At 69.3% G+C, this 57,671-nt stretch carries 47 protein-coding genes (2 of these 47 running past the window's edge); 27 read left to right on the top strand and 20 right to left on the bottom strand.

Annotated elements, in window-relative coordinates; genetic code table 11:
* The 3 genes from J7E87_RS03005 to J7E87_RS02995 all read right to left on the bottom strand — a co-directional run.
* Nucleotides 1-589, bottom strand: the start of a protein-coding gene (locus J7E87_RS03005; RefSeq protein WP_215089528.1) for an acyltransferase. Its footprint begins 596 nt before the window's first position; only the first 589 of its 1,185 coding nucleotides appear in the window; it begins with the start codon at nt 587-589; its stop codon lies beyond the left edge, outside the window.
* Between the two features lie 152 nt (nt 590-741).
* Nucleotides 742-1,725: a dTDP-glucose 4,6-dehydratase gene (rfbB, locus tag J7E87_RS03000; protein WP_215089525.1), complete on the bottom strand. Its 984-nt coding sequence runs from the start codon at nt 1,723-1,725 to the stop codon at nt 742-744.
* A 99-nt stretch (nt 1,726-1,824) separates the two neighbouring features.
* The gene (locus J7E87_RS02995; protein WP_215089523.1) at nt 1,825-3,042 is read right to left on the bottom strand and encodes a class I SAM-dependent methyltransferase; all 1,218 of its coding nucleotides are present in this window, start codon (nt 3,040-3,042) and stop codon (nt 1,825-1,827) included.
* 165 nt (nt 3,043-3,207) lie between these two features.
* On the opposite strand from J7E87_RS02995, the gene rfbA reads away from it, so the two are divergent.
* Nucleotides 3,208-4,086 (top strand): glucose-1-phosphate thymidylyltransferase RfbA, encoded by an 879-nt coding sequence (gene rfbA / locus J7E87_RS02990; RefSeq protein ID WP_215089521.1) that lies wholly within the window; start codon nt 3,208-3,210, stop codon nt 4,084-4,086.
* 115 nt (nt 4,087-4,201) lie between these two features.
* Here rfbA and J7E87_RS02985 read toward each other — a convergent pair whose 3' ends face one another.
* Nucleotides 4,202-5,296 (bottom strand): winged helix DNA-binding domain-containing protein, encoded by a 1,095-nt coding sequence (locus tag J7E87_RS02985; RefSeq protein WP_215089519.1) that lies wholly within the window; start codon nt 5,294-5,296, stop codon nt 4,202-4,204.
* 291 nt (nt 5,297-5,587) lie between these two features.
* Between J7E87_RS02985 and J7E87_RS02980 the strand changes: the two genes are divergently transcribed.
* The 3 genes from J7E87_RS02980 to J7E87_RS02970 all read left to right on the top strand — a co-directional run bounded on the left by J7E87_RS02980 (nt 5,588) and on the right by J7E87_RS02970 (nt 8,758).
* Nucleotides 5,588-6,205: a dTDP-4-dehydrorhamnose 3,5-epimerase family protein gene (locus J7E87_RS02980; RefSeq protein WP_215089517.1), complete on the top strand. Its 618-nt coding sequence runs from the start codon at nt 5,588-5,590 to the stop codon at nt 6,203-6,205.
* A gap of 125 nt (nt 6,206-6,330) precedes the next feature.
* Nucleotides 6,331-7,476, top strand: a complete 1,146-nt coding sequence (locus J7E87_RS02975) for a nucleotide disphospho-sugar-binding domain-containing protein (RefSeq protein WP_215089515.1) — start codon at nt 6,331-6,333, stop codon at nt 7,474-7,476.
* A 304-nt stretch (nt 7,477-7,780) separates the two neighbouring features.
* A complete protein-coding gene (locus J7E87_RS02970) occupies nt 7,781-8,758 on the top strand; it encodes an NAD(P)-dependent oxidoreductase (RefSeq protein ID WP_215089513.1) in 978 nt (325 codons plus the stop codon).
* A 79-nt stretch (nt 8,759-8,837) separates the two neighbouring features.
* On the opposite strand, the gene J7E87_RS02965 is transcribed toward J7E87_RS02970, so the two are convergent.
* The 5 genes from J7E87_RS02965 to J7E87_RS02945 all read right to left on the bottom strand — a co-directional run bounded on the left by J7E87_RS02965 (nt 8,838) and on the right by J7E87_RS02945 (nt 14,731).
* On the bottom strand, nt 8,838-9,569 hold the full coding sequence (locus J7E87_RS02965; protein ID WP_251016868.1) for a bifunctional 2-polyprenyl-6-hydroxyphenol methylase/3-demethylubiquinol 3-O-methyltransferase UbiG: 732 nt from the start codon (nt 9,567-9,569) through the stop codon (nt 8,838-8,840).
* Nucleotides 9,569-10,795, bottom strand: a complete 1,227-nt coding sequence (locus J7E87_RS02960) for a cytochrome P450 (protein ID WP_215089511.1) — start codon at nt 10,793-10,795, stop codon at nt 9,569-9,571. The genes J7E87_RS02965 and J7E87_RS02960 overlap by 1 nt, the downstream gene beginning before the upstream one ends.
* 59 nt (nt 10,796-10,854) lie before the next feature.
* Nucleotides 10,855-12,084 (bottom strand): NAD(P)/FAD-dependent oxidoreductase, encoded by a 1,230-nt coding sequence (locus J7E87_RS02955; protein ID WP_215089509.1) that lies wholly within the window; start codon nt 12,082-12,084, stop codon nt 10,855-10,857.
* 22 nt (nt 12,085-12,106) lie between these two features.
* A complete protein-coding gene (locus tag J7E87_RS02950; RefSeq protein ID WP_215089507.1) occupies nt 12,107-13,576 on the bottom strand; it encodes an alpha/beta fold hydrolase in 1,470 nt (489 codons plus the stop codon).
* Between the two features lie 114 nt (nt 13,577-13,690).
* The gene (locus J7E87_RS02945; RefSeq protein WP_308312827.1) at nt 13,691-14,731 is read right to left on the bottom strand and encodes a ketoacyl-ACP synthase III family protein; all 1,041 of its coding nucleotides are present in this window, start codon (nt 14,729-14,731) and stop codon (nt 13,691-13,693) included.
* 198 nt (nt 14,732-14,929) lie between these two features.
* Here J7E87_RS02945 and J7E87_RS02940 point away from each other — a divergent pair, with 198 nt between their 5' ends.
* The 6 genes from J7E87_RS02940 to J7E87_RS02915 all read left to right on the top strand — a co-directional run bounded on the left by J7E87_RS02940 (nt 14,930) and on the right by J7E87_RS02915 (nt 27,779).
* Nucleotides 14,930-16,051 (top strand): acyltransferase domain-containing protein, encoded by a 1,122-nt coding sequence (locus J7E87_RS02940; protein WP_215089505.1) that lies wholly within the window; start codon nt 14,930-14,932, stop codon nt 16,049-16,051.
* Nucleotides 16,048-18,963, top strand: coding sequence for a type I polyketide synthase (locus J7E87_RS02935; RefSeq protein WP_215089503.1), 2,916 nt, complete (start codon nt 16,048-16,050; stop codon nt 18,961-18,963). The genes J7E87_RS02940 and J7E87_RS02935 overlap by 4 nt, the downstream gene beginning before the upstream one ends.
* 98 nt (nt 18,964-19,061) lie before the next feature.
* On the top strand, nt 19,062-25,280 hold the full coding sequence (locus tag J7E87_RS02930; RefSeq protein ID WP_215089500.1) for a type I polyketide synthase: 6,219 nt from the start codon (nt 19,062-19,064) through the stop codon (nt 25,278-25,280).
* A gap of 88 nt (nt 25,281-25,368) precedes the next feature.
* Entirely contained in the window at nt 25,369-26,304 is a 936-nt protein-coding gene (locus J7E87_RS02925) for an aromatase/cyclase (RefSeq protein WP_215089498.1), read from the top strand.
* Between the two features lie 30 nt (nt 26,305-26,334).
* A complete protein-coding gene (locus J7E87_RS02920; protein WP_215089496.1) occupies nt 26,335-26,592 on the top strand; it encodes an acyl carrier protein in 258 nt (85 codons plus the stop codon).
* Nucleotides 26,589-27,779 carry an acyl-CoA dehydrogenase family protein gene (locus J7E87_RS02915; RefSeq protein ID WP_215089495.1) on the top strand — a complete coding sequence of 397 codons (1,191 nt, stop codon included), beginning with the start codon at nt 26,589-26,591 and terminating at the stop codon, nt 27,777-27,779. Before J7E87_RS02920 ends, J7E87_RS02915 begins: the two co-directional genes overlap by 4 nt.
* Before the next feature lie 88 nt (nt 27,780-27,867).
* On the opposite strand, the gene J7E87_RS02910 is transcribed toward J7E87_RS02915, so the two are convergent.
* The gene (locus J7E87_RS02910) at nt 27,868-29,085 is read right to left on the bottom strand and encodes a beta-ketoacyl synthase N-terminal-like domain-containing protein (protein WP_215089493.1); all 1,218 of its coding nucleotides are present in this window, start codon (nt 29,083-29,085) and stop codon (nt 27,868-27,870) included.
* Complete coding sequence (locus J7E87_RS02905) at nt 29,082-30,350, bottom strand: beta-ketoacyl synthase (RefSeq protein WP_215089491.1); 1,269 nt, start codon at nt 30,348-30,350, stop codon at nt 29,082-29,084. The genes J7E87_RS02910 and J7E87_RS02905 overlap by 4 nt, the downstream gene beginning before the upstream one ends.
* A 236-nt stretch (nt 30,351-30,586) precedes the next feature.
* On the opposite strand from J7E87_RS02905, the gene J7E87_RS02900 reads away from it, so the two are divergent.
* From J7E87_RS02900 to J7E87_RS02880, 5 genes are all read left to right on the top strand, one after another.
* Nucleotides 30,587-31,054 (top strand): SRPBCC family protein, encoded by a 468-nt coding sequence (locus tag J7E87_RS02900; RefSeq protein WP_215089489.1) that lies wholly within the window; start codon nt 30,587-30,589, stop codon nt 31,052-31,054.
* 5 nt (nt 31,055-31,059) lie between these two features.
* A complete protein-coding gene (locus tag J7E87_RS02895) occupies nt 31,060-31,998 on the top strand; it encodes an MBL fold metallo-hydrolase (protein WP_308312826.1) in 939 nt (312 codons plus the stop codon).
* Between the two features lie 44 nt (nt 31,999-32,042).
* Nucleotides 32,043-32,822: an SDR family NAD(P)-dependent oxidoreductase gene (locus tag J7E87_RS02890; RefSeq protein WP_215089486.1), complete on the top strand. Its 780-nt coding sequence runs from the start codon at nt 32,043-32,045 to the stop codon at nt 32,820-32,822.
* 391 nt (nt 32,823-33,213) lie between these two features.
* Nucleotides 33,214-34,170 (top strand): AfsR/SARP family transcriptional regulator, encoded by a 957-nt coding sequence (locus tag J7E87_RS02885; RefSeq protein ID WP_251016900.1) that lies wholly within the window; start codon nt 33,214-33,216, stop codon nt 34,168-34,170.
* The gene (locus J7E87_RS02880; protein WP_215089484.1) at nt 34,158-34,580 is read left to right on the top strand and encodes a nuclear transport factor 2 family protein; all 423 of its coding nucleotides are present in this window, start codon (nt 34,158-34,160) and stop codon (nt 34,578-34,580) included. Before J7E87_RS02885 ends, J7E87_RS02880 begins: the two co-directional genes overlap by 13 nt.
* A 19-nt stretch (nt 34,581-34,599) precedes the next feature.
* Here the strand turns inward: J7E87_RS02880 and J7E87_RS02875 are convergent, their stop codons facing one another.
* Entirely contained in the window at nt 34,600-35,097 is a 498-nt protein-coding gene (locus J7E87_RS02875) for a hypothetical protein (protein ID WP_215089482.1), read from the bottom strand.
* Nucleotides 35,098-35,670: 573 nt separating this feature from the next.
* On the opposite strand from J7E87_RS02875, the gene J7E87_RS02870 reads away from it, so the two are divergent.
* The 3 genes from J7E87_RS02870 (at nt 35,671) to J7E87_RS02860 (ending at nt 38,664) form a co-directional block, all read left to right on the top strand.
* Nucleotides 35,671-36,660 carry an ATP-binding cassette domain-containing protein gene (locus J7E87_RS02870; protein ID WP_215089480.1) on the top strand — a complete coding sequence of 330 codons (990 nt, stop codon included), beginning with the start codon at nt 35,671-35,673 and terminating at the stop codon, nt 36,658-36,660.
* Complete coding sequence (locus tag J7E87_RS02865; RefSeq protein WP_215089478.1) at nt 36,657-37,460, top strand: ABC transporter permease; 804 nt, start codon at nt 36,657-36,659, stop codon at nt 37,458-37,460. Before J7E87_RS02870 ends, J7E87_RS02865 begins: the two co-directional genes overlap by 4 nt.
* Nucleotides 37,461-37,521: 61 nt before the next feature.
* Entirely contained in the window at nt 37,522-38,664 is a 1,143-nt protein-coding gene (locus J7E87_RS02860) for a glycosyltransferase (RefSeq protein ID WP_215089477.1), read from the top strand.
* Nucleotides 38,665-38,723: 59 nt separating this feature from the next.
* Here the strand turns inward: J7E87_RS02860 and J7E87_RS02855 are convergent, their stop codons facing one another.
* Entirely contained in the window at nt 38,724-39,842 is a 1,119-nt protein-coding gene (locus J7E87_RS02855) for a DegT/DnrJ/EryC1/StrS aminotransferase family protein (protein ID WP_215089475.1), read from the bottom strand.
* Nucleotides 39,839-40,804, bottom strand: a complete 966-nt coding sequence (locus tag J7E87_RS02850; protein ID WP_215089473.1) for an NAD(P)-dependent oxidoreductase — start codon at nt 40,802-40,804, stop codon at nt 39,839-39,841. Before J7E87_RS02850 ends, J7E87_RS02855 begins: the two co-directional genes overlap by 4 nt.
* A gap of 169 nt (nt 40,805-40,973) precedes the next feature.
* Between J7E87_RS02850 and J7E87_RS02845 the strand changes: the two genes are divergently transcribed.
* Both J7E87_RS02845 and J7E87_RS02840 read left to right on the top strand, forming a co-directional pair.
* Complete coding sequence (locus J7E87_RS02845; protein ID WP_215089471.1) at nt 40,974-41,687, top strand: class I SAM-dependent methyltransferase; 714 nt, start codon at nt 40,974-40,976, stop codon at nt 41,685-41,687.
* Between the two features lie 112 nt (nt 41,688-41,799).
* Entirely contained in the window at nt 41,800-42,450 is a 651-nt protein-coding gene (locus J7E87_RS02840) for an FMN-dependent NADH-azoreductase (RefSeq protein WP_215089469.1), read from the top strand.
* A gap of 16 nt (nt 42,451-42,466) precedes the next feature.
* Here the strand turns inward: J7E87_RS02840 and J7E87_RS02835 are convergent, their stop codons facing one another.
* Complete coding sequence (locus J7E87_RS02835; protein ID WP_215089467.1) at nt 42,467-43,441, bottom strand: YafY family protein; 975 nt, start codon at nt 43,439-43,441, stop codon at nt 42,467-42,469.
* A gap of 81 nt (nt 43,442-43,522) precedes the next feature.
* On the opposite strand from J7E87_RS02835, the gene J7E87_RS02830 reads away from it, so the two are divergent.
* The 5 genes from J7E87_RS02830 (at nt 43,523) to J7E87_RS02810 (ending at nt 50,106) form a co-directional block, all read left to right on the top strand.
* Nucleotides 43,523-44,347 carry an NAD(P)H-binding protein gene (locus J7E87_RS02830; protein WP_215089465.1) on the top strand — a complete coding sequence of 275 codons (825 nt, stop codon included), beginning with the start codon at nt 43,523-43,525 and terminating at the stop codon, nt 44,345-44,347.
* A 143-nt stretch (nt 44,348-44,490) separates the two neighbouring features.
* On the top strand, nt 44,491-45,981 hold the full coding sequence (locus J7E87_RS02825; protein ID WP_251016867.1) for an NDP-hexose 2,3-dehydratase family protein: 1,491 nt from the start codon (nt 44,491-44,493) through the stop codon (nt 45,979-45,981).
* Nucleotides 45,982-46,013: 32 nt separating this feature from the next.
* Nucleotides 46,014-46,349, top strand: a complete 336-nt coding sequence (locus J7E87_RS02820; protein WP_215089463.1) for an antibiotic biosynthesis monooxygenase — start codon at nt 46,014-46,016, stop codon at nt 46,347-46,349.
* A 58-nt stretch (nt 46,350-46,407) separates the two neighbouring features.
* Nucleotides 46,408-47,730, top strand: coding sequence for a crotonyl-CoA carboxylase/reductase (gene ccrA, locus J7E87_RS02815; protein WP_215089461.1), 1,323 nt, complete (start codon nt 46,408-46,410; stop codon nt 47,728-47,730).
* A 111-nt stretch (nt 47,731-47,841) separates the two neighbouring features.
* On the top strand, nt 47,842-50,106 hold the full coding sequence (locus J7E87_RS02810) for an excinuclease ABC subunit UvrA (RefSeq protein WP_215089459.1): 2,265 nt from the start codon (nt 47,842-47,844) through the stop codon (nt 50,104-50,106).
* 34 nt (nt 50,107-50,140) lie between these two features.
* Here J7E87_RS02810 and J7E87_RS02805 read toward each other — a convergent pair whose 3' ends face one another.
* From J7E87_RS02805 to J7E87_RS02785, 5 genes are all read right to left on the bottom strand, one after another.
* Complete coding sequence (locus J7E87_RS02805; RefSeq protein ID WP_308312825.1) at nt 50,141-50,959, bottom strand: 4'-phosphopantetheinyl transferase superfamily protein; 819 nt, start codon at nt 50,957-50,959, stop codon at nt 50,141-50,143.
* Between the two features lie 81 nt (nt 50,960-51,040).
* Entirely contained in the window at nt 51,041-52,567 is a 1,527-nt protein-coding gene (locus tag J7E87_RS02800; protein ID WP_215089457.1) for an ATP-binding cassette domain-containing protein, read from the bottom strand.
* Nucleotides 52,564-53,409 (bottom strand): ABC transporter permease, encoded by an 846-nt coding sequence (locus tag J7E87_RS02795; protein WP_215089455.1) that lies wholly within the window; start codon nt 53,407-53,409, stop codon nt 52,564-52,566. Before J7E87_RS02795 ends, J7E87_RS02800 begins: the two co-directional genes overlap by 4 nt.
* The gene (locus J7E87_RS02790; protein WP_215089453.1) at nt 53,406-54,428 is read right to left on the bottom strand and encodes an ABC transporter permease; all 1,023 of its coding nucleotides are present in this window, start codon (nt 54,426-54,428) and stop codon (nt 53,406-53,408) included. The genes J7E87_RS02795 and J7E87_RS02790 overlap by 4 nt, the downstream gene beginning before the upstream one ends.
* Nucleotides 54,413-55,963: an ABC transporter substrate-binding protein gene (locus J7E87_RS02785; protein ID WP_215089451.1), complete on the bottom strand. Its 1,551-nt coding sequence runs from the start codon at nt 55,961-55,963 to the stop codon at nt 54,413-54,415. The genes J7E87_RS02790 and J7E87_RS02785 overlap by 16 nt, the downstream gene beginning before the upstream one ends.
* Nucleotides 55,964-56,342: 379 nt before the next feature.
* Here J7E87_RS02785 and J7E87_RS02780 point away from each other — a divergent pair, with 379 nt between their 5' ends.
* Nucleotides 56,343-57,338, top strand: a complete 996-nt coding sequence (locus tag J7E87_RS02780; RefSeq protein WP_215089448.1) for a TauD/TfdA family dioxygenase — start codon at nt 56,343-56,345, stop codon at nt 57,336-57,338.
* A 28-nt stretch (nt 57,339-57,366) separates the two neighbouring features.
* Nucleotides 57,367-57,671, top strand: partial view of an ornithine cyclodeaminase family protein gene (locus J7E87_RS02775; protein ID WP_215089446.1) — the beginning only. 721 nt of this gene lie beyond the right edge of the window; 305 of the gene's 1,026 nt are visible here — the first part of the coding sequence; its start codon is at nt 57,367-57,369; the stop codon falls past the right edge of the window.

Here is a 57,671-nt window from a genome sequence, read left to right as displayed (position 1 = left end):
ACAGCGCGACGAACGGCAGCGCGCAGATCAGCAGGGCGACACCGCCCATCCACAGCCACAGCCGCCCGGCGCGGATCCTGTTCAGCAGTGGGAGCAGCGCGGGGAAGGCCAGATAGAACAACAGCTCGCAAGCGAGCGACCAGGTGGGGGCGTTGGAGGCGTAGTTCAGCACGACCTCCTGGTCGGGAATCCAGGCCTGCACGAGGAACAGGGTGGGGACGGTGTTGGCCGCCGTCACCGCGTGGCCCGTGATGAGCATCAGGACCAGGGCGGCGCCCAGGGTGACCAGGTGGTTCGGATAGATCTTCACCAGGCGGCGGCGCCAGAAGAGTTTGCTGGTGTCACCGGGGCGCGCCGCCCAGGTCAGCACAAATCCGCTGAGGACGAAGAAGAAGACCACTCCGGTGGGCCCCAACGCGTAGAAGTAGGGCTCGGTCCAGGTGAGCCCGGGCTTCTGCACGCGAGGTACCAGGACGATCCCTATATGGCAGATCAGCACCATGAAGGAGGCGACGAATCGCATCCCGGTGAGCGAGCGCAGCCTTGATGACGATGCGTCGGGCGCGGTGGGAACGGGCGGTGCCGACATGGCGCCTCCATGGTTTCTGCGTCGAGAGAATGGCCGACCGAGCCGTACCCGGCATGTCTGAAAATGGAGCGGCCCGCTCGAGAGAAGCTCGCGACCGCCTGGGGGAAATGCCGGTGGAACCGGGACGACGCCCTGGACGTCCGCGCTCCGGGTCAGGTCAGTACCGCGTCGGCGAGCAGTGGTTCCCACCAGGACCGGTTGGTCCTGTACCAGGTCACCGTCTCGGCCAGGCCGGTGGTGAGGTCGACCGTGGGTCGGTAGCCGAGTTCCTCGGTGATCCGGGTGTGGTCCACGCAGTAGCGGCGGTCGTGGCCCTTGCGGTCCTCGACGTACCGGATCTGGTCCCAGTCCGCGTCGCAGGCGCGCACGATCAGGTCGACCAGGTCCCGGTTGGCCATCAGGGTGCCGCCGCCGATGTTGTAGGCCTCGCCCGCGCGGCCCCTGGTTCTGACCAGCTCGACGGCGCGGACGTGGTCCTCCACATGGAGCCAGTCCCTGATGTTGCCGCCGTCGCCGTACAGCGGCGCCTCCCGGCCGTCCAGCAGCCTGGTGATGAACAGCGGGATCAGCTTCTCCGGGAACTGGTACGGGCCGTAGTTGTTGGAGCACCGGGTGACCCGGACGTCCAGGCCGTGGGTCCGGTGCTGGGAGAGGGCGAGCATGTCCCCGGCCGCCTTGGAGGCCGCGTAAGGGGTGTTCGGCTGAAGGGGAGAGCTCTCGGTCCAGGATCCGTTCTCGATGGAGCCGTAGACCTCGTCGGTGGAGACGTACAGGAAACGGCCGACTTCATGGCGCAGCGCGGCGTCGAGCAGATTCTGCGTCCCCACCACATTGGTCCGTACGAAGCCGGCCGCGTCACGGATGGACCGGTCGACATGGGACTCGGCCGCGAAGTGCACCACCTGGTCGTGATCGCTCATCAGCGCGTGGACCAGCTCCACATCACAGATGTCTCCGTGTACGAACGTCAGGCCGGGATGGGCCTCGACAGGGGTGAGATTGGCCCGGTTGCCCGCGTAGGTCAGGGCGTCCAGGACGGTGACGGTCACATCCCCCGGTCCGCCGGGGCCCAGCAGGGTGCGCACGTAGTGGGAGCCGATGAAGCCCGCTCCGCCCGTGACGAGCACTCTGGTCATGGCAGCATCACGCTTTCGTGAGGGGTCCCGCGGTGGGCGGGCGGAGCCGGATCGTGTTCCGTCACGGCCGTCGGCCGTGACGGAACCCCGGGCCGCTGATCAGATGGCACGGACGTCCGGGACATAGAGAATCCACTTGCCGCCCTGCTCACGGAAAGCCTTCTCCCGGGCGATGATCTCCTCCGCGTGGTTCCACGCGAAGAGGAGGACGTATTCGGGATACGGAGCGGAGAACTCCTCGAGAGGCCTGATGGGAATGTGCGTACCCGGTGAGAGGCGTCCCTGCTTCGCGGCGGTCGAGTCGAAGATCGCGGGTACGAGATCGGGCCCGATACCACAGTAGTTGGTGACGGTCGCGCTTTTCGCCGTCGCCCCGTAGGCGGCGACGCTGTGCCCCGCCTCGCGCAGTTGGTGCAGAAGGGTCGTCAGGTCCTCGCAGTTCCGCTTCACCTGCATGCCGAACCGTTCGAGAATGGTGGTGTCGGTGAGCTGGCGCTGCTGCTCGTCGGCGATCAGTTCCGCGACGGCGGCGCTCGGTTCGCGGCGTCCCTGACGGGCGATGGTGTAGCGGACTTCGCCGCCATGGACCGGAAGACGCTGGACGTCGACGAGATCGAATCCGAACCGCCGGGCCGTCGCACGTACCGACGACGCGGAGAACAGATAGAAATGCTCGTCGTAGATCTGGTCGAAGCTGGCGCGTTCCACGATGTCGCCGAGGTACGGGTCCTCGAACACGAAAACACCGTCGGGCGCGAGAAGCGCGTCGATTCCGCGGAAGACCGAGTCCACATACGGAATGTGGCAGATCGTGTTCGCCGCGTAGATGACGTCGGCCGGCCCTTCCGTGGCTCTGATCTCGGCCGCCGTGGACTCCTGGAAGAAGTCGAAGCGTACGCGGACGCCCTTGGCGGCGGCCAGTTCGACCACGTCACGAGAGGGGTCGACGCCCAGGTGACGGATGCCGCTCTCGGCGATGGTCTTGAGCATGACGCCGTCGTTGCAGCCGATTTCGACCACGAAGGGGTCGCTGCCGCGGCATTCCGTTTCCATCAGTCGGCGGGCGGTCGTGGTGAAATGCTCGCGCATCACCGAGGACATCGACGAGTGGTACGGGTAGTCCTCGCGGAACATACGCTCGCGCGGCACTTCCTCCATGAGCTGCACCATGGTGCATTCCTCGCAGACGCCGACCGCGAGGCGGTAGAAGAATTCCTCCGAAGTGTCCTGAGGCCGGCGGAATGCGTCGGACAGCGGTTGGCGGCCGAAGTCGAAGAACTCGGTCACTGGGCCCCGGCAGGCACGGCAAGTCGTCATGTTCACACGCTATGAAGGCCCCCTCGAACGGAGCTAGACGGGCACTTGAGATAGCGGCGGCCGGCATCTGCCCCTATTCGAGCCGGTGTTGAGAGAGGCTCGAATACCGCCTGGCTTAGTTGCCGGCGCGCAGGTCCATTGGATTCAAAGAGTGGGAGTGACCTGGTGAAGGGGATCATACTGGCGGGTGGATCCGGAACCCGGCTCCAGCCGCTGACACTTGCAGTCTCCAAACAGCTGCTCCCCGTCGGCGACAAGCCCATGATCTACTATCCGCTCAGTGTGCTCATGCTCACCGGCATCAGAGACATACTGATCATTTCTACGCCGGTGGACCTTCCGCAGTTCAAGAGACTGCTGGGGGACGGTTCCCAGCTGGGGCTGCGGATCGAGTACAGCGAACAGGCGCAGCCCAACGGGCTGCCGGAAGCCTTCGTCATCGGCGCCGATCACATCGGTGACGACTCGGTCGCGCTCATCCTCGGCGACAACATCTTCCACGGCCATCACTTCTATTCCGTCCTCGCGGAAAACAGCCGGAACGTGAACGGATGCGTCCTCTTCGGCTATCCGGTGCAGGATCCGGAACGATACGGCGTGGGAGAAGTCGGCCCCGACGGGAAGCTCGTGTCCATCGAGGAGAAGCCGGCGAAACCGCGCTCCAACACGGCGATCACCGGGCTCTACTTCTACGACAACGCCGTGGTGGACGTGGCCAAGAACCTGAAGCCCTCCGCCCGCGGTGAGCTCGAGATCACCGATGTGAACCGCTGGTATCTGGAGCGGGGCACGGCCCGGCTCGTGAACCTCGGCCGGGGCTTCGCATGGCTGGACACCGGCACCCCCGATTCCCTGTTGCAGGCAGGACAGTACGTGGGCACGCTGGAGGAGCGGCAGGGCGTACGCATCGCCTGCGTCGAGGAGGTCGCCCTGCGGATGGGCTACATCGACAGCGAGGACTGCTACCGCCTCGGCGCCCGGCTCGGCAAGTCACGCTACGGCGAGTACGTCATGGCCATCGCACAGGAACTCACCGCCGTCTGAGACACAGGCCGCCACGACCCTCGGATGCCCAACAGGGCGGATCCTGAGCGTGACGTGGCGGCCGCAGGGCGCCGGGCTGCACGGGCAGGCACAAGTCGCTGCCCGTGCGGCCCGGTCAGGGCGTGTCGACCGGGCGGTACCGGATGTCGTAGTGGTCGGCGTCCTCGGCGGCGAACCGCAGCAGGCGGGCGCCCTCATCGGTCACCGCCTCCTCCTCGTTCGCGCTCAAGGGCGAGAAGAGCTTCACGGTCAGCACCGCCGAGCCCTTGTCCCGCTTGATTCCCCACAGACCACGGACGAAGCCGTCCACGGTCACCGCCGCCTCGACGATGATGTGCCTGCGTTGGGAGTCCGTCATCATCCGCGTCCGGTCCGCATGGCCGAGCACCACGTTGTCCAGCGCGGCGAGGAAACGGACGGCCGCGGTCGTGTCCGGGTCGGGTCGTGGCGCCTCGGGGAGGTCGAACAGCTCCTCGCCCGCCTCCCCCCGGAACACGCGCAACTCCGGCCGCAGCGCCTCGACCACTTCGCGCAGCCGGGTCATGCCGCTCCACGCCTGGATGTCTTTCACGGTGGCGGGACCGAAGGCCGCGAGGTAGCGCTGGACCAGCTCGCGCGGCGAGGGATCGGTGGCCGGCGGGCGGCCGAGCCACTGGTCGGCAAGTGTGAACGGCGTCGTACCGCGCCGCCCCCACGTGCCGTCCGGCGGTGGATGCACCACAGGCAGCAGCCCCTGCACCGACCTGGCCAGCGCGACCGGGTCCCGTCCGGGCCACCGCTCCACCAGGGCCCGGCCCAGTTCGGGCCTGGTGAGCGTGGACGCGCCGAGCACCGTCCGGGCGGCGGCGGCGAGTTCGGTGAGGTCCAGCCCGGTGGTGAATCTGCCGAAGGCGCCCTTTTGCCAGCGGTCCAGCATCGGCTGCAGCAGAGGCCGCAGCCACAGATAGTCCTCTGCCGTGACCAGGTGCTGGGTGCCGCGGAACAGTGTCGCCCGGACCACCATCCGCTCGTTCAGCAGCTTGGTGAGATCGTCGAGACGGAAGTCCGTGATCCTGCTCCACAGCCCGATGTACGGCGGGTCGGGGTCCTGTGCCTGCAGTCCGGCCACCTGCTCGATCACGGCCGGAGCGGCCAAGTCCGTACGGCGCAGAAGCAGTTGTCGTTCCAGCGTCGCCCGGTTGAGGCTCCGGCGGGTGAGTAGTTCTGCCATGGTGTCCCTTCACCTGGGCTTCCTGGGCATGTGACTTTGGCGGGGGAGAAGTGAACGGCACCCCGCAAGGGGCCCAAGCTAGTCCCCGTCGCGGTCAGCTGCTGACCGCGATCGCGGGCGAATGCGCCGCGGACCCGCACACCGCGCGGCGGCTTGCAGCGGACCTGTAGCCAGGTTCGAGGTACCGGCCGCAAAGTCCGGTCGGACGACCCGGCCGCCGCCCCGGGCGCCGGGCCCGAAGCACGACGACCGGCGCACGGTCATCGATGCTCGGCAGAGGAGGGACGAGAGTTGGAGTCGCGAGAACTCAAGGTCGCCGGTGCCCTGGCCTTCACTCCGCAGGTGTTCAAGGACTCCCGTGGCCTGTTCGTGTCGCCGTTCCAGGAGGAGGCGTTCGTCGAAGCGACCGGGCGGCCCCTCTTCGCGGTGTCCCAGACCAGTTACAGCAGATCGCGGCGCGGCGTCGTGCGCGGTGTGCACTTCACGCGCACCCCGCCGGGCATGGCGAAATATGTGTACTGCGCGCAGGGGCAGGCCCTCGACATCGTGGTGGACATCCGGGTGGGCTCACCCACCTTCGGGCAGTGCGACGCCGTCGTTCTCGATCCGGTCGAATTCCGCGCGCTGTACTTGCCTGTCGGGGTGGGGCACGCCTTCGTCGCTCTGCGGGACGAGACCGTCATGTCCTACACGCTCTCCCGAAGTTACGTCGCGGAGAACGAGCTGGCGCTGTCCGTTTTCGACCCCGAGCTTAATCTGCCACTGCCCGACGGCATCCGCCCGGTCGTTTCCGACCGGGACCGAGTGGCCCCCTCGCTCGCACAGGCCCGGGCCGACGGACTGCTGCCGGACCATGCGCAGTGCATGGAGATCGAGAGGGCACTGGCCCCGCGCCGCACCACTCCATGACCGCGAGGCCGCGACGACCGCGAGGCCGCGACAACGGCCGGGCCGCCACGACCGCCGGGCCGCGAACAGCCGTCGGACCAGCCGGATTCGAGCGATATTCCGGCCCGTCTTTGTAGCTTCCCGGCATGAAGATACTGGTGGCCACGGGTCCTGCCCACCCGCTGTACTACCCGATCGTCCCCCTTGCCTGGGCGCTGCGCGCGGCCGGCCACGAGGTGCTCGTCGCGGCTCCTGAGAGCTTCGAGGGGCCTGTCCGCGGTTCCGGCCTGCCGATGGCGCCGATCTGCGGGCCCCTCGACATGGGCGAGGTCATGTCCAAGGACCGCACGGGCGGACGGGTCCAGGTGCCCGACACCGATGAGGAGATGGCCGAGGGCATCGGCCGCGGCTTCGGCCGGCTGGCCGCGCGCACCCTGAAGGGCATGAGCGGCCTCGTGGAGGGGTGGCGCCCCGACCTGATCGTCGCCGAGGCCTACTCGTACGCCGCCGCCGCTGCGGCCGCGGCGCTCCACGACATCCCCTGGGTGAAGCACGTCGTGGGCCCCGGCGATCTGCCGGTCGTGCCCTGGGTCGCCGCCGAGCTGCAGCCGGAGCTGAAGGAGCTGGGGCTCGCCGAGCTGCCGGCGCCAGACCTGATCCTCGACAACTGCCCGCCCATGCTGGGTGATCCGACGCCCGGCGCCCAGCCGATCAGGTACGTGTCGTACGGCGAGCCGGGCACCGTACCCGAGTGGGCCCTGCGGCCCCGCACCCGCCCCAGGCTGCTGATCACGCTTGGCTCCGTCCAGCCGCAGATCGGCGGTGCCCCGATGCTGGGGAACATCGTGCGTTCGCTCGGGATGCTGGACGCGGAACTGGTCGTCGCGGTGGCGGACCACTTGGTCGGACAGCTCGGGCCCCTGCCGGATTCGGTTGTCGCCACCGGCTGGCTGTCGCTGACTTCCGTGCTTCCCGCCTGCGACGTGGCTGTCCACCACGGCGGCCCGGGGACCATGATGGCCTGTCTCTCCCAGGGGCTGCCCCAGGTGGTGGTCCCCGGACGTGGCAAGCCGCTCGACGCGATCCGGCGCCTCGCCGATCTGGGTGCGGTGCGCCACCTTCCGCCCATGGAGCTGAGCCCCGAGTCGATGCTGGAAGCCGTCGGCGATCTGCTGGACGGCCCCGGCTACCGAAAGCAGGCGCAGGGCGTGGCGGACCACATCGCGCAACAGCCGTCGCCCGGTGAGACGGTGTCGGTGCTCGTGGACCTGGTGACGAAGCGGCAGCCGTAGGGCGTGTTTTAGAAGTCCCGCCTGCCCCGCGACGCCTGGCACGCACTCCCCCAGCTACCGCTGGGAGGTGCCCCCACGCGATGTTGTCGGAGTCGCCCAAGTACGTCCAGTACGAGGGCGATCTCCCCCAGACTTCGTCCGGGGGTGCCCCCACCGCCTTGCGATTGCACGCACCAGACGCCGCAGGGCCCGCCCTACGGGCGGACGGCGCTACTTCTAAAACACGCCCTGGCCGAGAACCGACGGCCGGGCAGGCACAGGGCCCCCGGCCCCGACGACGTGGCCCGAGACGTGGAGAGACAGGATGAGCGCAGAGGACGGGCGGAGCGGCCGGCAGCGGGTGGCGGTTCTCGGCGGCACCGGGTGGATCGGGCGGCACATCTGTGCCGCCGCCTCCGTCCGGGGCCATGACATCGTCGTCGTGGCCCGCCACCCCGCTCCGCACGTCTCGGCCCATACCTTCGTCCCTCTCGACCTTGCGCACGCCACCACGGAGGAGATCACGGCCTTGCTGCGGGCCGAGCGGATCGGTGTGGTGGTCAACTCGACCGACGCGGCGAACGCGACGGACGGCTGGACCAAGTCGGAACAGGACATGGCCCTCGTCAATGTCGGCCTGGTGGGCCGGCTGCTCGCGGGTATGTCCGCGCTGCCCTGGCGCTCCCGCATCGTGCACATCGGAACGATGCACGAGTACGGCGAGGTCGCCGCGGGCACCGCCATGGACGAGACCATCACGCCGCGCCCCGGCACTGCGTACACCAGGACCAAGCTCGCCGGATCGCAGGCCGTGCTGGACGCAGTGGGCAGCGGCCTCGTCGACGGCCTGGTGCTGCGGGCTGCGAACGTCAGCGGACCGCACCCTTCGCCGGCGAGCTTCCCCGGAAAGCTCGTCGGCATGCTGCGTCAGGCTCTCGCCTCCGGTCAGCGCATGCCGGTGGTCATGACCCAGGCCAGGCGCGACTTCGTGGACGTCCGCGATGTCGCGGAGGCGGTCGTCAAGGCCGTCGAGACGTCGGTGAGCGGCAGGGTGCTCAACATCGGCAGCGGCGTGGCCGTGGACATGCGCACGCTGGTCCGGCTGTTCGTCACCGCCGCCGGGCATACCGTCGACATGATCGACGAGGAGATCCGGCACGTCCCGAGCCTCGGGGGCGCCTGGACCCGGGCCGACATCCGGCTCGCCGGGCAACTGCTCGGCTGGCAGCCCCGTATCGGACTCGAAGAGTCGCTCGGCACCATGTGGTCCACTGCGACGGCCGGGGACCGCCTGGAAGCCTGAAACATCACAGGCGTCATACGCACAACCCAGAAACTTCTGTCGGGCCCGGTCAACAGGACCGGGCCCGACAGAGGTTTCGTCACTTCAGTACGCCGACGAACAGCCCGCAGCCGAAGCGGGCCCGGTCGATGTACTCCACCGAGCAGCCGGCGCGCTCGAAGGCGGTCTCGTACTGCTGCCTGGTGAAGAGATGCATCCGGTGGACATCCGTGAAGTGCCGTATCCCGGCGTCCTTACGGGCGTCGATGTAGTGGACGATGATCGGCACTTGGTCGCCGTGCCGCTCCGAGTGGGAGACGCGGACCGTGACCCGGTCCTCCGTCCGGACGAGATCGTCCGCGATGTAACCCGGCAGGAATGCCTCCGGGAAGTACCAGGGCTCGATCACGATCACACCACCGGGATTCAGGTGGCGCGCCAGGCTCGCGAGGGTGTTGTTCAGCTCGGCCGCCGATCCCACGTAACCGATCGAGCTGAACATGCAGGAGATGGCGTCGTATTTGCGGTCGAGCGTGAAGTCCTGCATGTCGCCCTGGTGCACCGGCACGTCGGGCATGCTCTGCCCGGCCTTGGCGATCATGTGCTCCGAGAGCTCCAGCCCCTCCACGGTGGCGAAGTGCCGCTTGAAGAAGACCAGATGACCGCCGGTCCCACAGGCGACGTCGAGAAGGGATGCGGCATCCGGCTTCCGGGCCTGGACGAGCGCGGTCACATCGGCCGACTCGGCGGCGTAGTCCTTGCCGCGGCCGGCGTAGATGAGTTCATAGAGCTCGGCCAGGCCGGACCCGTACGCCTCCATTTCGTCGCCCATCACTCGTCCCAGGTGACGGGCAGTTCCCGTACCCCGTAGACGATGGCGCCCTCCTTACGGGGTATGTCCGCGAGCGGCTTGGCGAGCCTGAGCGTGGGAATGCGGCGGAACAGTGTCGTCCAGGCGATCTGCATCTCAAGCCTCGCCAGCTCGGCGCCGATGCAGTGGTGCGCCCCGTGACCGAATCCGACCTGCTTGCGGCTGCCCCGGCGCAGGATGAGCTTCTCCGGCTCGGGAAAGACCTCCGGGTCCCGGTTTGCGGTGAGGAGCAGGCACAGGATGCCGTCGCCGGCCGGGATGACCGTGCCGTCGATCTCGATGTCCTCCAGGGCCACGCGCGGTACCCCGATGTCCCCGATGGTCACCACGCGCAGCAGTTCCTCGGTCGCCGGCCCGATCATCGTCTCCGGGTCGGCCAGCAGCTCCGCCAGCTGCTCGGGATTGTCGAGCAGGCAGGCGGTGCCGAAGGAGAGCATGCTGCCCGTGGTCTCGTGTCCGCCGTTCATCAGCATCCGGACCATGTTGACCAGGTCCCGCCGGGTGTAGTCCTCGTCCGACTTGCGGTACTCCGCGATGATGGTGCTGATCAGATCCTCGCCCGGCTCCGTCTCCTTCAGCTCGACCAGCTTCTCCACATAGGCGTTGACCTCGACGATCGCCGCCACCCGCTGCTCCGGGGTGCTGAGGATGCCGAACATGTTGTTGCTGTGCTCGATGATGAAGTCGTGGTCGTTCTGCGGGATGCCGAGCATGTCGCAGATCACGGTCGTCGGCAGCGACAGCGAGAAGAGGCGGTGGAAGTCCACCGGCGGCGGCAGGGCCAGCAGCCGGTCGACGTGCTCGTCGACGAGCTCCTGAATGCGACCGCGCAGCTTCTGGACCCGCTGATACGTGAACGCGGCCGCGGCCTTCTGCCGGGAGATGGTGTGCTCCGGAGGGTCGTAGCCGATGAAGGAGGTCTCGGTACGGGCCTGCGGCGGCGCGACGAAGTAGAAGGGGAAGTTGGCGTGCTTGCGGGAGGCGCTGGCCCGCGGGTCGGTCAGGATGCGGCGGACGGATTCGTGTCCGGTGACCGTCCAGACGCGCAGGCCCGTGTTGGCGAGGGTCACCTGAGTGACACCGTTCTTGACCATCGCCGCGTACTGCGGGGGCGGGGTGAAGGGGGCCGGACGGGCATAGGGGAACGTCTCCTGCTGCGTGCCGGAGCCGTCCGCGGTAGTGGTCATCGTCGCTGTCTCCTCGGCTGTGCGAGTCGGATCCGTGGGCGCGGCGGACCGTGAGCCGGTCATGACGGAGCCCGCAGACCGAGTCCGTCGCCCCCGGTCAGTTCCGGTGCGTGCCAGTCGATGTGATGGCTGCTCATCCACGTCGGGTCGGTCTTGCCGGCCGCGTCCTTGAAGGCCCGTGAAATGAAGTAGTTGCGCACGAACCGGCCCACCGGGCCTCGGCGCATATTGCCCTCGTTGTTGTACTTGCCCTGCGCCACGATGTCTTCCACGCGCTTGCGGCGCACCGACTCGTAGGTGATGAAGGCCTGTTTGACGCTCGACGCGTCACGCACGCACTTGGCCAGGACGACGGCGTCCTCCATGGCGACCGAGCAGCCCTGCCCGGCGGTCGGGGACACCGCGTGCGCGGCGTCGCCGATCACGATCATGTGACCCCGGTGCCAGCGCGGCACCTTCGGCAGGTCGTACGTGGGGGAGGGCGGCGCCAGATCGGGTGTGGCCGCGATGATCCGCGCCGCCGGTGTCCCGTCGGAGGCGAACAGCCCCAGCAGATCCGCGCGCCAGGACAACTTCGCCCTGCGGAGCTCCGCGGCGTCGGGCTCGGTCGTGCGCGGCGGATTGGCGAACCACCACAGATCGCCGTTGGGGTGCTTGGTGTAGCTGAAGAAGCTGTTCTTCCCGAAGAACATCCGGATGACCCCGGGCGGTCCCTCGGTGGGGAACCCGCGTGCGCAGCCGAAGGCGTTCAGCACCCCGAGGTAGCGCGGTACGGGAGCGGCCGGGTCGATGATGCCGCGTACCTGGGAGCGCAGACCGTCCGCTCCGACGAGCAGGTCGCCCTCGGCGTGCGTCTCGTCCGCGAAGACGGCGTGGACCCTGCCGCCGCTGCTCCTGGCGTCGACGATCCGCTTTCCGTACTCGATGGGAATCTTGCGCCGGGCCGCTTCGTCGCGCAGCGCGATGTAGAGGTCCGAACGCCGGATCGTCTGGATGATGATGCCGCCGGCGGAGAGCCGGTCGGTGGGCACGTCACCGGTCAGTGGTTTGCCGGTGTGGCTGTAGAACGCTATTGCCGGGGTGTCGAATCCATTGCTCCGTACGAGGTCGCCCAGCCCGATGCTGTCGAGGGCGTCGATGCCGTTCGGCGCGATATTGACGAAGTTGCCGATGCCGTCCGCCGTGCGGTCGAAGGCTTCGTAGACGGTCGGCTCCAGGCCGGCCTTCTGCAGTGCGATCGCGGTGACTGTGCCGGCGATGCCACCGCCGATGACGAGTGCGCGTGCCATGTTCCTTCCTTCACTGGTGAGGTCAGGCGGTGTGGTCGGCCGGGCGCTCGGTGTCGCCGGCCCGGTCCGCGGGGATGTCCGGGCGGCGCACCGTGCTGGTGCAGACGGTGTCCTCCGGGACGATGCCGTCGACGAGGTACGCGTCGACCAGCGCGTCCACTTCGGGGTTGCCGTTCAGCGCGTAGATCTCGTGCTGACCGGAGTCCGCGACGGTGATCAGCCGGTAGCCCAGCCGCGCGGCCATCGCTGCCCCGCCCTCGTAGTGGTCCGTCGGGTCGCCGTCGGCGTGGACGACGAGACCGGTCGCAAGGCCCTCACCGGTCAGGCTGGCAGGCTCCTCCGGCGGGGTGAAGGCCCGGAACGCCCCCACCCACGGCTGGGCGCGCATCACTCCGTATCCGTACGGGTAACGCTCACGGAAGCGGCGCATGTCCTCGAAGTAGACGTCGAGGTCCTCGGGCCAGTCCTTCTCCAGCGTGACGGCGTCGAGTACTCCGCAGCGTGTGGTCCCTTCCGTTTCTGCCGGAGGCCACACCTTTTCGTCGGCGAGCCACTTCTCGACCGTCGCCTTGTCGCCGGTGCGCAGGTCCGCCACGAGATGGCCGAGCTCCGCCCACCTGGCCCGGTTCGCGGATCGCGACCCCATCGCGCCGTCGAAAAGGGTACGGAGGTAATTCCCGGCCTGCGTCGCGGTATTGTGCGCCGCTTCCTCGACTGCCGATATCACCGCATCCTGCGTGGCGCCGAGACCGAAGAGCCCGACGCGCTCCGCCGCCCAATCCGCCCATTTCTCGACATTGGCGCGGTTGGCTCGCCCCTGCGCCATGAACTGTTCTCGCCAGGACCAGTCCGGATGCACGCAGGAATCGAGCACGCAGCGGTCCAGCCGGGAGGGGAACATGGAGCCGTACACAGCTCCGACATAGGTGCCGTAGGTGTAACCGATGAAGCTGAGTTTTTCTTCGCCCAGCACCTCCCGGATCACCTCCATGTCCCTGGCGACATTCCGGGTGCTGTGGTGCCGGCGCGGCTCCCCTCCGGCGCGCTGGTTGCCCTCCTCGCGCCTGCGGAAGTCCTCGGCGACGAGCGGGAAATCGGCGTCCGTGGGCCGCGAGTCGAAGGGCGCCTTTGTCGGGGTGATCTCGCCGGTCAGGGGCGTGGAGCCGCCCGTCCCGCGCGGATCGAACCCGATGAGGTCGTAGCATTCGCCGAGCCGGGTGCGGGAGAGCACCGCGGGAAACCGGCGGCCCAGTCCGAAGTATCCGCCGGGCCCTCCGTTGAGTGCCAGGAGAATTCCACGCCGTCGGCCCGGATCCTTCGCACGTATCCGGTTGACGGCGATGGACAGACGCGGTCCGTCGGGCCGGGCGTGGTCGAGCGGAACCTCCACGACGCACTGTTCGCTGCCGTCGCCGGAAGGTGACGGCGACCATTTAGGTTGTTGGCGGCGGAATTCCCGCAGCACATCCGCTGAGCTTTCACTGGTCCTCATGGCTGGGGACTCAACCTCCGTATCGACGGCAAAAGCAGTGAATGGTCCGGCTGACAGCGTCGGGCGGGCGCCTAGAATCCGCGTGGAAACATGCTCGATGCAGAGGCATCGAGGTCAGTCCCCGATATGCCATGAGGCCGGCGGCTCTTCGACGATCTCCAGTACGGCCACCGACCAGGCGAATCCCCCGCCCGCGCTGGCCAGGACACAGAACTGACCGGGACTCAGCGCCCGGCTACGTACCAGATGCGCGAGCCCGGCGAACGGGTCTCCGGCGCCGAGGTGGCCCACCTGCGAGCCCCACGACCAGGTGCTCCGCTCGGGCTCGATGTCCAGGACCTGGAAGAACTGGGCGTCCATCTTCGGACGCCCGAGGTTGGGCAGTACGAACCAGCTGACATGGGCGGCCTTCGTGCCGGATTCGTCCAGCGCCCGGTCGAACGAGGCGCGTTGGCCCGACTGCAGCCGCTCGAGCAGGTTCGTCAGTCCGACCTCGCGCACCAGGTGGTCCCGGGAGGCCGCCACACTGATCGGCGAGCGGGTGCCCAGTGGCGCCGGCGCGAAATCGTCGTCGCCCCGGCCCATCCCCTCGAGCGTCGGATCGGACACCGTGACCAGGCTGCGCAGCCGCGCGAAACCGCCCGCCCGGGACAGGACGATCGCCGTCCCGCCGTCCCCGCACACCGTTCCGGGGTCGGTGTGCCACCGGTCGAAACCCGGCAGGCAGAAGCGGTCCCCCGTGGTGATCAGCACACTGTGCGGGCCGGAGCCGGCCTGCAACTGGGGCACGGCGAGCTCCAGCGCCGCCATACCGCCGTTGGACAACTGCCCGACCTGCATGGAGAGGCAGTTGTTGCCGACGGCCTCGCGCTGTACGTAGGACGCCGGTGCCCATAGGTCGTGGCCCTGGAACCAGGTGCTGGCGTGCAGCACCAGCCCGATGTCGGCCGGAGCCGCGTCAGCCGCCCGAAGAGCTTCCTTCGCCGCCTCGACCGCCATCTCGGGTCCCGACCGGTCCGCGACACACACCGACCGCATGCCTGTGCGCCGGATGGTCCGCCAGTCGGCCAGACCTCTTTCGGCCACCTCGGCGACCGGCATACGCCGCGGCAGATGGAGCCCCACACCCGATACGTATACGTCTGCGACTTCCACCGAGTCTCCCCCGTACGCCCACGTGGCCAAGCGGCTCTCCGGTCCCCGGGAACCGGCCGCGCCCCTGAGGCCCGGAGTGTGGGACGGGAAGTTCGAAACCGGCTCGAGCCCGGATGGATCAGAGAAGTTCGAACCATCCTCCGGCGAGCCTCGAACACAGGGCGCCACCGTGTGGCCGAGCTGAGGAAAGGTATGTGGATGTCGGACATGACACAGCCCGCCCAGCCTGTCGTCCTGATGTTCGCCGGCCAGGGTGCGCAGCACCCGAGGATGGCGGCAGGTCTGTACGGGCGCGAAGACACGTTCAGCACCTGGATGGACGAAGCGTTCCGGCTGTTCGAGGACGATGGCGCGCGACTGCGCTCGGAGTGGCTCGCGCCGGCTCCCTCCCCGATGTTCGACGACGTGTCCGTGGCCCAGCCCCTGCTGTACGCGGTCAATCACGCCCTCGGACGGATGCTGCTCGACCGGGGCCTGAGTCCGGTCGCCATGCTGGGCCACAGCGTGGGAGAGCTCGCGGCCGCCACTCTGGCAGGCGTACTCGAATTCGCCGAAGGAATCCGGCTGATGCGCGGCCGGATGGCACAGTTCGCGGACACTCCGCCCGGCGGCATGCTCGCGGTCGCCGCCTCGGTGGAGGAGGTCGCCGATGTCCTGGGCCCGCAGGTGCATCTGGCGGCGGTCAACGCGAGCCGTCAGCTGCTGCTGGCCGGTGAGCGCGAGCCACTGGACAACGCCGCGCGGATCCTCGGCGGCAGAGGGCTGGTCTGCCGGGACGTCATGGCCCGCCAGGCGTTCCACAGTCCGGTGGTCGCCGGCGCCGTGGCCGCCTCCTTGCCCGACTGGCGCTCGGTGCGGCTCACGCCGCCTCGGCTCACGGTCTACTCCGCCTACACCCAGGGCGTGCTCGGCGAACGAGAGGCGCGGGATCCCGAGTTCTGGGCCGGACAGGCCTCCGCGACTGTCTACTTCGCGCCGACCCTGACCACTGTGCTCACCGAGCAACCGGACTGTCTGCTCGTCGAGGCCGGGCCGGGCAACAGCCTGAGCACACTCGCACGCCGGCAGCCGGCGGTCGCCACCGGCCGCAGCGCCGTCCTGGCACTGCTGCCGGACCGCTGCCGGGGCGACGAAGCCGACATCCAGGCCGTCGAGGCGGCCGAACGGCGGCTGTTCTCCCGGCCGCCCGTACCAACGCCGCCCGTACCAACGCCGCCCGTACCAACACAGGCCGTACCAACACAGGCCGTACCAACACAGGCCGGGACCGCCGGGAGCACACCTCTCGCCGTACCGGCGGAAACCGGGGGAAGGCCATGAGCGAAGACCACACACGAGCACCCGCACCGGGCACGGACGAACCCGTCGCCGTGGTGGGCATGGCCTGCCGCTTCCCCGGAGCGGACGGCCCGGCCGCCTTCTGGCGGCTTCTGGTGTCCGGCGGCGAGGCGATCGGGCCCGGCAGCGGTCTGCGGGAGGGCCGCCGCCCAGGCGGGTATCTGGCGGACGTCGACCGGTTCGACGCGGAGTTCTTCGGCATGCCGGCCCGGGAGGCGGCAGCGGCCGATCCGCAGCAGCGGCTGCTCCTCGAACTGTGCTGGCACGCGCTGGAAGACGCCCGCACCACCCCGCTCAATCTGTCCGCCGGCCCCACCGGGGTCTACGTCGGCGCCGGTTCGGACGAGTACGCCTTCCTCAGCCGCGCCGCGGACGCACGGCCGTCCACGTACACCATGACCGGAACCGGCCGGGCCTTCCTCGCCAACCGGCTCTCGCACTTCTTCGGCTTCACCGGCCCGAGTCTCGTCGTCGACACCGGACAGTCCTCGTCGCTGGCCGCGCTGCACCAAGCCGTGCAGGGGCTTCGCAGAGGGGAATGCTCGACGGCGATCGTCGCGGGCGTCCAGCTCAACCTCACCGCCGAGGGCGACGAGGTGGTCGAGGCGCTCGGCGCCCTCTCTCCCAGCGGACGCTGCCACACCTTCGACGCCAGGGCCGACGGGATCGTCCGCGGTGAGGGAGCCGGCGTACTGGTCCTCAAGCCGCTCAGCCGGGCCGTGGCCGACGGCGACCGGATCTACTGCACCGTGCTGGGCGGTGCGATGAACAGCGACGGCGCCCGCACCGGGCTGACCGCGCCCAGCGAGGCCGCCCAGCGCGAGGTCCTGAGCGCCGCCTGCCGGCAGGCCGGGGTGTCTCCCGCCGATGTGAGCTACGTGGAACTGCACGGCACCGGGACCGCACTGGGGGACCCGGTGGAGGCCGCGGCACTGGGCGGTGCCCTGGGCCGCGGACGGCCGTCGGACGGGCCGCTTCTGGTGGGGTCGGTGAAGACCAACATCGGGCATCTGGAAGCCGCGGCGGGAATCGCCGGGGTCATCAAGACCGCACTCGCCCTGTTCCACCGCGAACTGCCGCCCAGCCTCAACTACCAGCAGCCGAACCCGGCGATCGACATGAGCGCGCTGCGCCTGCGGGTCTGCGACGGCCGCCGGGCATGGCCCGAGAGGCGTACGCCGTGGGTCGCCGGTGTCTCCTCCTTCGGCCTCGGCGGAACCAACTGCCATGTGGTGCTGGGAGAGGCCCCGCCGCTGGCAGTCGCCGGCGCGCGAGAGCCGGCCTCCCAGGTCTCGGTGGTACCTGTCGTGGTGTCCGGCCGGACCGAGGCGGCGATGCGCCAGCAGGCGAGGAATCTCGCCGACGCACTCGACGCCGCCGGCCGGCCCGCCGCGCTCGCCGACCTCGGCCTGACGTCCGCGACGACCAGGACGGCGTTCGACAGGCGCGCCGCCGTGGTCGCCTCCGGCACCGACCAGTTGCTGACGCGCCTGCGGGCCCTCGCCGACGGCTCCGGGGTCGACGGGGAGAACGGCATCGTCCAGGGAGCCCGGGGAAGCGGCCTCACCGCGTTCCTCTTCCCCGGCCAGGGCATGCAGCGCCCCGGCATGGGCGAGCGGCTGCACAAGGAATTCGGAGTCTTCGCCCGGGCGTTCGACGACGCGTGTGCCGCGCTGGAGCCGGCTCTCGGCGCGAGCCTCGCCGACGCCATGTGGGGCCGTCAGGACCTGGTCGACAAACTGAACTACGCCCAGCCCGCCCTGTTCGCGCTCGAAGTCGGCCTGTACCGGCTGCTGGAGTCCTTCGGGCTGGTGCCTGACCTGCTGGTCGGCCACTCCCAGGGCGAGATCACCGCCGCGCACGTGACCGGTGTGTTCTCCCTCGAGGACGCGGCCGCCCTCGTCGCCCACCGGGGACGACTGATCAACACTCTGCCGCCCGGCGGCGCGATGATCGCCGTCCAGGCGGAGGAGGACGAGGTGCGAAGGGCGGTCGCCCGGGAGCCGGGGCTCGTGGGCATCGCCGCCGTCAACAGCCCGCGCTCCCTGGTGGTTTCCGGTGAGGAGCAGGCCACCAACAGGGTGGCCGCCCACTTCGAGGCGCTGGGGCGCCGGATCCGCCGGCTGCGGATCGCGGTGGCCGGGCACTCCCCGCTGATGGCACCCATCCAGGACGAGTTGCGAGCCGTCGCCGAGGGGCTGAGCCGGAACCCGCCCAGCGGCCCGGTGATCGTCTCCACGGTGACCGGCAGCCCTGCACCGGCCGGGCACTTCGCCACCCCCGACTACTGGGCTCACCATGTGTGCGCCACCGTACGCTTCGGGCCCGCGCTCGGCACGGCCCACGAACTGGGCGCCCGCTTCTTCGTCGAACTGGGCCCGGGCCGGGGACTGTCGACCATGGCCGCGGAGACCGTGGACCACGGCGTGGAACGCTTCACCGCGCCCATGGCCACGGAGGACGAGACCGGCGGTGTGGCCGAATCCGTGGCCGCCGCCCATGTGTTCGGCGCGCCGGTCCGGTGGCCTGCCGTCTTCGGGCGGCACGCGCGGCCCGTCGACCTCCCGCTGTATCCGTTCCAGCGTGCGCGGCACTGGCTGGACACCACGGAGGAGGTGGCGGCGCCGCAGGCCGCGAGCGCCGCCGTCCAGTGGAGCCGGGACCCGTTCGACCTGGTCGTGACCTGCACGCTCCAAGCCCTCGGGCTGGGGCCGGAGGCCGATCTCGATGTGAGCCGGTCCTTCAGCGACCTCGGGATGGACTCCCGGATGGCCGTGGCGCTGCGCACCACGCTGGCCAGGATCACCGGACGTCCCCTGCCCACCACATTGCTCTTCGACCGGCCCACTCCCGCGTCCCTGATCGAGGCGTTCGAGTCGGACGCACCGCTCTAACAGGGTCCGGCGCCTACCAACGGGCCCGGCGCCGGCCCGTATCGGCTCAGCCTGACGGTCTGCGCCCATTCGTCCTCACCATGAAAGGGCTGTTGCACATGATCCGCGAATCGGCTTCTCCGCACGGCGAGCAGGACGCGATCGCCATCGTGTCCATGGGCTGCCGCTACCCCGGGGGTGTCAGGACCCCGGAAGACCTCTGGCAGCTCGTCGCGGCGGGAGGCGACGCGATCACCGAATTCCCCGACAACCGCGGCTGGGACCTGGCGGACATCTACGACCCGTCGCCGGACGCCGAAGGCAAATCCAGCACCCGGCACGGCGGATTCCTGCACGACGCGGACATGTTCGACGCGAAGTTCTTCGGCATCTCGCCTCGCGAGGCGGCGGGCATGGACCCGCAGCAGCGGCTGCTCCTCGAAGTGGCCTGGGACACCTTCGAGAGAGCCGGACTGGACCGGGCCCAACTGGCCGGCGCCAACGTCGGAGTGTTCGTGGGGGCGATGGCGCAGGAGTACGGGCCGCGGCTGCACGAGGACAGCCAGGGATCGGGCGGATACCGCATCACCGGCAGTACCACCAGCGTCGCTTCGGGCCGTGTCGCGTACTACTTCGGGCTGCGCGGCCCCGCAATCACCATGGACACGGCCTGCTCGTCCTCGCTGGTGGCCCTGCACATCGCCGCCCAGGCGCTGCGGCTCGGCGAGTGCGACATGGCTTTGGCCGGCGGTGTCGCGGTGATGCCGACTCCGGGCCTGTTCATCGACTTCAGCCGGCAGGGCGGTCTTTCGCCGGACGGGCGCTGCAAGTCCTTCTCCGACGACGCGGACGGCACGGCCTGGTCGGAGGGTGCGGGTCTGCTGCTGCTGGAGCGCGAGTCCGACGCACTCGCGCGGGGGCACCGCATCCTCGCCCTGATCCGAGGCAGCGCCACCAACCAGGACGGCGCGAGCAACGGGCTGACCGCACCGAACAAGTCGGCTCAGGAGGAGGTCATCACCTCAGCCATGAGCAGGGCGGGGATCGACCCCCAGGACGTCGACGCGGTGGAGGCACACGGCACCGGAACGGAGCTGGGGGACCCGATCGAGGCACGGGCGCTCGCGGCGACGTACGGCCGCAGCCGCCCCCCGGGCCGTCCGCTGTGGCTGGGTTCGCTGAAGTCGAACCTCGGGCACACACAGGCCGCCGCCGGGGTCGGCGGCGTGATCAAGATGGTCCAGGCGATGCGGGCCGGTGTCCTCCCGGCCACTCTCCACGTGGACCGGCCGAGCCGGCACGTGGAGTGGGCGGACAGTGGGCTCTCTCTGCTGACCGAGGCCCGGCCCTGGCCGCGCGGGGACCGGCCCAGGCGCGCCGCGGTGTCCTCCTTCGGGATCAGCGGCACCAATGCGCACCTCGTACTTGAGGAAGGGAGCCCCGCTCCCGCGGACGGCGAGGCCGCCACGGACGAGCCGGTCCGCTCTGCCGGCGGCCCGTTCGTCTGGTCCCTCTCCGCACCGAGTGGTGAATCGCTGCGTACCCAGGCCGAGGTGCTCGGTGACTTCGTGATCCGCTCACCGGAGGCCGCCCCCGAGGACGTCGGGCATGTGCTGCGCTCCCGGACCCGGTTCGCCCACCGCGGAACGGTGATCGCCGATACGAAGGAGGACCTGGCTGCCGGACTGCGCAGGCTCGCATCGAAGGAGCCCGTTCCGGCCGTTCCCGGCCAGTACCGGTCGCCCACCGTGCTGCGCGGCGAGGCCCGGCAGGGCTCCGTCGGCCCGGTCTTCGTCTTTCCCGGGCAGGGATCTCAGTGGCGCGAGATGGGGCTCGCTCTGTCCGAGGAGTCCGAGGTCTTCCGCGACAGCATGCGGGCCTGCGGGGAGGCCTTGGCCCCGTACAGCGGTTGGCAGCTCACCGATGCCCTGCGAGGCCAAGCGCTGGACCGGGTCGACGTCGTACAGCCTGCCCTGTTCGCGGTGATGGTGTCCCTGGCACGGCTGTGGGAGAGCGTGGGTGTCCGGCCGGCGGCTGTCATCGGTCACTCGCAGGGCGAGATCGCCGCCGCGCACGTGGCGGGCGCGCTGAGCCTCGCCGACGCCTGCAGGATCGTCGCGTTGCGCAGCAAGGCCCTGCACACACTGGCCGGGAGCGGCGGGATGGTCTCCGTCCCGCTGGGCGCGGTGGACACACAGAGCCTGCTCGATTCCGTGGGCGGCGCTGCGCGTGGCATCGCCGTCGCCGCGCTGAACGGACCCCACGTCACTGTCGTCGCAGGCGGCGATGAGGCGCTGACCGATCTGCTGACGGCCTGTGAGCGGCAGGGCATCGACGCCAAGCGGATCGATGTCGACTACGCCTCGCACACCGCCGCCATGGAGGTGCTCCGGGAGCCGCTGGCCCAGCAGTTGACGGGTGTGCTGCCGCGCCGGGCCGCCGTACCGATGTACTCGACGCTGACCGGCGAGGCCGTCGACACCACGGTCCTGGACGCCTCCTACTGGTACGACAACCTTCGCGGAACCGTGCGGTTCCAGCCGGCCGTCGAGCGGCTCATCGCCAGGAGGCACCGGGCCTTCATCGAGATCAGTCCCCATCCCGTGCTCGCCATGGGCCTGCTGGACATCCTCGACGGCGCCGGTGTGCAGGGCACCGTCATCGGGTCCATCCGCCGGGGCACCGGCCTGAGCCAGTTCGTCGCGTCAGCGGCCGCTGCCCAGGCATCCGGCGTGGCCGTGGATCTCTCCTCCATCCAGCCGCTGGGCCGCAGGATCGACCTGCCGTCGTTCGCCTTCACCCGAAGCCGGTACTGGGTCACCGCACCGGCCGGCACAAGCGGCTCCGGAACGGGCGCCTTCGAAACCGTGCACATTCCCATGCCGTCCGGCCAGTCCGTCTTCACCGCGACCATCGACCCGTCCCGGCATCCGTGGCTCAACGGCCATGTCGTACGGGAGTCAACGCTGGTCCCGGCCACCGCCCTGCTGTCCCTGGCCGCAGAGGCCGGCGCCGTGGTGGGGTGCGCGAAGGTCGACGAGTTCACCGTCGGCGTCCCCCTGCCCGTCCCGGGGGAGGGAACGGTCGATGTCCGAGTCGTCCTTGAGACCGCGGACGCCGCGGGCCGCCGGACGCTGACCGTGCACGCACGCCGTCAGGACGGACCGGACTGGGTCGAGCACGCGTCCGGCGTGCTGACTCCCACGGGAGACGACGCAGATACGGACGCGGATACGGACACGGCGGCGCCGCACGCGACCGCGCAGTGGCCCCCGGCCGACGCCTCGCCCGTCGACCTGACCGGCGCGTACGACCGGCTGGCCGAGCGCGGCTACCGCTACGGTCCGGCGTTCACCGGCCTGCGCCGGATGTGGGTACGAGGCGAAGAGACCTTTGCCGAGGTGACCCTGCCGCAGGAAGCGGCGACCACCTTCCCGTACGCGACAGCGCATCCCGCGCTGCTCGACGCGGCTCTGCACGCCGCGCTGCTCCAGGCGGGCCGGGAGCTGCTCGTGCCGTTCACCTGGCGCGGCGTCACCCTGCCGCGCTCTGGCGCGCGGACACTGAGGGTGCGCATGGCGAGAGACGAGGGCGGACTCTCAGTGGAGTGCGTGGACGAGCACGGGCGCACCGTCGCATCGGTCGACTCCCTCGTCCTGCGCCCCCTGCCGGGCGCCGGGGCCGGCGCCGCCAACGAATCCGACGACCGGGCCGCGAACTTCGAGCTGGCCTGGGAACCCGTACCCGGGCGCGAGGCCCTGCCGGCCGGGAAGTGGTCGACACTGTCGGCGCCCGGGCTGGGCGCCGCCCGTGACTTCCCCGACCTCGAGTCGGTCCCAAGCCCCGTACCGCACATCCTCGTCGCGCCCGTCGAAGGGGCCGGCACGGCCGACGACAGCGGGTCGCTGCCTGCCGCCATGGACCGGCTGACCGGTGAGGTCACGGACCTGCTGCAGGGATGGCTGGCCGACCGGCGGTTCTCCTCGGCGCGCCTGGCGGTGCTGACCCGCCGGGCCCTGGACGTGACAGGTCGTGAACCCGTCCAGGGCCTGGCGTCATCCGTGGTCACCGGACTGGTCCGGGCCGCGCAGGCGGAGCACCCGGACACCTTCCTGCTGGTCGACGTCGACGAGGATCCGGCATCCGCCGACGCGCTGGGGGTGGCGCTCGCCTGTGGGGCGCCCGAGACGGCCGTCCGCGAGGGCAAGGTTTATCGGCCCCGGCTGCGCACACCGGGCGGTGACGGTCTGTTGGCACCGGACGGCCACCGCGAATGGCGCCTCGACGTCACGATCAAGGGCACGCTGGACAACCTGGCGCTGGTGCCGCACCCGGAGGCAGCCCAGCCGCTCGGGCCCCGGGAGGTCCGTATCGAGGTACGGGCCGCAGGCCTCAACTTCCGGGACATCGCGGTCGGGATGGGCCTGGTCGCCACGGAGAAGACCATGGGCAGCGAGGGTGCCGGAGTGGTCACCGAGGTCGGGGCCGACGTCACACGCGTCGCGGTGGGGGAAAGGGTGTTCGGCGTCTTCGAGCGCTCCCTTGGACCCGTCGCGGTCGCCGACGAGCGGATGATCAAGGGCATTCCCGCCGGCTGGACTCACGCGCAGGCCGCGAGCGTCCCGATCGTGTTCATCACCGCCTACCAGTGCCTGGTGGAGGTCGCCGGCATACAGCCGGGCGAGTCGGTGCTGATCCACACGGCGACCGGCGGTGTGGGCCTCGCCGCCATCCAGCTGGCCAGGCATCTGGGTGCGGAGGTCTTCACCACAGCGGGGCCGAGCAAGCACGGGATGCTGCGGGACTGGGGAGTCCCCGCCGACCACATCGCCTCGTCCCGTTCGCTGTCCTTCGAGGACGACTTCCGCAGGGCCACCGGCGGGAGGGGCATCGACGTCGTACTCAACTCGCTGGCCAATGAAGCCATCGACGCCTCGCTACGGCTGCTGGCCCCCGGCGGACGGTTCGCCGAGATGGGCAAGACCGACATCAGGGACGTGGTGCGGACCGAGGAGCAGTACCCCGGCATCACCTACCGTGCCTACAACATCCTGGGCGTCGGTCCCGAGCGGATTGGCGAGGTGCTGGGCGAGCTGATCGCCCTGTTCGAGAGCGGCGCGCTGGCCCATCTGCCGCTGCGCGCCTGGGACATCCACCAAGGGCACGTACCACTGCGCATGCTCAGCCGGGCCAAGCAGCGCGGCAAGCTCGCGCTGACCATGCGACGCAGCCTCGACACGGAGCGCCCGGCGCTCATCACCGGCGGCGTCGACGGCCTGGGCGCGGTGCTGGCCCGCCATCTGGTCACCGCGCACGGCGCCCGCCGACTGCTGCTGCTGAGCCGCCGGGGTCCAGCGGCGCCGGGGGCGAGCGAGCTGGCGGCGGAACTGGCGGGGCTGGGCGCCGAGGCACAGATCCTGGCGTGCGACGTCACCGACCGGGCCGCGCTCGCCAAGGTGATCGCGGAGCACTCGCCGGGAAGTGTCTTCCACACGGCCGGAGTGCTCGACGACGGTCTGATCACCCAGATGACACCGGCCAGAATGCGGGCAGTTGTGGGTCCCAAGGCACACGCCGCCTGGTACCTGCACGAGCTCACCGAGGACCTCGACCTCTCGGCGTTCGTACTGTTCTCCTCCGCGGCCGGGGTGATCGGCGGGCCGGGCCAGAGCAACTACGCGGCCGCCAACGCCTTCCTCGACGCCCTCGCCCAGTACCGGCGCACCCGGGGCCTGGAGGCGACCTCGCTGGCGTGGGGGGTGTGGGAGCAGCCGACCGGCATGACCTCGCATCTGACCGGTCCCGATGTGGTCGCGCTGGCCGGCATCGGTATCGCGCCGATGGCCACCGATCAAGCGCTTCGGCTCCTTGACGAGGGCTTGGCGTCCGCACGGCCGTTCCTGGTGTCCCTGCGGCCCGCCCACGACGGACCCAGGCCCGGGGGCCGGGCCGCCGGGCTGTTCCAGGGCCTGCGCGAGGAACGGCCGGCCGGCCGAGGCACCCCGGCCGCGCCGGTCATCATCCCCGCGCCCGGTCGCGCCGACCAGGAGGCCGCGAGCGCGGACAGGTCCCCGCGGCCGCTGTCCGGACACACGGACCAGACGCTGGTGGAGATGGTGTGCGCCCACGCCGCCGAAGTGCTCGGCTACACCGACACCGTGACGGTCGGCCCGACGGACTCCTTCAAGGAGCTCGGGTTCGACTCACTGCTGAGCGTGGATCTGCGCAATCGGCTCAACGCGGCCACCGGGCTGCGGTTGCCGGCAGAGGCGGTCCTGCGCAATCCGACCCCCCAGGCGCTGGTGGAGTACATGCTCGCCGAGCCGGTCGCCGAATGAGCTCACTGCACCACAGCTGTAGGGCCGCTCGACGCGGCAGTGCCACATTTCCCGTACCGCGCACGATGGTGAGGAGAGAGGGCTCGTCATGAGCAACACCGAGGTGACCCACCGGATCGACGTGGCGGCGTCGGCGGACGCCGTCTACCGCATCGTCGCCGATGTGAGCCTGTGGCCGCTGTACTTCCCGCCCACCGTACGGGCCGAACGGGTGGCCGGGGACGACAGCGACGAACGGATCCGGATCTGGGCAGTGGCCAATGGCGATCTGCGCACCTGGGAGTCGAGGCGCCGGCTGGACCCGGCCGCACACCGGGTGCGGTTCGAGCAGACCCGGCCCGCCGCCCCGGTCGCCGCGATGGGAGGCGAGTGGTCGGTCCAGGAGCGCGGTGACGGTACCTGCACGGTGGTCCTCGACCACCACTACCGGGCAACCGGCGACGACCCGGCGGCCCTCGCCCGCATCGCGCAGGCCGTGGAGACCAACAGTGTCTCCGAGCTGAGCCATCTCAGGCGCGCGGCCGAGCGCGGCGACGCCGAGAAGGAACTGCTGCTGGACTTCTCGGACACCGATGTGATCGCCGGTTCGCTCGGGGACACCTACGACTTCATCTACGACGCGGCGAAGTGGCCGGACCGCATCCCGCACGTCGTGCGCATGGACCTGCGCGAGGACGTGAGCGGGCTGCAGTACATGGAGATGGACACGCGGGCGCCGGACGGGTCGGTGCACACGACGGTCTCCGGGCGGGTCTGCACTCCGCAGCGGCGGATCGTCTACAAGCAGACCAAGCTGCCGCCCGTACTCCAGGCGCACAACGGCGAGTGGCTGTTCGAGGATGCCCCGGACGGCACGGTCAAGGTGACCTCGCGCCATCAGGTCATCCTCGACCCGCAGGCCATCGCCGCGCTCCCCGAACCTCCCGCGTCACTGGAGGCCGCCCGGGCGGCCGTACGCAACTCCCTGGGCTCCAACAGCCGGGCGACGCTGGCCAGGGCCCGCGCGTTCGTCGAAGCCCGCTGATTTCCCACACCACCAAGAAAGGTTGCTTCCATGGCCGAGTTGACGATCGACGACCTCAAGGGTTTCCTGCTGCGCGCGGTGGGCGAGGACGAGAGCATCGACCTGTCCGGTGACATCCTGGACACCCAGCTGACCGATCTGGGCTTCGACTCGCTCGCCGTCATCGCGACGACGAGCAGTCTGGAGCAGCACTTCCAGATCAAGCTCGAGGACGCGGACGCCTCGAACATCGAGACGCCCAGGGACTACCTCGACATCTTCAACCGCGAGCTGGCTCAGGCCGCGTGAGCGGCACCGCATCACCCGACGCCGCGGCACGAGCAGCCGAACTGCTCGGCCGCGTGCGGTCGTTCGTGCACGCGGAGATCCTGCCGAAGGCGGACCACTTCGACGCACTGCCCGCCGCGCCCACCCCCGAGTCGGCCCGGCTGACCGAAGCCGGGCTGGCGAACTGGTGGATCCCGGCCGAGTACGGCGGCGCCGGAGTGTCCCTGCGGGACAGTGTGGACATCGTCTCGGAGCTGTCCTACGGCGATGCCGGATTCGCCTTCGGTTCCTTCCTCTCCATCCTGGGCACCACCATGCTCCAGCTCTGCGGCGAGGACTCCCTCGTACGCCCCCACCTGGAGCGCATGGCGCGTCAGGGCGGCGTCCTCGGGATCCTCGCCAGCGAGGAGCAGGCGGGCAGCGAACTCGGCCGGATCACCACCCAGTACAGCCGCGACGGCGGGAAGGTGGTCATCAGCGGGGACAAGTACTTCTCCACCAACACCGATGCCGCCGAGCTGCTGCTCGTGGTCGCCCGGGACGCCGCCGACGACGCCGTGTTCAGCGTGATCCTGGTGCCCCGTGAGACCGCCGGCGTGGAGATCGTCAAGCGCTGGGACATGGTCGGCATGCGGGGCTCGGCCACGTATCAGGTCCGGATGCACGACTGCGTGGTGCCGGCCGAGTACTGCCTGCGCGGAAACGGTCTGAGGAACCTGGAGATCGGGCTGAACGCCAGCCGGATCCTCATCGCCTCGACCGCGATCGGCCTGGCCCGCCAGGTCCGGGACCTGTCGATGGAGTACGCGTCGGTGAAGCAGGTGCATGGCGCTCCGCTCGTGCGCAACGCGGTGTTCGCCGGCAAGCTCGGCCAGATCGAGATGCTGATCGACGTCATGCGCAACCAGTGCCGCGCGGCCGCGGCGGAGTTCGACAGCTATATGGCGCAGGCCGACCCGGCATCCGCCATGTACCGGATCGGCACGCTGCGTTCGGCTCTGGCGGCGAAGATGTACTGCGGCCAGGCCGCCTGGCAGGTGGCGACCATCGGTTCGGAGATGTTCGGCGGTCTGGGCTACACCCATGACCACCCCATCGGGAAACTGGTGCGCGATCTGCGGTATGTCGGGCTGGTCGAGGGCGGTGACGACGTCGTCCGGGATCTGCTCTTCACCCGGTACGTCGTACCGACCGGAAAGCGGCGCTGAGCGGCGGGACTTGACGGCGGCGCGCAGCGGCGGACCCACAAAGGCCCGGGGCCCGGCTCGATCGAGCCGGGCCCCGGGCCTTTGACCGTCACGGCTTGGTGAGCACCATGGCCGACGCGAACCCGCCGTGGCCCCGGGCCAGCACCAGTGCCGAGCGCACCTCCTGTGTACGCGGTTCGCCGACGACGAGGTCGATCCTCGGATCGACGGCCGTACGGTCCAGGTCGGGCACCGGGGGAACGACGCCGTCGCGCATGCTGAGCAGCGCCGTCACGACGTCGAGCGCCGCCCCGCCCGACATCATCCGGCCCACCAGTGCCTTCGGCGCGCTCACCGGAACCCGCCGGGTGCCGAACAGCGTGGTCAGCGCGTCGGCTTCGGCCCGGTCCAGGGGTACGCTGCCCGCGGCATCGGCGAACACCACGTCGATGTCCTCCGCCGCCGCTCCGGCATCGGCCAGCGCTGCCCGGGCGGCCCGCAGCAGGCCGTCACCGGAAGAACCCGCCGCGTCCGGGTCGAAGGCCGCCGCATGGCCGGCGACCACACCGTGGACCGTGGGGGCGCCCCGCTCGGCCGCACCCTCCCTGGACTCCAGGACGAGAACGGCGCCGCCCTCGCCCGGTACGAAACCCGAGGACGAGGAGTGGAACGGCAGATACGCGCGCTCGGGATCCTCGCTCCGGCTCACTCCGGTGGCCGCCGAGACGGTCGAGACGCCGTACGGGCACAGCATGCTGTCGAATCCGCCGGTGACCATGACAGGGGTTCCCTTGCGCACGCGCCTGCGGGCGAACGCGATCGAGTCGAGACCGCCGGCCTGCTCGGACACGACCACTCCGCCGGGGCCACGCATACCGTTCCTGATCGAGATCTGGCCGGTGTTGACCGCGTAGTACCAGGCGAAGGACATATAGGGGCTCACCGACTCCCAGCCGGTGCCCCACAGTTGCTGGAGCTGGCGCTGACCGAACTCCAGCCCGCCGGTGGCGCTGGAGACGGCGACCCCGGCCGCGAATTCCGGCAGCGCCGCGGGGTCGACCCCCGCGTCTGCCAGCGCCGTGTCGGCGCACATCATGGAGAGCTGTGTCAGCCGGTCGGTCTGCGGGAGCAGCCTCTTGGGGAAGGTGCGCTCGGCGTCGAACTCGGGTATCTCGGCGGCCAGCCGTACCGGATAGCCGGCCGCGTCGAACCGGCTGATCGGCCGGATCGCCGAGACACCCTTGAGGGTGGCGGCCCAGTAGGTCTCGATCCCCACTCCGTTCGGTGCGACCACGTCGACACCGGTGACAACGACGTCCTGATTCATGATGCGGTCCGCTCCAAACTGGTCAGTACCATCGCGCTCTGGAAACCTCCGAAGCCGCTGCCTACGGTGAGCACTGTGTCGAGCTGCTTCTCACGGGCCGTGTTCGGCACATAGTCCAGGTCGCACTCGGGGTCCGGCTCGTGCAGATTGGCCGTGGGTACGACGACGCCGTTGCGCATCGACAGGGCGCAGGCCGCGATCTCCAGCGAGCCGATCGCACCCAGCGAGTGGCCGATCATGGCTTTGATCCCGCTCATCGGTGTGTCGTAGGCGTGCTCCCCGAGGCTCCTCTTGACCGCGGCCGTCTCGTGGCGGTCGTTCTGCTTGGTGCCGGAGCCGTGGGCGTTGACGTAGTCGATGTCGGTGGGATTCACCTGGGCTTCGTTCATCGCCAGGTCGATGGCCTCGGACATCTCCCGGCCGTCCGGCTTCAGCCCGGTCATGTGGAAGGCGTTGCAGCGCGAGGCGTAGCCGGACACCTGTGCGTAGATGGTGGCGCCGCGGCGCCTGGCGTGCTCGTACTCCTCCAGAATCAGTACGGCCGCGCCTTCGCCGAGGATCAGCCCCGTTCTCGTCCGGTCGAACGGGCGGCAGGCGGTGGCCGGGTCGTCGTTGCGGGCGGAGGTGGCCCTGATGACGTCGAAGCAGGTCAAGGTGATCGGGGAGATCGGTGCGTCGGTCGCCCCGGTGACCATGACATCGGCGTCACCGTCCCGGATCAGCTCGGCCGCGTACCCCACCGAGTCGATGCCCGAGGTGCAGCCGGTCGAGACGACCGTGGCGGGCCCCAGGGCGCCGCTGGTCCGGGCGACTTCGGCGGCGATGGAGCTCGGCAGGAAGTAGTCGTACAGGTGCGGCACGGCGAACGACGGGTCGACGACCCAGTCGCGGCCGCCGTTGGACAGTACGGAGTACTCCCGCTCCATGGTTGTGGTGCCGCCGACGGCACTGCCGATGGCCACGCCTGTGCGCTCCGCGAGCGCGCCGTCGAGCTCCAGGCCGCTGTCGGTGAGGGCCTCCCCGGCCGCCACCATGGCCAGTTGGGAGACCCGGTCGGTGCGACGGACCTCCTGCGGGGTGAGCCCGAGCGCGAGCGGGTCGAAGTCGCATTCGGCCGCGACCCGGCACCGGTGCGCGTCCGCGTCGAACTGTGTGATCGTGCGTGTCGCTGTCCTGCCATCGGCGAGGAGCTGCCAGAAGGGCGCCCTTCCGATGCCTCCGGGCGCGACGACGCCGATTCCGGTGATGACTGCCCTGCGGGCCATGAGTCTCCTTCGCGGTGACGGTGGTTCAGGTTCCGCCGGCCGGCATCGGGGACGGGCCGCTGCGGCACCAGTCGGGACGGACCGTGCGTGCCCGACAGCGTGCGTGCTGCCCCTCGATTCGTGGTCCAGGCAGGTTGGAACGAGCGGGAGCAGGGTTCGAGCCGTGCTCCACACGAGATCGAGCTGCACTGATGACGGTGGCCGCACTCATTCAGCATCCGTGCGGAAGGATGGTCATGCCGGAGAGTCCAATTCCCGATGTACGCAAGTCGATCGAGGTCAAGGCCGAAGCCCGGCGCTGCTTCGAGGTGTTCACCGAGCGGATGGCGGACTGGTGGCCGCCGTCGCACGTACTGGTCACCCGGCCCCGCGCCGGTCTGGCCATGGAGCCGCGGGCTGGCGGCCGGTACTACGAGTGGGATGTCGACGGCCTCGAGATCGACTGGGGCCGGGTACTCGTGTGGGAGCCCCCGTACCGGCTGCGGCTGACGTGGCGGATCGACGGCCGCTGGCAGTCCATTCCGGACGACGAGCGCGCCAGTGAGATAGAGGTCGTCTTCACCCCCGCCGGGCCCGGCACCACCCGTGTGGAGCTGGCCCATGTCCGCCTGGACAAGCACGGCGCGGACGCGGAACGTATCTTCAAGGCACTGGACGGGCCGAGCCCCGGCGAGACGCTCCAGCGCTTCTCGGACGTCGTCTGATGGCTGTGGCTCCGAGCAGCGGGAGCGGGAGCGGTACGACCGGGGCACCGCCGGTACTGCGCGAGCTGGCCGAGGGCGTGTACGCGTACGAGCAGTCTCCCGGCGGGTGGTGCCTCAACAACGCCGGGCTGATCGCCTCGGGCGGCAAGGCCGTGCTCATCGACACCGCGGCGACGCAGGCGCGCGCGCGTCGCCTCCGGGAGGAGGTCGAGCGCGTCGCGCCCGGGGGACCGGATGCCGTGGTCAACACCCACTTCCACGGTGACCATGTGTTCGGCAACGCCCAGTTCGTCCCCCGGGCGACCGTGATCGCCCATGAACAAACCCGGTCCGACATGGCGGAGGCGGGTCTGGGGCTGTGCCATCTGTGGCCCGACGTCGACTGGGGCGAACCCGAACTCACCCTGCCCGACGTGACGTTCCAGGACCGCCTCACCCTGCGGCTCGGGGAACTGACCGTCGAGCTGGCACAGGTCGGCCCGGCACACACGGCGAGCGATGTCGTGGCCTGGATACCGCGGCGAAGCGTGCTGTTCACAGGGGACGTCGTGTGGTCGGGTGTCACACCGTACGTCCTGATGGGGTCCATCGAGGGATCGCTGCGGGCTCTCGCCGAACTGCGCAAGCTGGGACCGGACATCGTCGTGCCGGGCCACGGCCCTGCCGGGAACGCGGAGATGCTCGAAGCCACCGAGTCGTATCTCCGCTGGGTCCGCCAACTCGCCGAGGACGGCAGGCGAGCCGGCCGGTCCGCGCTGGAGTCGGCCAGGGCGGCGGACCTCGGACCCTTCGCCGCCCTCGTCGACCCGGAGCGCCTGGTCGGCAATCTGCACCGTGCCTACGCCGAACTCGACGGCCTCGCGCCCGGCGAGCGGATCGACGTGGCCTCCTCGTTCCGGGAGATGGTCGAGTTCCACGGCCGTCTCCCGCACTGCGCCGCCTGACCCGGTACCCGGGCACCTCGGTGCCCGGGCCAGAGAGAGGAATCATGACCAGCCAGAAAACTGCCTTCATCACCGGGGTCAGCAGCGGGATCGGCCTCGCGACGGCCCGCACCCTCGCCCGTCAGGGCATCACCGTCTTCGGTTGCGCACGCGACGAGAAGAACGTCGCGGCCGTGATGGACGAGCTGCACGACGGCGGCTTCGAGGCGGACGGCATCTCCTGTGACGTCACCTCCACCGAGCAGATCCGTGCCGCGGTCGCCGCCGCGACCGACCGGTACGGCCGGATAGACATCCTCGTCAACAACGCCGGCCGCGGTGGCGGCGGGGAAACCGCCGACCTCGACGAGGACTTGTGGCTCGAGGTGCTCAACACCAACCTCAACAGCGTCTTCCGGGTGACCAAGGAAGTGCTGCGGGCCGGCGGCATGCTCGGCTCCGGTTGGGGGCGGATCGTCAACATCGCCTCGACTGCCGGGAAGCAGGGGGTCATGTTCGCGGCACCGTATACAGCCTCGAAGCACGGGGTCGTCGGCTTTACCAAGTCGGTGGGCTTCGAGCTGGCCGCACGAGGCATCACGGTGAACGCGGTGTGCCCCGGATACGTGGAGACGCCCATGGCCGTGCGGGTACGGCAGGGCTACGCCGCCCACTGGGAGATCACTGAGCAGGACGTGCTCGAGAAGTTCAACGCCAAGATCCCGCTGGGCCGTTACTCGACCCCTGAGGAGGTCGCCGGACTGGTCGGCTACCTCGTGACGGATTCCGCCGCCTCCATCACCGCCCAGGCGCTCAACGTCTGCGGTGGGCTGGGCAACTACTGACGGCGTCGGGCCCCGCGGCTGGGTCCGCACCCGGTCCGGCCGGGCGCGGACCCCGGGGGGCTTCGCGCCCTCACCGGGCTGTCCACGTCCACCGGGCGACCTGCGGCCGGGTGCCGCTCAGGGTGCGCGTAACCAGGCGGGTCTAGCCAGATTCAAGTTGTGTGGCTGAATATGCGAAGCGGTTTAGGTGACTATTCGAGCTGCTTGATTGCCTGTTCGAGTAGATTGGTTGACCAGGCCGTCAAAGCGTACATAGGCTGACGCAACTGGACCTGTTGTTGATCGCAGGTACAGATCAGGGGGTGCGTAATACAGGGCGCTCGTCGCTTGAGCCGAGCGATGAAGTCACCTGTGGAAAGTTCGCCACTGTCTGACGGTGACCGTATGGAAGATGCACTCCATTTCGTGGGGGAGTTTCGTGAGTATACGTCTTCTGGGAGAGTTGAACGCCACTTTAAACGGACGGTCGGTGACGCCCACCGCCGCTAAGCCTCGTCAGGTCCTGGCCTTGCTCGCTCTGAGTGCCGGGCGCATCGTTTCCGTACCGACGCTCATCGAAGAACTGTGGGGTGACCGCCCACCGATGAGCGTACGGACGACATTGCAGACCTACATCCTTCAGCTGCGCAGGCTGATCGACTCCGCATTGCCGGTCGGCTCACGGATCAGGGCCAAGGACGTCCTTGTCACTCGGTTCGACGGCTATCTGCTCGACGTAGCACCCGAGGATGTCGACGTACGCGTCTACGAACAGCTCGTGGACGCCGGCAACCGGGCCATCGAGGAAGCCGAGTACGAGGCGGCCTCCAAGTACCTGGGCATGGCGCTGGCCCAGTGGCAGGGGCACGCGCTGGCCGACGTACGGGTCGGCATGCCGCTCAGTATCGAGGTGGCCAGGCTCGAGGAGAGCCGGCTCAATGTCCTGGAGAGCCGTATAGGAGTGGACATACGGCTCGGTCGGCACTACGCGGTGCTCAGCGAGCTCACCGTGCTGACCGCCAAGCACCCGATGCATGAGAACCTCTGCGCCCACCACATGGTCTCGCTGTACAGGGCCGGCCGGCAGTCTCAGGCCCTGGAGGTGTTCAGGACCCTGCGCGAAACCCTGAACAAGGAGCTCGGAGTCGAGCCCTCGACCCGGCTGCAGAATCTGCAGCAGGCGGTGCTGCGCTCCGAACTCGACCTGGATGCATCGCCGCTCGTGCGGCAGTACCGGACGCCGCCGGTCCCGGCAGTGGTGACGTCCGGATCCGGATGGGGAACACCCGGAGAGGGCCTGATGGCCGAGGACCCGGGCGTGCCGGCACACATCGTGACGAGAAATGGGGACGCCGGATGGCGGAGGTAAGCGCTGACCTGTACGTGGAGGTCCTGCGGTACTACGCACAGCAGATGAGTCTGCTGGACGCGCAGGACATCGAGGCGTACGTCGAGACGTTCACGGAGCAGGGCGTGACGCACCATGTCCACCGCGGGCAGAAGCTGGAGGGCAGGGCGGCGATGCTCGCGCATGCCCGCCAGGCGCTGCCCCGCTACCGTGGCGTCGTCGTCCGTCACTGGAACGACAACTACCTGATGAACGAGGCCGACGACGGCTCCATCACCGTGGCCTACGGGTCGCTGGTGACGCTCACCGAGGCGGAAGGCATCGTCCGGTTCGAGTCGACGTACGCCGTCACCGATGTCCTGGTGCGCGTGGACGGCCGCCTGCGGGCCCGATCCCGGACGATCGTCCGGGATCAGCCGGCCGCAGGCTGACGGGCCGGGGCCCGATGGGTCAGCAGGACACCGTCCTGGTCTTCCGCCGCATGTTGGAGGTGGCCGTGAAAGTGTTCTGCTCCTTCCAGTCGGCGTCGTAGAAGGCCCCGTCACCCACCGTGGTGAACACGTTGCCCCGCAGGGTGGCGTTGTGAGTGGCGCGCAGATAGCCCGTAGTTGTACCCGCGCCGTCGAAGAATCGTTCTGTCACCTTGAAGGTGAAGGTGTGCGGGCCGGTGCTCTGCCAGGTGCCCTGCCCCTCGACGCCCCCATCGGGCCCGGGGGGCGGGGTCAGCAGGCACACCTTGCCGTTCGCGTGGAACGACATCGTGGCCTCGACCTGACCGGTCGGGAAGGTCACCGTGCCGGTCCACACGCCGATCGGAGCGGCGCGGTACGTGCCGGCGACCGCATCGCGCGAAGCGGCGTCATTCGTGACGGCGCCGGCCGCCTGCGGTATCAGGAGGGTGAGGCCGAGCACGCCGGCGGTGGTGAGTGCGCCAAGTTTCCGACTCATCGTCAGGTATCCGATCCCGGTCCATGGCGGACCGCTTAGACAGCAACACGCAGGTGGGCGCGGTCCCGACGGTGGCCAGATCTCTCGCCCACGCCGCCGGGAAGCGCCGTGCCGATACGCTGGAGGCGGGCGCTATGGGTGGCCTGGATTCCGCCTCGATCGATGCCGTGACGTGGACGTCAGCTCGGCGGATGCCCGTTTTCCCAGCTGCTCGGTGGCTGTTTTTCGCCGCTTTCCGGACGATCAATCGGATGCGCTCAGGCAGCCGGGGCATGGGCAGTACATTGCCCGTGCTTTACATCCGCCCAAATGCCCTCCAGTCGGAAGCGCCACTTCCAGCCACCGTCAGGGGGCGTACTCCGGCTACCGGTCCGGCGGTATTCGACCGGGTGTCCAGTACGCCGACGGGAGAATGGGAATCGGCCCGATCCCGGGGGCGACGACGAATTATCCGCGGCGGCCGAGCAATCGGGGACAAAAGCTGGCCGCGACCGGTCCTACGGTGTGGAGCGCTCCGACCGAAGCTGTCGGGGTGACAACGCGAGCTCGCGTGACGCGGGTGATGGAGGAGTAATGACGAATGCGATCGTCGCCGAGGGACTGAAACGGAATTTCGGCACCAATACCGCGCTGGACGGACTGGACCTGACCGTCCGTGAGGGCACGGTCCTGGGGTTGCTGGGTCCCAACGGCTCGGGCAAGACAACGACGGTGCGGGTGCTGTCGACCCTGCTCCGGCCCGACTCGGGCCGCGCCACGGTCGCCGGCCTCGATGTACAGACCGACGCGGTCAAGCTGCGCCGGAAGATCGGCCTCTCCGGCCAGTACGCCGCCGTCGACGAGGACCTCACCGCCAGGGAGAACCTCCGCATGGTGGGCAGGCTCTACCACCTCGGCGCCTCGGTCAGTAACAAGCGGGCCGACGAGCTGCTGGAGCGGTTCGATCTCACCGAGAGCGCCGACCGGCAGGTGAAGGGCTACTCGGGAGGCATGCGCCGCCGGGTCGACCTCGCCTGTTCCGTGGTGTCCAAGCCGGAGGTCCTCTTCCTGGACGAGCCCACGACCGGCCTCGACGTCCGCAGCCGGATGGCCATGTGGGAGGTGATCGCCGAGCTGGTGCGGGGCGGCACCACCCTGCTGCTCACCACGCAGTATCTGGAGGAGGCCGACCAACTGGCCGACCGCATCACCGTGATGGACCACGGCCGGGTCATCGCCGAGGGCACCCCGGACGAGCTCAAGGACCGCGTCGGCGGTGAACGCCTCGAAATCACCGTCGGCAGCCGGTCGGACGCCACCCACGCCCGGACGGTGCTGCGCGAGATCGCCCAGGGCGAGATCACCGTGGACGAGGAGAACGACCGCGTCATCGTGCCCGTCACTGACGGACCGGCGGCGCTCGTGAACAGCATCCGGGTGCTGGACCGGTCGAACGTGCGACTGGTGGGCACCACGCTGCGCAGGCCGAGCATGGACGAAGTGTTCCTGGCCCTGACGGACAATTCCCGGCCGGCCGATGCGGCAGGCGTGCCCGATGCCCGGGCGAAGGAGCGGATCAAGTGAACGCCTTCAGCCAGGCCGTCGAGGACGGCCTCACCCTCACCAAGCGCAACGTTCTCAAGAACCTGCGCAACCCCGACATCGTGGTGTTCGCCAGCGCGGCGCCGATCGCGTTCGCCCTGCTCTTCGGCTTCGTCTTCGGCAGCGCGATCGACGTCGGCGGCTCCAACTACCGCGAGTTCATGGTCATCGGCATCCTGACGCAGACGATGCTGCTGACCGCCACGAACACCGGTGTGGGCATCGCCCACGACATGAAGCTGGGCCTGATCGACCGGTTCCGGTCGCTGCCCATCTCGCAGTCGGCGGTCCTCATCGGCCGGACCAACGGCGACGCGGTCAACAACGTCCTCGTGATCGTCCTCATGTCGCTGACCGGTCTGCTCATGGGGTGGCGGATCCGTTCCAACGCTCTCGACGCGGCGCTGGCCTTCCTGGTGCTTTTCCTGTTCGCCTACGCCGCCTCCTGGATCACCGCCGCGATCGGACTGACGGCGAAGTCACCCGAGGTGCTCGGCAACGCCATGCTCATGGTTCTGCTGCCGCTCACCTTCATCTCGAACTCGTTCGTGCCCAGTGAGGGACTGCCCTCGGTGCTGCGGGTGGTCGCGGACTGGAACCCGGTCTCGGCCGTGGTCGAGGCATGCAGGCAGCTGTTCGGCAACATCCCCGCGGGCCGGCCCGACCCGGACGTGTGGCCACTGCAGAACCCGGTCCTGGCGTCGTTCCTGTGGATCGCCCTGATTCTCGCGATCTTCGTACCGCTGGCCATCCACCGGTACAAGAAGGCCGTGAGCCAGTAATCGGGCCGCCGGGCGCGGCGCCCGCCGTGGCCCTCGGTCCTTGATGAGCTAAGGAGAAACCATGCGATTCCTGTTCATCGCCGGGGGCGGTGCCGCGCCCGTACACGCAGGCGCGCCGCTCGCGTCGGCGGCGAGGACGGCCGGCCACGACGTCATCGTGGCCGCGCCGGAGGAGAACCTCGACCTCATCAACGGCCTCGGCCTGCCCGCCTGTGGGGTGACCCAGTTGGGCATGGCGGACGCGATACTGAAGGACCGCGAGGGTAACTGGCTGGAGATGCCCACCGGCGAGGACAGCGAGATGGACTTCGCGGGGCGGGGCTTCGCCCGGCTCTCGGCGGCGAGCCTTCAGGGCACTCAGGAGCTGGCCGAGCGGTGGAAGCCCGATGTGGTGATCGGCGGGGAGTACAACCTCGCCGCCCCACTGGTCGCCCACCGGTTCGGTCTTCCGCACGTCCGCCACACCTGGGCCATCTACGACCGCACGGACGTCGACTGGCTGGGAGCCACCGATGAACTGCGCCCGGAACTCGGCCAGTTGGGTCTGAACGCGATCCCCGACGCGAACATGTTCATCGACATCACTCCGCCCAGCGTGCGGCCGGATTACGCCGAACCCGCGCAGCCCATGCGCTGGACCGCCGGCAACCCGCAGATCCCGCTGCAGCCGTGGATGTACGCCAAGGGCGACCGTCCGCGGGTGCTGATCACGTCCGGCTCGCGGAGCGTGTTCATCCCGGCGCTGGGCATGGACTTCTTCCGGCCCCTGCTGGACAACCCGCTGCTGGGCAAGGGCGACGTGGAGGTCGTCGTGGCGACGTCGGAGCCGCTCGCTTCGCAGATCCGGGCCGAATACCCGGACGTCAAGGCCGGATTCGTACCCCTCGACGTGATCGCGCCGACCACGGACGTGGCGGTGCACCACGGCGGAGGCGTCACGGTGATGACCCTGCTGAGCGCCGGAGTCCCGCAGTTGGTCCTCCCCGAGATCCTGGCGTCGGCGATCCCGATGCGCGGGGTGGACGAGTACGGCGCCTCGGTCACCATGGCGTCGCACCACGAACCGCCCGAGGACGTCGCGGCCGAGATCTCGAAGATGCTGGCCGAGCCCTCCTACCGGGAGCGTGCCCGCGGGCTGGCCGACGAGATCGCCGCTCTGCCCGCCCCGGCGGAGGTGATCAAGGCCATCGAGGCACTCGTCTGAAGTCCCTCATGACGGCAGGGCCCACCCCGCACCGGGTGGGCCCTGCCGTCATCTGTGACTCAGAGGGCGAGTACGGCCTCCCGTACGGCGGAGATCACCTTGTCCTGGAGGCCGGCCGGCAAAGAGGGATACATGGGAAGCGAGAAGATCTCGCCCGCCAGCCGTTCGGTGACCGGCAGCGATCCCGTGCCGTAGCCGAGATGCGCGAAGCCGGAATTGGTGTGCACCGGCCAGGGATAGCTGATGTTCAGTGAGATGTCGTAGCGCTTGAGCGCCTCGATGATCTCGTCCCGCCGGGGATGGCGCACCACATAGACGTAGTACACATGGTCGTTGCCCTCGTTGGTGGCGGGCAGCAGCAGACCCCGGTCGGCGAGATCGCCCAGACCCTGTTCGTAGCGCTCCGCCACGGTGCGGCGGCCCGCGAGGTAGCCGTCAAGTCTGCGCAGCTTCCGGCGCAGGATCTCCGCCTGCACCTCGTCCAGGCGGCTGTTGTGTCCGGGGGTGCGCACCACGTAGTAGGTCTTCTCCATGCCGTAGTAGCGCAGCCGCCGCATGTCGCCGTCGATCTCGTCGTCCGAGGTGATCACCGCCCCGCCGTCGCCGTAGGCACCCAGCACCTTGGTCGGGTAGAACGAGAACGCGGCCGCGTCGCCCATGGTGCCTGCGAGTCTGCCGTGGTGACGCGCGCCGTGCGCCTGGGCGCAGTCCTCCAGGATCACCAGCCCGTGCCGGTCGGCGAGTTCACGCAGCGGCGCCATGTCGACGCACTGCCCGTAGAGATGTACGGGCAGCAGGGCCTTGGTGCGCGGTGTGATGGCCGCGGCCACCTGCGCGGTGTCCATGAGGAAGTCCTGCTCACGGATGTCGACGAACACCGGTGTGGCGCCGGTGCCGTCGATGGCCACCACCGTGGGCGCCGCGGTGTTCGAGACGGTGATCACCTCGTCCCCGGGGCCGACGCCCAGAGCCTGCAGGCCGAGCTTGACCGCGTTGGTGCCGTTGTCCACGCCGGTGCAGTGCGCCACCCCGTGGTAGTCGGCGAACTCGCGCTCGAAGCCGCCGACACTCGGCCCGAGCACCAGTTTGCCGGAGCGGAACACCGTGTCGACGGCGTCCAGTAGATCTTCGCGTTCCGCCTCGTACTCCGGCAGATAGTCCCAGACATAAGTGGTCATGCCGACGGCTCTCCCTTTCGCGTCGTGATGTGTTGTCGCTCGATGAACTCGCGCCAGTACGCCTCCACCGCATCGGCGAGCGGCCTGCGCGGCCGCCAGCCGAGCAGCCGCTCGGCCGGTCCGATGTCCACCCGCGACCAGGTCTCGGTGGAGTGCTGCTTGCCCGACCCGCTGCGCTCCACGACGGCGGCGGGCAGCCGGCTGCGCTCGATCAGCAGGTCGACCACGGTGCGCACCGGCGTACTCTCGCCGCTGCCGATGTCGACCAGCTCGCCGGACACCTTCGACGCCGTGGCGGCCACCACGGCGTCGGCGACGTCGCGGACGTCCACGTAGTCGCGGTGGGCCAGCAGGGGGTCGAGCCGGACCACTGCCGGCCTCTCGCCCGCCGCCAGGAGCTGGCGGGCGACCTGGCCGAGCAGGCTCACGTCCGGGCTGCCGGGGCCCGCGAGATTGCTCACCCGCAGCACCATGCCCTCCAGCTCGCCCGCTTCCATCCGCTCCAGCACCGCCTGCGTCGCCGCCAGTTTCGCCCGGCCGTACGCACTGGTGGGCTTCGCCACCGTGGCGGCTCCCGCGGTGCTGCCGGGCGTCATCCGGCCGTACTCCAGCACCGAGCCGAGATGGACCATCCGGGGCCGCTCGGACAGCAGCGCCAGCGCGTCCAGCAGACGCAGCGTCGGGACGGCGGCGGCCTTCCACATCTGCTCGTCGGTGCGCCCCCAGATGCTCCCGACGGTGTTGACGACCACCGCGGGCCGGATCTCGTCCAGATCCTTCGCCAGCTCCTGTGGCGACAGCTGGACGAGGTCGCGTGCGAGGAACCGCCCGGGAATGGCGTCGACCGGCGGCCTGCGGGCGACGGCGACGACATCGAAGCCGCGTTCGCCGAGGGCCACGCACACATGCCGCCCGAGGAAACCCGTACCGCCCAGGACGACGACCCTGCCGTTTGCGGACATGGTGTCCTTTCCTTCGCTTCCTTCGCTCAAGAAACCAAGCACTGCGTGAAGGGTGGACCGCTTCGATCGGGACTCGCTCAAGCCCCGGCCGGGTTCCAGCGGCACTCGACGCAGGAGGGGGAGTCTGCCGGGACCTGGGCAACACCACTGCCGCAATGGAGGAGTTGGTATGTACGGCGCCGAGTCGGCGAAGATCTACTACGCGCAGCACACCGCGCGGGGCAAGGACTATCTCGCGGAGGCCGAGGTGGTCGCCGAACAGATCCACCAGCGCTTCCCTGGGGCCTCCTCCGTGCTGGACGTCGCCTGTGGGACTGGCGGACATCTGAAACCGTTCACCGAACTCATCGGTCCGACGGAGGGCATCGACCTCTCCGAGCCGATGCTGGAGCTCGCACGAGTCGACATGCCGGACATCCCGCTGCACACCGGCGATATGCGCTCGTTCGACCTCGGTCGCACCTTCGACTCCCTGACCTGCCTGTTCGCCTCGATCGGCTATGTGGATTCCGTCGACGAGCTGAACCAGTCACTCAGTTGCTTCGCCCGGCACGTCGTGCCCGGGGGAGTGGTGGCGGTCGAGCCGTGGTGGTTCCCCGAGACCTATGTCGACCGCTGGGTGTCCAGCGATGTCGTCGAGTGGGAGGGCACCACCATCGCCAGGGTCGCCCACACCGTTCGCGAAGGCGACACGTCGCAGATGCAGGTGCACTACCTGCTGGCCTCGCCGAGCGACGGCGTCCGGCATGTGCGCGAAGTGCACCGCGCCATGCTCTTCACCCGCAAGCAGTACGAGACGGCCTTCGAACAGGCCGGTCTGCGGCCGGAGTACGTCCCTGGCGTGCTGTCCGGCCGGGGTCTGTTCGTCGGCGTCCGCGTGTGACCTCGCCCCGCACGCAAGCCGCACTCTGACCGGGTTCGAGCGCGGCACCGCACCATGCGTCCATCACGAGCGCCACCGCACGGCGTTCATCGCTCTTCATGAGAGGTATCCCGTGGCCAACCTGCTGCACATCGACTCCTCGCCCTCGCTGTACTCCGTGTCGCGCAAGCTCGCCGGTTCCTTCCGCGAGGTGTGGGGCAAGGAACAGCCCCACGCGACGGTCGCCTACCGCGACCTCGTCGCGGCCCCGGTACCTCACTTGGACGGCGACGGGGTCGTCACCCTCCTCAATGAGCCGGAGACCGACAGCCAGCGCGCGGCGGCCGCGTTGCACGACGAACTGGTGGAGGAAATCCTGTCCGCGGACGCGCTGCTGATCAGCGCGCCGATGCACAACTGGACCATCCCCTCGCACCTCAAGGCGTGGCTGGACCAGTCGTTGCTGATGGGCCGTACGCTGCCCTACGACCCGAGTGTCAACCCGCTGGCGGGACGCCCGGCCACGGTGCTGCTGGCCTACGGCGGCGACTACAGTGCCAGCTCGCCCGATCATGCCATGGACCACTGCGCGCCGTATCTGCGTACCGTCCTGGAGAAGGTCCTCGGATACCAGTTGGAGATCATCACCGCGTCCTACACGGTGACCCCCTACACCTCCCAGGACCCGCTGGAGCTGGAGAAGGCGGCCACCTCGCTCCAGACGGCGGAGGCCGAGGTGCTGGAACGCGCCAAGTCCGTCGCCGCCGCGCCGGCCCGGGCCTGACCGGCAGGGACAGACCTCAGGGGCAGTCGTCACCCTCCGGCCAGGCCGCCCGCCGAAGGCGTGTGGTCAGCGTCCGGAGGTGCTCCACCAGCTCGGGTGGTTCATGCACCACAAAGTCAAAACCGAACGCGGCCACCCACACAGCCAGGTGGTCCAGACTGTCCGAGCCGATCCGCAGCAGGCATGTCTCGTCGTCGATGGGTTCCACCCCTCCGAGCGTGGATGGAACCTCATCGGCCACCTCCATCGCCGATCCGCGCATGGTGAGCACCGCCCGGTAGCGGAACTGGGCGGTGTTCCGCCCCATGGCGAAGTAGCTGGCCAGATCCTCGGTGGGCAGCGCTCTCGGGCTGAACCTGGGGCCTGTGGGAGTGCGAATCTTCAGCCGGTCGACCCGGAACCTGCGCCAGTCCGACCTCTGTGTGTCCCAGGCGAAGAGGTACCACCGCCGCGCGTCAAGGACCATCCGGTACGGCTCCACGTCACGAACGCTCCGCGAGCCGTCGTACGACTCGTAGTCGAACCGCAGCCGTTCGCGGTCGCGCACCGCCGAGGCGATCGCGCTCAGCGTGGAGGGATCGACCGTACGGCCGGGCATAGGCATCGTCACCAGGGCCGCGCTGAGCGTGTTGACCTGGTGGCGCAGCCGCGACGGCAGCACCTGGTCCAGCTTCGCCAGGGCCCGTACGGACGTCTCGGCGATGCCCGTGACCGCGCCTCCGGCCGCCGTACGCAGCCCGACCGCCACGGCGATCGCCTCCTCGTCGTCCAGCAGCAGCGGCGGCAGCGAAGCGCCGGCGCCCAGTTGGTAGCCGCCGCCGACGCCGCCGATCGCATTGATCGGATAGCCCAGCGTCCGCAGTTTCTCGACATCGCGGCGTACCGTCCGCGGGCTCACGCCGAGACGGTCGGACAGCTCCGTGCCCGACCAGTCCCTTTGTGTCTGTAGCAACCCGAGCAGACGAAGCAGCCGGGCCGAGGTCTCCAACATGGCGAAAGTTTCGCACCGAACGCGGACAAGCGTTGACCGCGAATGCTCCTAGCGTCTGCATCAGGACGGAAGGAGAATTCCATGACCATTCTTGTCGCCGGCGCCACAGGTAACGTCGGACGCCCCCTTGTCGAGCAGTTGGTTGCCTCCGGGCAGCAGGTTCGTGCCCTCACCCGCAATCCGCAGAAGGCCAAGTTCCCGGCCGGGGCGGAGGCGTTCGCCGGCAACCTGTCGGATACCGCCAGCCTGGCCAAGGCCTTCGACGGAGTGACCGCCGCGCATCTCATCAGCTTCAACGGTGAGGACTACTCGGCGCTGACCAATGGCGAGGAGATCGTCGACCTGGCGCAGAAGGCCGGCGTGCGCAAGGTGACCGTACTCAAGGGCGACACCGAGAAGAGCCCGCTGGAGCAGGCCATCGAGGCCAGCAATCTGGAGTGGACGCACCTCTCGCCGGTGGAGTTCATGTCCAACGCCCTGGAGTGGGCCGAGTCGGTGAAGACCGAGGGTGTTGTCCGTGAGGCGTTCGCCGAGGCCAAGAGCGCCATGGTGCACGAGGCGGACATCGCCGCCGTCGCAGCGGTCGCGCTGACCGCCGACGGGCACGCGGAGCAGGAGTACTGGCTTACCGGCCCGCAGGCGCTGACGCCCGCGGAGAAGGTGCGCACGATCGCCGAGGCGCTGGGCCGCGAGGTGCGGTACATCGAGCTGTCCAGGGACGAGATCGTCGAGCAGTGGCGCCAGACCGGCTACGCGGAGGAGGACATCGAGTTCTTCCTGATGATGCGGACGAACCCGCCGGAGGCCGGTTACACCGTGCTGCCCACGGTGGAGAAGGTGACGGGCAAGCCCGCGCGCACCTTCGCCCAGTGGGTGCGTGAGAACGCCGCGGCGTTCAACGCCTGACCGAGCGGCGTCCGACGGAGCCGGGCGGGTCCTCACCCGCCCGGCTCCGGCCGTTCGAGCACGGCTGGAGGCTATGTCGAGGCCCCGGGACGACCGTGACGGGAAACCCTGCCGAGCGATCAGGCACTCCTGGGAGCCCCGCCTTGACGACATATTTCCCGACGGCCGGACTGCGAGGGCAGGATCACGGGGACACCGTGCCCCTGCAGATCGCGAGATCCGTACTGGCGACGTCCGGACTCTTCCCCGATTTCGGCCGCTTCCACCAGTGGCTCACCGACCAGAAACGGCATGCGTCCATGGAGGTACGGGTCGTCCCGCTGGACGAACTCACCGGCTGGCACACCCATCCAGTGACCGGCAACATCGCGCATGAATCCGGACGTTTCTACTCCGTGGAGGGCCTGGACGTACGGATCGAACAGACTTTTGCCGGCAGCTGGCAGCAGCCGATCCTCAACCAGCCCGAGGTGGGCATACTCGGCATCCTGGTCAAGGAGTTCGACGGAGTACTGCACTTCCTGATGCAGGCCAAGGTCGAGCCGGGAAACCACAACGGACTCCAGTTGTCGCCGACCGTGCAGGCCACCCGCAGCAACTTCACCCGTGTGCACCGCGGCGCGCGGGTGCCCTATCTCGACTACTTCCGCGACACCTCGCGCCACCAAGTGCTCGCGGATGTCCGGCAGTCCGAGCAGGGCTCCTGGTTCCACCGCAAGCGCAACCGCAACATGGTGGTGCGCGTGGAGGAGGACATCGAACTGCGCGACGGCTTCTGCTGGCTGACCCTCGGGCAGCTGCACCGGCTGCTGGCCGCCGATGATCTGGTGAACATGGACGCCCGCACCGTGCTGTCCTGCCTGCCCTTCGCCGCCACCGGCCTGTCAGGTGTCTACGGCAGCACGGTCGCGAGCCCGTTCACCTCCTGTCTCGTCCGGTCCTGCGAGCCCGAGGCAGCCGAACCGCACACCATGAACGCGCTGCTCGGCTGGATCACCGAGGTCCGCTCGGGCCTCGACAGCCATGCCGAGCGCATACCGCTGCGCGACGTTGAGGGCTGGCGGCGCGCGGACGGCAGGATCGCCCGTCCCGACGGCGCGTTCTTCACCGTCGTCGGGGTCCAGGTGTCGGCCGTAGGCCGGGAGGTCCGCACCTGGTCGCAGCCGATGATCCAGCCCTGCGACGAGGGCGTGTGCGCCTTCCTCGTGAAGAAGGCCGACGGGGTGCTGCAGGTGCTCGTACAGGCGAAAGCCGAGCCAGGATTCGTCGACGTCGTCGAACTCGCTCCCACCGTGCAGTGCACACCGTCGAACCATGACGCGCTGCCGGGCGGCGAACGCCCGCCGTACTTGACAGAGGTGCTTGACGCGCGCCCCGAGCAGATCCGGTTCGACGCCGTGCACTCGGAGGAAGGCGGCCGGTTCTTCCACGCGCGCAACCGCTATCTGGTGGTGGAGGTCGCGGAGGACTTCGACGCGGTTCGTCCTGGCTACCGGTGGGTGACCCTGGCCCAGCTGTCGGCCCTGCTGCGCCACAGCCACTACCTCAACGTGGAGGCCCGCAGCCTGGTCGCCTGCCTGCACACGCTGTCCGTCCGACCTCGACCGGCCTTCGAGAGCGCCACCGAAGACTGATCGCCATCCTCACACCGCACAAGGAGACCACCATGGCCAACCAGGGCGACCGCGCGGGCAATGTCACCTTCGTCAACAGGTTCACCGTCGCCGGCGAACCGGACGACTTCGAGAAGGCCTTCGCCCGCATCGCCGAGTTCATGACGGCGCAGCCGGGCATTCTGGGCTACACCCTGTCCCGGGACATCGGCAACCCGAAGCGATACGTGAACATCGCCCGCTGGGAGGACGCCCAGGCGCTGCGGGCCGCGGTCGCCCGGCCGGGCTTCCAGGAGCACGTCCAGGATCTGCGGCAGCTGGCCGAGAGCGAATCCGACCTGTACGTCGAGCGGCAGTGCTACCTCGACGAGAGCACCCCCGCGTCGTGACCGCCGGCGCCGTGCCGTGCGCGGGCACCGAGCGGACCACCCGAGGGGAGCGAGCGCCATGGACGCCCTGAGTGAGGCGGTGCTGGCGGGGGCGCCGGCCGAGGACCTGGCGAACACGCCCCTGCCCGCGGCGTACACAGCCGCGCATCTGCGGACGGAGGACGTCGGCATCTTCGAGGGCGTCGCCGACAAGGACGTACGCAAGTCGCTGCACGTCGGCGAAGTGCCGATGCCCGAACTGGCCCCCGATGAGGTGCTGGTGGCGGTGATGGCGAGCGCCATCAACTACAACACCGTCTGGTCGGCGACCTTCGAACCGCTGCCGACCTTCGCCTTCCTCACCCGTCTCGGCCGGCAGGGCGGCTTCGCCGCACGGCACGACCTTCCGTACCACGTCGTCGGATCCGACGGGGCGGGCGTCGTGGTGCGTACCGGGGCCGCCGTCAGCCGCTGGGGCGTCGGCGACCACGTCGTGGTCAGCTGTGTGCAGGTGGACGACCACGAACCGGCGACGCATGCCGACGCCATGCTGGGCTCGGAACAGCGGATCTGGGGCTACGAGACCAACTTCGGCGGACTCGCGCACTTCGCCGTCGTCAAAGCGAGCCAGCTGCTGTCCAAGCCGGGCCATCTGACCTGGGAGGAGGCGGCGGGCACGCTCCTCACCGCGGCCACCTCCTACCGGATGCTGATCAGCGACAAGGGCGCCCGGATCAAGTTGGGTGACGTCGTGCTGATCTGGGGCGCGACCGGCGGCCTCGGCGCCTTCGCCGTGCAACTGGTCAAGCAGGCAGGCGGCATTCCTGTCGGCGTGGTCAGTTCCCGGGAAAAGGCCCGTGCACTGCGCGCGCTCGGCTGCGACGTGGTTATCGACCGGTCGGTACTCGGCGTGGGTACCGCCGTCACCGGGGACGAGATGATCGAGCAGGGCAAGCGCCTGGGACGCGCCATTCGCCAGGCGGTCGGCGAAGACCCCAGTGTGGTGTTCGACTACGTCGGCCGGGCCACATTCGGCATTTCGGTGTTCGTCGTACGTCGCGGAGGAACCGTTGTCACCTGCGGCTCCACCACCGGGTATCAGCACGAGTACGACAACCGCTATCTGTGGATGCATTCGAAGCGCATCGTCGGCAGCCACGCGGCCAATCTCATGGAACAGGCGGAGTGCAACCGCCTGTTCGGACTCGGCAAGCTCGTACCGGTGCTCTCCGAGGTCCACCCGCTGGACGACGTCGGTGAGGCTGCCCGGCTGGTGCAGCTGAACCAGCACATCGGCAAGGTCGGGGTCCTGTGTCTGGCTCCGGAGGAGGGGCTCGGAGTGACCGACCCCGAACTCCGCTCGGCGATCGGAGAGTCCGCGCTCAATCCATTGAGGCAATGAGGAGGGGCGGTGCGGCGGGGCCGATTCACCAACCCGCCGCCGGCCCAACTCATGGCGCATAATTGTCCGTTCCCGCAGCGCGAACCAAGCGGCTTTCGGTACCGTTCCGGTATGGGAGAAAATGAAGACGGTATCCTCATTGTCGGTGCGCGTGAGAACAATCTCAAAGACGTGACACTGCGGTTACCGAAGAATAAAATCACTGTTTTCACCGGGGTATCCGGATCAGGAAAGTCCTCCATCGTATTCGACACCGTGGCGGTGGAGGCACAGCGGCAACTGAACGGCACTTTCAGCTGGTTCATCCGAAATCAGCTGCCGAAGTATCAGCGGCCACACGCGGACATGATCAGCAACCTCACGGCTCCGGTCGTCGTGGACCAGAAGCCGGTCGGCGGCAACGCCCGCTCGACGGTGGGCACGATGACCGACATCTACTCGAGCATCCGGGTGCTCTTCTCCCGCCATGGCACGCCGTACAACCCGCCCTCCGCATACTCCTTCAACGACCCCCAGGGCATGTGCCCCGAATGCGACGGCCTCGGACAGGCGCGCCGCGTCGACGTGGAGCGCATGCTCGATCGTACGAAGTCACTCGACGAAGGCGCGATCCAGCTTCCCACTCACAAGGTGGGAAGCATGGACTGGCAGCAGTACGCCAATTCCGGCCACTTCGACAACGCGAAGCGGCTCAAGGACTACACCGATGACGAGTGGCACATGCTGCTCCACGGCAGCGGCGGCAAGGTCACGGTGAGCACGGCGAACAGCACCGCGGCGCTGAACTACGAAGGCGTCGTCGCCCGCTTCGCCCGCACCAACCTCAAGCGTGATCTGAGTTCGCTGAGCGAGCGCGGCCGGGCCAACGTCGAACGGTTCATCACCCTGGGCGACTGCACGGCCTGCGAGGGCGCACGGCTGAACCCGAAAGCACTCGCCACGAAGATCGGCCCCCACACCATCGCCGACTGGTCCCGCATGGAAGTCAGCGACCTGATCGACGTCCTCGCCACGATCGACGATCCGGTGGCGACACCGATCGCCGAAGGCATCAGCACCGCCCTTCAGCGGATTTCGTCGATCGGCCTTGGCTATCTGTCCCTGGACCGGCAGACCACATCGCTCTCCGGCGGCGAGGCGCAGCGGCTGAAAATGGTGCGCCATCTGAGCAGCAGCCTCGTGGGCATGACCTTCATCTTCGACGAGCCGAGCACCGGTCTGCATCCCCGGGACGTGGGCCGGCTCAACGACCTGCTGCGAGAGCTGCGGGACAAGGGCAACACTGTCCTGGTCGTCGAACACGACCCGGACGTCATCGAGATCGCCGACCATGTCGTCGATGTCGGTCCGCGCGCCGGTGTGCACGGCGGCGAGATCGTCTTCGCTGGCTCGTTCACGCAGCTCAAGGAGGCGGACACGCTCACCGGCGCCGGCCTGCGCCGTACCGGGTCGGTCAAGGACCCGGTACGCCGGGCGACCGGCGAGCTGCTGATCGAGCGCGCGGGTCTGCACAATCTGAAGAACGTCTCGGTGAGTCTTCCCACCGGCGTGCTGACGGCCGTCACCGGCGTCGCCGGCTCGGGCAAGAGCTCGCTGGTCGCCGGAGCCTTCATGAGCGCATACCCGGAGACGATCTACGTCGACCAGTCGGCCATCAAGGCGTCCTCCCGGTCCACGCCGGCCAGTCACCTCGATGTGATGGACCCGATCCGCAAGCTCTTCGCCAAGGCGAGCGGGGCGCAGGCCGGCCTGTTCAGCTTCAACTCCGCGGGCGCCTGCGACGAGTGCAAGGGCCGGGGCGAGATCGTCACCGAGCTGGCGTACATGGATCCGGTGCGCACGCACTGCGATTCGTGCGACGGCCGCCGGTTCAAGGAGAACGTGCTGGCGTACCGACTGCGCGGCAAGTCCATCGCGGACGTACTCGAACTGCCCGCGGAGGAGGCCGTCGAGTTCTTCACCGAGCGCGAGGTGCACCACAAGCTGACCGGGCTCCTCGACGTGGGCCTGGACTATCTCACCCTGGGCCAGTCGCTGAGCACACTGTCCGGCGGTGAACGCCAGCGGCTGAAGCTCGTGGGCCAACTGCACCGCTCCGGCAGTGTCTACGTACTCGACGAGCCGACGACCGGGCTGCACATGTCGGACGTCGACACCATCGTCGCGCTGCTGAACCGGCTGGTGGACCAGGGCAACACGGTCATCGTCATCGAGCACAACCTCGACATCGTCCGGCAGGCCGACTGGGTCATCGACCTCGGACCGGACGGAGGGAAGCACGGCGGCGAGATCGTCTTCACCGGCACACCGACGGAACTGCTGAAGGCGGACGCTTCCGCGACGGGCCAGTATCTGCGCCGCTACAGCACCTCCTGATCCCGCTCGGGCTTCGCCGCTTCTCGTTCCCGGCTCACCGGGAACGAGAAGCGGCGTGAGCGGCCTCCGTTCCGGTGCGCAGTGCCACGGCGGCCGCGTAGTCGGCATCCGGCACGGCCACGTCCGCCAGCCACCAGCCGGCGGGGTGCCGTGCCGCCGAACCGATGTGGTCCGTCGCGAGACCGCGGCTCAGCCCCGTGCCGAGCGCCTTCAGATACGCCTCCTTGCGCGCCCACAGCCGAGTGAACGCGGCGGCCCTGACATCCTCGGCAAGCGCGTGCAGCTCACTGATCTCTTCGGGATGCAGGCTGCCCAGTACGCTGTCGACGGCCGTCCGCGCGCTCACCATCCTCTCCACGTCCACGCCGACAGGCGTACGGGCGAACCCGAGCAGCGCGAACTGCCCGCTGTGCGAGAGCGAGAAGTGCACCGGGTCGTCGGGCACGGCCGGCCTGCCGTGCGGTCCCCCACACCCCGGGCAGGGTTTGCGCACAAGCTCCACGTCCGCGGGCGGCACCCGTAGATACGCGCCCAGCAGAAGCCGCAGCGCGACATGGGCGCAGACGTACCGGTCCCGGTCGGCGGGCTGCCGGAACCTCGCGAGCCGCGCCTTCTCCTGAGCGTCCAGCACACCCGGCGCTGCCCGCCACGCGTACGCAACGTAGTCCATGACGTCCACGGCCCAGAGCTGAGGTCCGGCGAACGCCGAGGGCGACGGCACCTGCCCGACGGACGGACCGGGCCGCACCATCGCGGGACGCAGTGGCAGGGCGGCCACTCCCGCTCCGACGGCTCCGGCCGCTCCGACGGCTCCGACCGATCCGGCCGAGGAGCGCATCACGACTGGCTTCACCGCTTCATCCCAGGTCGCCCGCCTCGCATCAGCCTCGACGACCGCTGGATGCCACGACGACGGAGTTGTCGCACCGGTCCCTCATGTCGGCTGGACCGCGCCGGTTACCAGGGAGGCGGTCGCCGGGTGGGACGGGGAGGTGAACAGCCGTGGGGTGGGGCCCGATTCGACCGCGTGGCCTCCGGAAAGGACGAGGAGCGCGTCGGTACGGCTCGCGATGAGGCGCAGATCGTGGCTGATCAGTACGAGGGCGAGGCCGCGACGCTCCCGTAGGTCTTCGAGCAGATCCATGATCGCGGCAGCGGTCTTGTCGTCCAGGGCGGAGGTCACTTCGTCGCAGACCAGTACGTCGGGGTCCGCAGCCAGTGCGCGGGCTATGGAGGCACGTTGGCGCTGTCCTCCGGAGAGTTCGTGGGGGTAGCGATCGGCGAAGTGGGCGGGGAGGCCTACCTGTTCCAGGAGTTCCAGGACGCGGCCGGGTGACTGACCGCGGTCGGCGCGCCGGTGCAGGCGCAGGGGGCGGCCGATCGTCGCTCCCACTGTGCGGCTCGGATTGAGGGTGCCCAGCGGGTCCTGCGGTACGAGTTGGAGGCGTCGGCGCTGCTCGCGGGTGCGGCCGTGGGCCGTGGGGTTGAGGCGCACTCCGTCGAGCGTGACCGTGCCGCCGCTGGGGCGGTGGAGTCCGACGACGGCGCGCACCAGGGTCGTCTTCCCGGAGCCGGAGGCGCCGACGATGCCCGTGCTGGAGCCGGCGGCCAGGGTCAGGCCGATGTCGTGGAGGACGGGGATACGCCGGCCGCGTTGTACGAAGGAGGCGTGCAGGCCGGACACTTCGAGTGTCGGACCACCCTGGGGGAGTGGTCGGCCGATCGCGCGCGGGGCAGGTGGTGGTGCGGCCGCTCCCCGGGCCAGGTCCACGACATCGTCGGCAAGCCGGGCGACGAGGTCCGCGTCGTGGCAGGACAGTGCGACGGCGAGCCGGTGATTGACCGCCAGATGCCGCAGGAGCTCGGCGATCTCGTCGCGCAGAGCCGGGTCGAGGCCGGCGGTGGGTTCGTCCAGAAGCAGTACGGCCGGGTGGCGGGCCAGCGCCCTGGCCAGGGCCACGCGCCGTTGCTGGCCACCGGAGAGCTCTCTGACGCGACGTGCCATGAAGCCGTTGTCGGTGGGCAGTTGGACCTCGGCGAGCAGGGCGCCCAGTGCCTCGGAGTCGCGGTCCACGGCGACTTCAGCGAGGAGGCGGCGTACCTTCATCCGGGGGTTGAGGCCGGAGCCGGGGTCCTGTCCGAGGTAGGCGAGCCGGTGGCGGCGCAGGGCGCGCAGCTCGGATGCGCCCAGCGACAGTACGTCCTGTCCGAGGACCTCGACATTGCCGTCCGTACGCCGCGCGCCCGGCGGCAGGACACCGGCCACGGCCCGCAGCAGCGTGGTCTTGCCACAGCCGGAAGGGCCGGTGAGCGCGGTGACGCGACCGGGGCGGACCTCCAGGCTGCCGCCCTCCAGCAGAAGGCGGCCGTCCGGGGCGGCGACGGTCAGATCTGTGACGCTCACCGCTGCTTCGGAGGAGGAGACTTGACCCTCGGGGTACCACTGGGGCATGTGGTTCACAGCGCGGTCACCGCTTTCCTGCCGGTCTGCGGCACGAGTGCTGAAGCCGCCAGGTTGACGCTCATGGCGAGGAGGCCGATGGCGATGCTGGGGGCCAGCACGGCCCATGGATTGAGGACGATCCCACCCGCGTTCTCACGGATCATCAGAGCCCAGTCGGCGGCCGGTGGTTGAGGCCCGACCTGAAGGAAGCCCGCGGTGGCGACGACGTAGACCGCGGCGACGAAGCGCAGTCCGAACAGCGCGAGGAGAGTGGCGCGCAGGTTGGGCAGGACTTCGTGTACGACGAGATGCCACAGCCGTTCGCCGCCGACCGCGGCCGCCTCGACGTAGCCGGAGGCCGCGACGGGCGCCGCCGCGCCGGCCACGAGCCGTACGGCGTAGGGCACGCCCATGACGACGGCGGCGGCGATCACGGCGAAGCGGCCGCCGCCCGGCCAGGACAGGGCGATGAGGAGAATGCCGAGGACGGCGGGCAGCAGCATCAGGACGTCCGCGGAACGTTCGACGATCCGCCCGACGGTCGGGCGCAGGGCGCCGAGCGCGCCGAGCAGCGCGGCCGCCGCGGTGACGAGGACGGCGACGAGCAGGGATGTGGCGATGAGTTCACGGCCACCGGCGAGGAGACGGGTGAGCACGTCCCGGCCGAGTTGGTCGCCGCCGAGCAGTGCGTCGCCGCCCGGTTCGGCGTACGGAGCGGTGACCGGGGCGTCGATGGCGTGCGGGGCGAGCCACGGCCCGGCGACGGCGAGGGCGATGAGCAGGAACGCGGGAAGGATGCGCAGGAGGTTCGGGCGGTGCGAGTTGCGTATGGACTGCCTCAGGGCGGTCACAGCGGTCATATGCGGCCTCCGGAAGCCCAGGCTCGTACGAGGTCGGCGAGCAGGAACACACCTGTGATGACGGCCCCGGTGATGGCGACGACCCCTGCGACGACGGGGCTGTCCCGGTCTGTGACGGCTCCTGCCAGCACCGAGCCGATACCCGGGTAGTTGAAGATGGTCTCCACCACGACGGCTCCGCCCAGCAGCATGCCGGTCGAGGTGGCGACGCCTGCCGCGATCGTGGGTGTCGCCCCGGGCAGCAGATGGTGGACGAGGATGCGCCTGCGCGGCAGGCCGTCGATCAGCGCGGTCTCCACGTGCGGTGCCTTGGCCTCGTCGGCGAGAGCGGCGCGCACGATGCGTGTGTTCCAGCCGATCTGCGGGATGGCCAGGGCCAGTACGGGCAGCACGAGCATCTGCCAGGAGGCCGGGGAGCCGTCGGCGTCGGTGAGCGTGACGGCGGGCAGCCAGTCGGTCCACAGCGCGAAGACCAGAACGAGGGCTACGGCGACGACGAATTCGGGCAGCGCGAGGACGCCGGTGGCGGTGGCGGAGACGGCGCGGTCGGCCCTGCCGCCGGGCTTGAGCGCCGCCCAGCAGCCCAGTGCGAGGGAGAGGACCAGGGTGGCCAGCAGGGCCAGCCCGCCCAGGAGGAGGGTGTTGGGGAAGGGGCGGGACAGCAGGTCGGCGACGGACTCGCCGCGGGCGGTGGTGCCGAGGTCACCGGTGGGCAGGCCGGTCATCCAGTCGGTGAAGCGGGTGAGTACGGGGCGGTCGAGACCGAGGAGTTCGCGGCGCTGTGCGAGATCGGCCGCGCTCTCGCCGCGTTCCGATGTCGCGTTGGCCGCGTCTCCGGGCAGCAGTTCGACGGCGGCGAAGACGGTGGCGAGCAGTACGGCGAGCAGCAGCGCCCGGCGGGCGAGCAGGCCGCCCAGCCGGAGGACTCCGGACAGCACGGGCCGGGCCGGCCGGAGGTCTTCCCCTCCGGCCGGCCCGGTCGCGGGCTGTGTCGCCGTACGGCTCAGCGGGCCAGCCATGCCCGCTCGAGCTGCACACGTCCGTAGCCGGGCAGGGTGGGCAGGCCGCGCACCGGGGCGGCGGCCAGGTCGATACCGTCGGCCACGCCCCACAACAGGTAGCCGGACGTGTCGTGCTGGATCTGCTGCAGTTCGCGCAGCACCTTGGCTCGGGCGGCCGCGTCCTTGGTGCCGATGGTCTTGCGGTACGCCGCGTCGAAGGCGGTGTTCTTCCAGCCGGTCTCGTTCTGGCCGGACTCGGAGACCATCGTCTTGGAGGCGAAGAACACCACGGAGTCGTTGGTGCCCCAGTACGTCGTGTACAGGTCGCCCTTGAGCCAGGTCTTGTCCCAGAACGTGGCGGATTCCTGCTTGACCACCTCGATCTTCACTCCGGCCTCGCGGACCTGAGTGGCGAACAGGGTCGCGGACTCGGCCAGTCCGGAGATGTCCTCCGTCGTCACCAGCTTGTACGTCTTGGAGGTGTCGAAGCCCGCCTCCTTGAGTAGCGACTTGGCCTTGGCCAGGTCGCGGGCGCGCTGCGGGACGTCCTTGGCGTACGCGGGGTCGCCGGTACCGAGGATGTCGTTGCCGACGGTGCCGTATCCGGACAGGACCTGCTTGACCATGGCTTCGCGGTCGACGGCCAGCCGCAGTGCCTCGCGCACCTTCGGGTTCGCGAACGGGCCACTGGCAGTACGCATGACGATCGGCATCGCCATGTCGTTGGGGCGCCGGACGATCTGGATGTCCCCCCGCTTCTCGGCCGTACGGGCCGCGACCGCGCCGACGTTGGAGGCGACGTCGATCTGTCCCGCCAGCAGGGCGTTGGACATGGCCTGCGGGGATTCGAAGATCTTGACCTCGATGGCGTCGAGGAGGACCTCGCCGCCGTGCCAGTCCTCGTTGCGGACGAGCCGGGCGTTGCCGGAACGGAACCACTCCAGCTTGAACGGACCGGTGCCGGGGGCCTTACCGAGCTCCTTCTCGCTGGTGTCCTTCTTGAGCACGAAGGTCGTCAGACGCGTGAGCAGGGGCAGTTCGGCGTTGGCGTAGTCGGAGACGAGGACGACGGTGCCGGTGCCCTCGGCCTTGATGTTCTCGGCCTTGATGCCGGGCAGTCGGGACGCGCCGGAGGGAGTGCCGCGCAGCCGGCGCAGTGACCAGACGACGTCCTCGGCGGTCACCGGAGTGCCGTCGTGGAACTTCGCGCCCTTGGCGATGGTGAAGCGCCAGGTCTTGAGGTCGTCGGACGCCTGCCAACCGGAGGCCAGGCGGGGCGCGGTGTTCGTCTTGGCGCCGGGGGTGGTGAGGGTGTCATGGACGAGCGAGATGACGAGGTAGTCGCTCTCGTTGGCCTGCGTGCCGTGCGGGTCTCTCGTGACGGCGGAGGCGCGGCCGAGTGCGCCGACCCTGAGCGTGCCGCCCTTCTTGGGCTTGGCGCCCGCGCCGGCGGCTTTGTCCGAGGTGTCACCGCCTCCCGAGCAAGCGGCAAGCAGTGCCGACGCGCCTATCGCTCCGCCGGCCCACAGCACTTGGCGCCTGTTGATGTCCACGTACGTCCTCGATCCACGTCAGAGCAATTCGGGGGGGTGCTTAGGGTTGCCTATCCTAATGGAAGCCATTCCCGCAAGCCTGCGGGCCCTTGGCGGACGTATGAGCGAATAGCGCTGAGTGTGTCGAGTGTGGCGAACCGACCGTCAGGAGCCGCGACTTGAGAGATCATCAGGGTATCACGAGGTAGGTAAGGTTTGCCTTGCCTAAGTTACCTGGTAGCGTTCGAATCGGTCGCCGGTGACCACGCCCCCAGCCGCCCATTCGGGCGGCTGCTCAGACCTGCCCGTTACGCCTCCGCGGCTCCAATCGCGGGTGACGGCAGATGTGTTCCAGCAGCCCCGACTCCCCTGCCATCCGACGGAAACGGACTACCTCGCCATGAGCACGGCAGCCGCACCTGTCCGCCAGCTCGACCCCCACGCAGTGGGCGAACTCCGCCAGGCCGCAGAGAACATACTGGCCGAATTCGGCACATCCGCCACATCTCCCCAGCTCCTGGAGCGGGTTGCGCAGACGGCCGACAGTTTCAGTGACGGCCTTCGCCACCACTGCCGTCCCGTCGACACCGCCGATGGCCTGTTCGTCCTGCGAGGCCTAGATGTCGACGACGAAGCCATCGGCCGTACGCCTTCGGGCTGGGCCACCGCCGGTGACAGCGGGGCGGTCTACGACATCACGCTGCTGCTGCTCGCCACCATGATGGGCAACCCCATCGCCTGGCAAGGCCAGCAGGACGGCCGGTTCGTCCACAACATCGTTCCCTCGCCCGGACATGAGACCGCGCAGACCGGCGCCAGCAGCACCGTGCTCCTCAGCCCCCACACAGAGGACGCCTTCCATCCCGGCCGCGCGCACCTGCTGATGCTCGGCTGCATGCGCAATCACGACAACATCGCCACCACCGCCGCCGGCATCCGCATGACCCGCCTCGCTGACGAGGACATCGACATCCTGACGCGGCCCGTGCTGCCGATCCTCCCCGACGACGCCTACGACGAGGCCCAGGGCTACGCCGAACAAGCGCCTCCCGCCGTACCCACGCTGTTCGCGACCGAGGAGGGCATGACGCTTCGCTTCGACCCGGCGTACACGCCGGTGGAGGAAGCGGACGACGCCTACCAGGCCGCCTACCGGCGCCTGGAGGCCGAACTCGCCCGCGTATCGGTCGCGGTCAGCCTGAGCCCGGGCGAGGTTCTCGTAGTCGACAACGACCTCGTGGTCCACGGCCGGGTGCCCTTCCAGGCCCGCTACGACGGAACCGACCGGTGGCTCAAGCGGGCCTCAGTCCGCGTCCCCGGGCGGCGCACCCGCCCTCTGGCCGAAGCCGATGAGCACGGTTACGGTCAGGCCGCTCTCGAAGCGCACGCCGGCTGAACACCCGCCCACGGACTGGAGGAACACCATGAGCGACACCTCGACCGCCCCCGTCGGCGCCCCCGTGTCCGGCGACGACAAGCACCTGCGGATCCTTTCGACCACGGACCTGGCCGGGATCGACATATCCCTGGCCGACGTGGTTGCCACCGTGGAAGGCGCCTACCGCACCCTCCACGGCGGTCTGTCCGACAACCCCCGGAAGCTGACCGTCAAGCCGCGGGACGGGCATTCGGTCTCGTACGCGATGCTGGGCCGGGACGGCTCACGCGAGGTCGTCGCGATCAAGACCTCCTACAAGCACGGCCTGGACAAGGGCCGTGAGGAGCAGCA

The sequence above is a fragment of the Streptomyces sp. ISL-1 genome, assembly GCF_018614585.1.
Lineage (GTDB): Bacteria > Actinomycetota > Actinomycetes > Streptomycetales > Streptomycetaceae > Streptomyces > Streptomyces maoxianensis.
Note: the sequence above shows the minus strand (reverse complement) of the source record. Positions and strands in the feature narration are given on the sequence as shown.

Coding starts and splice junctions, on each gene's coding strand:
- J7E87_RS02985 (WP_215089519.1), bottom strand. CDS start 5,296: ATGGCAGAACTACTCACCCGCCGGAGCCTCAACCGGGCGACGCTGGAA.
- J7E87_RS02870 (WP_215089480.1), top strand. CDS start 35,671: ATGACGAATGCGATCGTCGCCGAGGGACTGAAACGGAATTTCGGCACC.
- J7E87_RS02880 (WP_215089484.1), top strand. CDS start 34,158: ATGGCGGAGGTAAGCGCTGACCTGTACGTGGAGGTCCTGCGGTACTAC.
- J7E87_RS02795 (WP_215089455.1), bottom strand. CDS start 53,409: ATGACCGCTGTGACCGCCCTGAGGCAGTCCATACGCAACTCGCACCGC.
- J7E87_RS02905 (WP_215089491.1), bottom strand. CDS start 30,350: ATGGCCCGCAGGGCAGTCATCACCGGAATCGGCGTCGTCGCGCCCGGA.
- J7E87_RS02935 (WP_215089503.1), top strand. CDS start 16,048: ATGAGCGAAGACCACACACGAGCACCCGCACCGGGCACGGACGAACCC.
- J7E87_RS02790 (WP_215089453.1), bottom strand. CDS start 54,428: ATGGCTGGCCCGCTGAGCCGTACGGCGACACAGCCCGCGACCGGGCCG.
- J7E87_RS02855 (WP_215089475.1), bottom strand. CDS start 39,842: ATGACCACTTATGTCTGGGACTATCTGCCGGAGTACGAGGCGGAACGC.
- J7E87_RS02910 (WP_215089493.1), bottom strand. CDS start 29,085: ATGAATCAGGACGTCGTTGTCACCGGTGTCGACGTGGTCGCACCGAAC.
- J7E87_RS02845 (WP_215089471.1), top strand. CDS start 40,974: ATGTACGGCGCCGAGTCGGCGAAGATCTACTACGCGCAGCACACCGCG.
- J7E87_RS02900 (WP_215089489.1), top strand. CDS start 30,587: ATGCCGGAGAGTCCAATTCCCGATGTACGCAAGTCGATCGAGGTCAAG.
- J7E87_RS02875 (WP_215089482.1), bottom strand. CDS start 35,097: ATGAGTCGGAAACTTGGCGCACTCACCACCGCCGGCGTGCTCGGCCTC.
- ccrA (WP_215089461.1), top strand. CDS start 46,408: ATGGACGCCCTGAGTGAGGCGGTGCTGGCGGGGGCGCCGGCCGAGGAC.
- J7E87_RS02860 (WP_215089477.1), top strand. CDS start 37,522: ATGCGATTCCTGTTCATCGCCGGGGGCGGTGCCGCGCCCGTACACGCA.
- J7E87_RS02955 (WP_215089509.1), bottom strand. CDS start 12,084: ATGGCACGCGCACTCGTCATCGGCGGTGGCATCGCCGGCACAGTCACC.
- J7E87_RS02995 (WP_215089523.1), bottom strand. CDS start 3,042: ATGACGACTTGCCGTGCCTGCCGGGGCCCAGTGACCGAGTTCTTCGAC.
- J7E87_RS02975 (WP_215089515.1), top strand. CDS start 6,331: ATGAAGATACTGGTGGCCACGGGTCCTGCCCACCCGCTGTACTACCCG.
- J7E87_RS02920 (WP_215089496.1), top strand. CDS start 26,335: ATGGCCGAGTTGACGATCGACGACCTCAAGGGTTTCCTGCTGCGCGCG.
- J7E87_RS02830 (WP_215089465.1), top strand. CDS start 43,523: ATGACCATTCTTGTCGCCGGCGCCACAGGTAACGTCGGACGCCCCCTT.
- J7E87_RS02970 (WP_215089513.1), top strand. CDS start 7,781: ATGAGCGCAGAGGACGGGCGGAGCGGCCGGCAGCGGGTGGCGGTTCTC.
- J7E87_RS02930 (WP_215089500.1), top strand. CDS start 19,062: ATGATCCGCGAATCGGCTTCTCCGCACGGCGAGCAGGACGCGATCGCC.
- J7E87_RS02850 (WP_215089473.1), bottom strand. CDS start 40,804: ATGTCCGCAAACGGCAGGGTCGTCGTCCTGGGCGGTACGGGTTTCCTC.
- J7E87_RS02820 (WP_215089463.1), top strand. CDS start 46,014: ATGGCCAACCAGGGCGACCGCGCGGGCAATGTCACCTTCGTCAACAGG.
- J7E87_RS02885 (WP_251016900.1), top strand. CDS start 33,214: ATGCACTCCATTTCGTGGGGGAGTTTCGTGAGTATACGTCTTCTGGGA.
- J7E87_RS02950 (WP_215089507.1), bottom strand. CDS start 13,576: ATGAGGACCAGTGAAAGCTCAGCGGATGTGCTGCGGGAATTCCGCCGC.
- rfbB (WP_215089525.1), bottom strand. CDS start 1,725: ATGACCAGAGTGCTCGTCACGGGCGGAGCGGGCTTCATCGGCTCCCAC.
- J7E87_RS02780 (WP_215089448.1), top strand. CDS start 56,343: ATGAGCACGGCAGCCGCACCTGTCCGCCAGCTCGACCCCCACGCAGTG.
- J7E87_RS02835 (WP_215089467.1), bottom strand. CDS start 43,441: ATGTTGGAGACCTCGGCCCGGCTGCTTCGTCTGCTCGGGTTGCTACAG.
- J7E87_RS02810 (WP_215089459.1), top strand. CDS start 47,842: ATGGGAGAAAATGAAGACGGTATCCTCATTGTCGGTGCGCGTGAGAAC.
- J7E87_RS02890 (WP_215089486.1), top strand. CDS start 32,043: ATGACCAGCCAGAAAACTGCCTTCATCACCGGGGTCAGCAGCGGGATC.
- J7E87_RS02925 (WP_215089498.1), top strand. CDS start 25,369: ATGAGCAACACCGAGGTGACCCACCGGATCGACGTGGCGGCGTCGGCG.
- J7E87_RS02960 (WP_215089511.1), bottom strand. CDS start 10,795: ATGACCACTACCGCGGACGGCTCCGGCACGCAGCAGGAGACGTTCCCC.
- J7E87_RS02965 (WP_251016868.1), bottom strand. CDS start 9,569: ATGGGCGACGAAATGGAGGCGTACGGGTCCGGCCTGGCCGAGCTCTAT.
- J7E87_RS02940 (WP_215089505.1), top strand. CDS start 14,930: ATGTCGGACATGACACAGCCCGCCCAGCCTGTCGTCCTGATGTTCGCC.